The sequence below is a fragment of the Parahaliea maris genome (genome assembly GCF_008064665.1).
Classification (GTDB): domain Bacteria; phylum Pseudomonadota; class Gammaproteobacteria; order Pseudomonadales; family Halieaceae; genus Parahaliea; species Parahaliea maris.
The window spans coordinates 803,820-861,490 of the sequence record NZ_VRZA01000001.1 but is presented as its reverse complement, the minus strand read 5'-3'; the positions used below and the strand labels follow the sequence as shown (position 1 = coordinate 861,490).

General features: G+C 62.7%; 42 protein-coding genes (1 of these 42 only partly in view). 26 read left to right on the top strand and 16 right to left on the bottom strand.

The features are described 5' to 3' along the window. Together FV139_RS03775 and FV139_RS03770 are read right to left on the bottom strand one after the other, a co-directional pair. A protein-coding gene (locus FV139_RS03775) for a serine/threonine protein kinase (protein WP_148066880.1) crosses the window boundary here: on the bottom strand, positions 1–1,252 show its 5' portion. It extends 113 nt beyond the left edge of the window; 1,252 of the gene's 1,365 nt are visible here — the first part of the coding sequence; it begins with the start codon at positions 1,250–1,252; the stop codon falls past the left edge of the window. Between the two features lie 112 nt (positions 1,253–1,364). Next, on the bottom strand, positions 1,365–2,024 hold the full coding sequence (locus FV139_RS03770) for an OmpA family protein (protein WP_187276383.1): 660 nt from the start codon (positions 2,022–2,024) through the stop codon (positions 1,365–1,367). A gap of 460 nt (positions 2,025–2,484) precedes the next feature. Between FV139_RS03770 and FV139_RS03765 the strand changes: the two genes are divergently transcribed. The 3 genes from FV139_RS03765 (at position 2,485) to FV139_RS03755 (ending at position 11,006) form a co-directional block, all read left to right on the top strand. After that, entirely contained in the window at positions 2,485–4,200 is a 1,716-nt protein-coding gene (locus FV139_RS03765) for a ShlB/FhaC/HecB family hemolysin secretion/activation protein (protein WP_148066878.1), read from the top strand. A gap of 87 nt (positions 4,201–4,287) precedes the next feature. After that, positions 4,288–8,166 (top strand): two-partner secretion domain-containing protein, encoded by a 3,879-nt coding sequence (locus FV139_RS03760; protein WP_187276382.1) that lies wholly within the window; start codon positions 4,288–4,290, stop codon positions 8,164–8,166. Between the two features lie 35 nt (positions 8,167–8,201). Further along, complete coding sequence (locus tag FV139_RS03755; protein WP_187276381.1) at positions 8,202–11,006, top strand: caspase family protein; 2,805 nt, start codon at positions 8,202–8,204, stop codon at positions 11,004–11,006. A gap of 46 nt (positions 11,007–11,052) precedes the next feature. Here the strand turns inward: FV139_RS03755 and FV139_RS03750 are convergent, their stop codons facing one another. The 3 genes from FV139_RS03750 to uvrA all read right to left on the bottom strand — a co-directional run bounded on the left by FV139_RS03750 (position 11,053) and on the right by uvrA (position 17,608). Continuing rightward, positions 11,053–12,210, bottom strand: coding sequence for an energy transducer TonB (locus FV139_RS03750; protein ID WP_148066875.1), 1,158 nt, complete (start codon positions 12,208–12,210; stop codon positions 11,053–11,055). A 61-nt stretch (positions 12,211–12,271) separates the two neighbouring features. Then, complete coding sequence (locus FV139_RS03745) at positions 12,272–14,575, bottom strand: serine/threonine-protein kinase (RefSeq protein ID WP_148066874.1); 2,304 nt, start codon at positions 14,573–14,575, stop codon at positions 12,272–12,274. 147 nt (positions 14,576–14,722) lie between these two features. Then, complete coding sequence (gene uvrA / locus FV139_RS03740; RefSeq protein WP_148066873.1) at positions 14,723–17,608, bottom strand: excinuclease ABC subunit UvrA; 2,886 nt, start codon at positions 17,606–17,608, stop codon at positions 14,723–14,725. Between the two features lie 205 nt (positions 17,609–17,813). Between uvrA and grxD the strand changes: the two genes are divergently transcribed. Continuing rightward, complete coding sequence (gene grxD, locus FV139_RS03735; RefSeq protein WP_148066872.1) at positions 17,814–18,140, top strand: Grx4 family monothiol glutaredoxin; 327 nt, start codon at positions 17,814–17,816, stop codon at positions 18,138–18,140. Between the two features lie 46 nt (positions 18,141–18,186). On the opposite strand, the gene bfr is transcribed toward grxD, so the two are convergent. Beyond that, the gene (gene bfr / locus FV139_RS03730) at positions 18,187–18,669 is read right to left on the bottom strand and encodes a bacterioferritin (protein WP_148066871.1); all 483 of its coding nucleotides are present in this window, start codon (positions 18,667–18,669) and stop codon (positions 18,187–18,189) included. 644 nt (positions 18,670–19,313) lie between these two features. Further along, positions 19,314–19,520 carry a bacterioferritin-associated ferredoxin gene (locus tag FV139_RS03725; RefSeq protein ID WP_148066870.1) on the bottom strand — a complete coding sequence of 69 codons (207 nt, stop codon included), beginning with the start codon at positions 19,518–19,520 and terminating at the stop codon, positions 19,314–19,316. Between the two features lie 216 nt (positions 19,521–19,736). Here FV139_RS03725 and FV139_RS03720 point away from each other — a divergent pair, with 216 nt between their 5' ends. From FV139_RS03720 to lipB, 12 genes are all read left to right on the top strand, one after another. Further along, positions 19,737–20,339 carry a peroxiredoxin gene (locus tag FV139_RS03720; RefSeq protein WP_148066869.1) on the top strand — a complete coding sequence of 201 codons (603 nt, stop codon included), beginning with the start codon at positions 19,737–19,739 and terminating at the stop codon, positions 20,337–20,339. 126 nt (positions 20,340–20,465) lie between these two features. After that, positions 20,466–21,740, top strand: coding sequence for a glutamate-5-semialdehyde dehydrogenase (locus FV139_RS03715; RefSeq protein WP_235898510.1), 1,275 nt, complete (start codon positions 20,466–20,468; stop codon positions 21,738–21,740). Next, on the top strand, positions 21,737–22,411 hold the full coding sequence (gene nadD, locus FV139_RS03710) for a nicotinate-nucleotide adenylyltransferase (protein WP_148066868.1): 675 nt from the start codon (positions 21,737–21,739) through the stop codon (positions 22,409–22,411). Before FV139_RS03715 ends, nadD begins: the two co-directional genes overlap by 4 nt. 21 nt (positions 22,412–22,432) lie before the next feature. Beyond that, positions 22,433–22,807 carry a ribosome silencing factor gene (gene rsfS, locus FV139_RS03705; protein WP_148066867.1) on the top strand — a complete coding sequence of 125 codons (375 nt, stop codon included), beginning with the start codon at positions 22,433–22,435 and terminating at the stop codon, positions 22,805–22,807. Next, on the top strand, positions 22,807–23,277 hold the full coding sequence (rlmH, locus tag FV139_RS03700; protein ID WP_148066866.1) for a 23S rRNA (pseudouridine(1915)-N(3))-methyltransferase RlmH: 471 nt from the start codon (positions 22,807–22,809) through the stop codon (positions 23,275–23,277). The genes rsfS and rlmH overlap by 1 nt, the downstream gene beginning before the upstream one ends. A gap of 72 nt (positions 23,278–23,349) precedes the next feature. Beyond that, positions 23,350–25,230: a penicillin-binding protein 2 gene (mrdA, locus tag FV139_RS03695; protein WP_148066865.1), complete on the top strand. Its 1,881-nt coding sequence runs from the start codon at positions 23,350–23,352 to the stop codon at positions 25,228–25,230. Next, entirely contained in the window at positions 25,230–26,369 is a 1,140-nt protein-coding gene (rodA, locus tag FV139_RS03690; RefSeq protein ID WP_148066864.1) for a rod shape-determining protein RodA, read from the top strand. Before mrdA ends, rodA begins: the two co-directional genes overlap by 1 nt. Before the next feature lie 31 nt (positions 26,370–26,400). Then, positions 26,401–27,387: a lytic murein transglycosylase B gene (gene mltB, locus FV139_RS03685; RefSeq protein ID WP_148066863.1), complete on the top strand. Its 987-nt coding sequence runs from the start codon at positions 26,401–26,403 to the stop codon at positions 27,385–27,387. Beyond that, entirely contained in the window at positions 27,384–28,202 is an 819-nt protein-coding gene (locus FV139_RS03680) for a septal ring lytic transglycosylase RlpA family protein (RefSeq protein WP_148066862.1), read from the top strand. Before mltB ends, FV139_RS03680 begins: the two co-directional genes overlap by 4 nt. Before the next feature lie 54 nt (positions 28,203–28,256). After that, complete coding sequence (locus FV139_RS03675; protein WP_148066861.1) at positions 28,257–29,420, top strand: D-alanyl-D-alanine carboxypeptidase family protein; 1,164 nt, start codon at positions 28,257–28,259, stop codon at positions 29,418–29,420. 19 nt (positions 29,421–29,439) lie between these two features. Next, positions 29,440–29,712 (top strand): YbeD family protein, encoded by a 273-nt coding sequence (locus FV139_RS03670; RefSeq protein WP_148066860.1) that lies wholly within the window; start codon positions 29,440–29,442, stop codon positions 29,710–29,712. A 3-nt stretch (positions 29,713–29,715) separates the two neighbouring features. Next, the gene (lipB, locus tag FV139_RS03665; RefSeq protein ID WP_148066859.1) at positions 29,716–30,354 is read left to right on the top strand and encodes a lipoyl(octanoyl) transferase LipB; all 639 of its coding nucleotides are present in this window, start codon (positions 29,716–29,718) and stop codon (positions 30,352–30,354) included. On the opposite strand, the gene FV139_RS03660 is transcribed toward lipB, so the two are convergent. Both FV139_RS03660 and FV139_RS03655 read right to left on the bottom strand, forming a co-directional pair. Next, positions 30,344–30,877 carry a response regulator transcription factor gene (locus tag FV139_RS03660; protein ID WP_148066858.1) on the bottom strand — a complete coding sequence of 178 codons (534 nt, stop codon included), beginning with the start codon at positions 30,875–30,877 and terminating at the stop codon, positions 30,344–30,346. The genes lipB and FV139_RS03660 overlap by 11 nt on opposite strands. Next, positions 30,870–32,165: an ATP-binding protein gene (locus FV139_RS03655; RefSeq protein WP_148066857.1), complete on the bottom strand. Its 1,296-nt coding sequence runs from the start codon at positions 32,163–32,165 to the stop codon at positions 30,870–30,872. Before FV139_RS03655 ends, FV139_RS03660 begins: the two co-directional genes overlap by 8 nt. Before the next feature lie 134 nt (positions 32,166–32,299). Here FV139_RS03655 and malQ point away from each other — a divergent pair, with 134 nt between their 5' ends. From malQ to FV139_RS03620, 7 genes are read left to right on the top strand one after another with little or no spacing between them, the layout of a single operon-like run. Next, a complete protein-coding gene (malQ, locus tag FV139_RS03650) occupies positions 32,300–34,378 on the top strand; it encodes a 4-alpha-glucanotransferase (RefSeq protein ID WP_148066856.1) in 2,079 nt (692 codons plus the stop codon). Then, positions 34,375–36,597 (top strand): 1,4-alpha-glucan branching protein GlgB, encoded by a 2,223-nt coding sequence (glgB, locus tag FV139_RS03645; RefSeq protein ID WP_148066855.1) that lies wholly within the window; start codon positions 34,375–34,377, stop codon positions 36,595–36,597. The genes malQ and glgB overlap by 4 nt, the downstream gene beginning before the upstream one ends. Positions 36,598–36,623: 26 nt before the next feature. Continuing rightward, entirely contained in the window at positions 36,624–38,756 is a 2,133-nt protein-coding gene (gene glgX / locus FV139_RS03640) for a glycogen debranching protein GlgX (RefSeq protein WP_148066854.1), read from the top strand. After that, entirely contained in the window at positions 38,753–41,200 is a 2,448-nt protein-coding gene (locus FV139_RS03635) for a glycogen/starch/alpha-glucan phosphorylase (protein ID WP_148066853.1), read from the top strand. Before glgX ends, FV139_RS03635 begins: the two co-directional genes overlap by 4 nt. Positions 41,201–41,245: 45 nt before the next feature. Then, positions 41,246–42,514, top strand: coding sequence for a glucose-1-phosphate adenylyltransferase (glgC, locus tag FV139_RS03630; RefSeq protein ID WP_148066852.1), 1,269 nt, complete (start codon positions 41,246–41,248; stop codon positions 42,512–42,514). A 44-nt stretch (positions 42,515–42,558) separates the two neighbouring features. Then, positions 42,559–44,193, top strand: coding sequence for an alpha-D-glucose phosphate-specific phosphoglucomutase (locus FV139_RS03625; protein ID WP_148066851.1), 1,635 nt, complete (start codon positions 42,559–42,561; stop codon positions 44,191–44,193). Positions 44,194–44,209: 16 nt separating this feature from the next. After that, positions 44,210–45,757, top strand: coding sequence for a glycogen synthase (locus FV139_RS03620; RefSeq protein ID WP_148066850.1), 1,548 nt, complete (start codon positions 44,210–44,212; stop codon positions 45,755–45,757). Between the two features lie 97 nt (positions 45,758–45,854). Here FV139_RS03620 and FV139_RS03615 read toward each other — a convergent pair whose 3' ends face one another. Continuing rightward, positions 45,855–46,124 carry a hypothetical protein gene (locus FV139_RS03615; protein ID WP_148066849.1) on the bottom strand — a complete coding sequence of 90 codons (270 nt, stop codon included), beginning with the start codon at positions 46,122–46,124 and terminating at the stop codon, positions 45,855–45,857. A gap of 131 nt (positions 46,125–46,255) precedes the next feature. On the opposite strand from FV139_RS03615, the gene FV139_RS03610 reads away from it, so the two are divergent. Then, entirely contained in the window at positions 46,256–47,833 is a 1,578-nt protein-coding gene (locus tag FV139_RS03610) for a peptide chain release factor 3 (protein ID WP_148066848.1), read from the top strand. A gap of 455 nt (positions 47,834–48,288) precedes the next feature. On the opposite strand, the gene FV139_RS03605 is transcribed toward FV139_RS03610, so the two are convergent. Both FV139_RS03605 and FV139_RS03600 read right to left on the bottom strand, forming a co-directional pair. Beyond that, entirely contained in the window at positions 48,289–48,774 is a 486-nt protein-coding gene (locus FV139_RS03605) for a glutathione peroxidase (RefSeq protein ID WP_148066847.1), read from the bottom strand. Between the two features lie 147 nt (positions 48,775–48,921). Continuing rightward, positions 48,922–50,094, bottom strand: coding sequence for an acyl-CoA desaturase (locus tag FV139_RS03600; protein WP_148066846.1), 1,173 nt, complete (start codon positions 50,092–50,094; stop codon positions 48,922–48,924). 223 nt (positions 50,095–50,317) lie between these two features. Here FV139_RS03600 and FV139_RS03595 point away from each other — a divergent pair, with 223 nt between their 5' ends. Continuing rightward, positions 50,318–51,709, top strand: coding sequence for an MATE family efflux transporter (locus FV139_RS03595; protein ID WP_148066845.1), 1,392 nt, complete (start codon positions 50,318–50,320; stop codon positions 51,707–51,709). A 60-nt stretch (positions 51,710–51,769) separates the two neighbouring features. On the opposite strand, the gene FV139_RS03590 is transcribed toward FV139_RS03595, so the two are convergent. Both FV139_RS03590 and FV139_RS03585 read right to left on the bottom strand, forming a co-directional pair. Beyond that, complete coding sequence (locus tag FV139_RS03590; protein ID WP_148066844.1) at positions 51,770–53,116, bottom strand: glutamine synthetase family protein; 1,347 nt, start codon at positions 53,114–53,116, stop codon at positions 51,770–51,772. Between the two features lie 117 nt (positions 53,117–53,233). Beyond that, positions 53,234–54,079 carry a response regulator transcription factor gene (locus tag FV139_RS03585; RefSeq protein WP_148066843.1) on the bottom strand — a complete coding sequence of 282 codons (846 nt, stop codon included), beginning with the start codon at positions 54,077–54,079 and terminating at the stop codon, positions 53,234–53,236. Positions 54,080–54,257: 178 nt separating this feature from the next. On the opposite strand from FV139_RS03585, the gene FV139_RS03580 reads away from it, so the two are divergent. Further along, entirely contained in the window at positions 54,258–55,304 is a 1,047-nt protein-coding gene (locus FV139_RS03580) for an AraC family transcriptional regulator (RefSeq protein WP_187276380.1), read from the top strand. A 20-nt stretch (positions 55,305–55,324) separates the two neighbouring features. Here FV139_RS03580 and FV139_RS03575 read toward each other — a convergent pair whose 3' ends face one another. Continuing rightward, positions 55,325–55,888 carry a lytic transglycosylase domain-containing protein gene (locus tag FV139_RS03575; protein WP_235898535.1) on the bottom strand — a complete coding sequence of 188 codons (564 nt, stop codon included), beginning with the start codon at positions 55,886–55,888 and terminating at the stop codon, positions 55,325–55,327. 44 nt (positions 55,889–55,932) lie between these two features. Next, a complete protein-coding gene (locus FV139_RS03570; protein WP_148066840.1) occupies positions 55,933–57,645 on the bottom strand; it encodes a proline--tRNA ligase in 1,713 nt (570 codons plus the stop codon). Positions 57,646–57,671 lie beyond the last annotated feature (26 nt).

Sequence of the window (57,671 nt, the reverse complement as noted above, 5' to 3'; positions counted from 1 at the left end):
TTTCTGTTGCCAGGGTGTTAATCAGGCGTGCCTTTAGTTCCACAGCGTCGGGTTGTTCCGGCTCTTGTTCCAGCACGCGTTCTACCAGATCCAGAGCGTTGTCCCCGGCTGGTTCAAACATCTGGTTGTTCCAGACGTGAACCTTCGCCCGTCGGAGCAGTTCCGTTGTCGTCTCCCTCTCTTGCTCAATGGGTGTCGTTACTGACGCCGGTATGGCTTCCCCGGAACCTGGTATTGTCTCGGCACCGGTCGTCCTGCCTGCTTCTCCCTCGGTGACGGGGCGCTGATTGAGCACTATCATACCGGCGGCAATTGCCGCGGCAGCGACTGCGCCCAGTATCCATACGGGCACGCGGTGCCTTGCCGGCCTCTTCTCTGCGGTCACTTTGGCGGGGGTTACGCGCCTTACCGTTTTTGCGCCAGTTGTCTCCCTCGATGAAGGCGCCCGGTTTCCTTCGGCCAGGCAGCTGTTCAGACAGTCGAGAAATTCCGCGGCCGACTGGAATCGATCTTTGGGTATTTTGGTGAGCGCCTTGTTGACGACCGGGCTAAAGCGTTGATTGGTCGGGCTCAGGGGCGGGACTGGTGCCGTTGTATGCTGCAAGGCGAGAGTGGCGTGGTTGTCACCGCGAAATGGAAGTTCACCCTCGAGCAGTTGAAAAAGGAGGGCGCCAAGACTGTAGACATCGCTGCGTAGGTCGGTGGCCTCGCCACGACATTGTTCAGGGCTCATGTAAAGCGGAGTGCCCATCACAGTGCCAGCGGTAGTGATCTCCGTGCTCGATTCCAGGTTACGCGCAATACCGAAGTCGACCAGGACCGGGCTACCATCTTTCCTGAACAGGATGTTGGCAGGCTTTATATCCCTGTGGATTACCTGCTCGCTGTGAGCGTACGCCAGGGCCGAGGCAATCTCCCTGATAATCTCCACCCCTTCCTCAGGGGAAACCTCGCCAGCGGCGAGGCGCCTCGACAGATCTCCCCCAGGGAGGTGTTCCATGGTGAGGTAGGTGGCATCCGGCGTCTTGCCCATGTCATAAACATGTACGATCCCCCGGTGCTCAAGGTTGGCGACGATGCGTGCTTCCCGCAGGAAGCGTTCTACGAACGTGGGAGACGAGGCTAGATTGTCACTCATGATCTTGAGCGCCACCTGGCGGGGGAAACTGGTCTGGATGGCGAGCCAGACCGTGGACATGCCACCATGTCCCAACTGGCGAACCATCTCGTATCCATCGATCTGTGGTGTCACGCGCTTCCCTTATGTGCCTGGCCGAGATTGCGGCCGGTGCGACTGATGCGGTTGATCCCGGGTGTCAGTCCATCATAGCGCTGAGGCTTCGACAGGACCAATCACAACTGACTCAGTACATAAAGGTAATCTCTACCCGACGATTTCGGGCGCGATTCTGCTCACTGTCGTTGGGAACTGTCGGTCGTGACTCTCCAAACCCCTGCAACAGGACACGCTGGGGGTCCACGCCATAGTTATCACAAAAATAGGACTTTACTGCCATGGAACGTTGGATGGAAAGGTCCTGGTTCAGGTCGGCGCTGCCCTGATCATCCGTGTGGCCGGCGATAAGGACTTTCATGTCAGCGAGCATGGGGTCCAGCATGGCTTCGCCGAACGCGTCCATCTGGGCAATACCGGAGTCGGTAGGGACGGCCGTGCCGAACTCGAACCGAATGGCGTCGACGCTGAAACTGGTCACGGTGCTGCCGTTCCGTGGGGAGGATTGAGCAGCTTCTACCTGTCGCAGAATGGCCCTGGTAGTGAACTGCAGGTCATCTCCCATGCTCTTCACGGTATAGGTAGTGGTAGAGCCGGCAAGTGCACCCTGGCGGGCGAAAGCCTGCAGGGCCTGGGAGAGCTCATCAGCTTCCTGTGGCGGCAGGCTCTTCCAGCCCTCTTCGGGTGGTGTGGTGGATAGTCCTGGCAGTGGTTCAGGTGTGAGCCAGACACTGAGCTGTTCGTCGCCCGCTGGTGGTTCCACTTTCAGGGCGCCCGAGGAGGGAATCATCACTCTCCCGTTCAGTTTTCCTGCGCCCGGTGAGCAGGCGGTCCCCCCCCAGTACCAGCGGGAGCCATCGGTCGCAGTTCTCACCAGATAACAGTAAGCCGGTACCCGGGTTTCTATCCCAAAACGAAGGGGATTACCGATGTTTACGCTGTTGCCCTGGCCACCAAGTACGCGGAGGCGCACCTCGGGTTCCTGCCATGTTAAGGGGATATCGTGAGAATATTCTGCCGGCCAGCTGGCTTGTGAACCAAACAGGGCAAGTATGGCGAGCAGGATCCTTCCCGTCCTGGCCTGGCGGTGAAATGTGAAGTGCATCACGGAATTGGCTCTCCCCTCTTAGGTAATAGTTGCTAGTTTATAGGCAGGGAAACTAGATTGTTCAAGATCAATTCAATTAGAAAACTAAAAACTGCAGCACCGGCAGCACTGGTTCGCAGTACATTTGCGGAGGGGGCTGCGAATGATCTACACCCGAGTCGGGGGTTTGCGAGAGGGCCAAAGTTCGACAGCCGCTCTGCTGGCTGCACTTTGCAGCACCATCATGCTCTTTTCCCTGCCTGCGGCGGCACAGCGTATCCCTGGTACGGTGCTTCCAGGCCAATTGCAGAAACAGTTTGAAGGGCGCAAGAAACCTCAGGCCGACACGCCGTCAGGGAGTACGCGCCGTGAAATGCCGCTGCCGGTTGTCCCCGAGGGTATGGAAGACATCTCTATTGAGGTTAATGATATCCACCTGACGGGCGTTACCGCCTATGCGATGGATGACTTGAGGCCGCTGTTTACCGACCGCCTTGGCGGTCCGATGTCACTGGCTGACCTGTACCTGATTGCCGAGGCGATCACCCGCCGTTATCGCAGTGATGGCTATGTGCTCTCCCAGGTTCTGGTTCCCGAGCAAGATGTCGCAGGGGGCGTGGTTCAGCTGCAGGTAGTTGAAGGTTACATCGACCAGGTGGTAATCCGCGGCGATGCGCCCAAAAACAGCGAGGTGATCGCTGGATACCTCGAGCAACTCAAACAGGAGCGCCCTGTACACATAGCCTCGATAGAGCGCTATATGCTGTTGGTCAATGACCTCGATGGCATTTATGCGCAGTCGACCCTGGTTCCCGGTGAAGGATTCGGCTCCGCCAGCCTGGTTGTCGACGTCATTCGCACTGCTTTTGACGGCCTCGCCGGTGTTGATAATCGCGGGAGCGAGTACCTCGGTCCAACCAGAGGGCGGTTGGAATTCAACGCGAATACCTTGTTCGATACTCATGTTAGCGGCGGTATCTTCATCAGTTCCACGGGCAACGACGAATTGAATTTCGTTTCGGCCCGGCTAGAGTCCCCGCTCGGGGATAATGGCCTGCGGTTGCTGGCCAGTGGCTATGTGGTCAGGTCGGAACCGGATCAGGGAGTCCAGCTCAGAGGGCTTGAAACCGACTCCGAAAGCGCAGTTATGGGGCTTTCTTACCCACTCTGGCGTTCACGAGCACAGAACCTGACATTCAACGGCCAATTTTCCTACTACGATGGAGAAGTGCAAATCCAGGGACTCACACTCAGCGAGGACAGGGTCAGGGCTTTGCGCCTGGGGCTTACCTGGGACCTCTATGATTCACTGGGTGGGGTCAATATCGTGGATGCAACGGTCAGCCATGGCCTGGATGTCCTGAATGCAACTGATCCGGACTCCGACTTTGTTTCCCGTCCACAGGCTGAACTCGACTTCACCAAGTTGAACCTCTATGCGGCGCGTTTGCAGTCACTGTCGCCGGCGTTGAGCCTGCTGGTGGCGCTGGACGGCCAGGTAGCCTTTGACAACGTTCTTAATTCAGAGGGCTATGGCTTTGGCGGTGAGCTGTTTGGCCGGGGCTATGACCCGTCCGAGTTGTACGGCGATTCCGGGGCGGGCCTCAAGCTGGAGCTGCGGTATTTACACCAGGGAGGGGGGCTGGTCCGCAAGGCGGAACCGTACGTATTTTACGATATAGGTTATGTGCGAAATAAAACTGAGGTGGTGAATAGCGAGCGCAGTGAATCAGCGGCCGCAGCAGGGGGGGGCTTGAGGATCGATCTCGGCTCTTCGGTTACCGGTTACATCGAAATAGCGAAGCCTCTTACACGCGATGTATTTGCCGAAGGCAACCGCGACGCGCGTGTTTTCGGCGCCGTTTCTTTCAGCTTCTGAGTGGGAAGGGATTCCATGAACCAGTACCTTACAGCCGCCGCCAAGCACACCTGCCCACCCGATTCGGTTTACAGCGACCAACGTAGCTTGAAACCTCTGACAATAGCTGTCTCTCTGGCCCTGGCAACGTTGCATGCAGCGCCGGTCAGGTCGGAGCCAACTGGCGGCATTGTGGTGGGGGGCGATGCGCAAGCCGTTATCCTGCAACAGGACAAGCTGACGTACATAGAACAATCAGCGTCTCGTGCAATCATCAACTGGGATTCATTCAGCATTGGCGCCGATGAGCGAGTGCACTTTGAACATAGCGGCGGCGCGGGTGCGGCAACCCTGAACCGGGTTACGGGGACTTCGATTTCCGAACTCCTTGGAACCCTGACGGGAGCGGGATCGATCTTCCTCATCAATAGGAACGGTATCGTGGTCGGGGAGGGCGCTGAAATCAACGTCGGTAGCCTGGTCGCGAGTACCCTGGACCTGTCGGACCAGGCTTTCCTCGACGGCGTTGACCCGGCGGTTGGGTCGACGATTTCCCTGGCGTCACCAGCGGGGTCTGAAAACGCGTCGATCCAGCTTGCAGGTACCATTGTGACCGAGGGGCTGGCATTGCTGGTGGCGCCGACAGTAGACGTTGCCAGTAGTGGTCAAATCCTCGCCCGTAGCGGCCATATCGGATTGGGTTCCGGAACCGCCGTCACCCTGGATTTCTACGGTGATGGCCTGGTAAGTGTCAGCGCGGGGGCGGCGGTCACACAGGCAATCAATCAGGCGGGTGTTCTGCTCGCGGACGGTGGGCGGATCGTGTTGAGTGCTGCTCAGGCAGGTGACTCCCTCAACAGCACCATCAATGTCAGTGGGGTTGTCCAGGCACGCTCTATCGCCGGCGTCAGCCTGTTGGGTGAAGGCGTGGATATCCAGGTCTCCGGCCAGTTACTCAGCGGGGAGGACGCTGGGGGTAGCGCAGCCTCTGGTGGACATATCAGTGTTGATGGGCGCAACGTGGACCTGACGGGTGCCGAATTGCAGGCCAATTTCAGCCAGGTCAGCGCCACCGAACTGCTTACCCTGGGTAATACTGTTATCGGGCATCCCTACATTGCAGGAGCGGGATCCGGTGCAACCCTGGAAGGCGCTCGCGTATCCGGCTCTGGTGTGCCGGCTCTCTTCAGTCAGGGCGGAGCATTGTCGATCAAGGCCTCGCAATCGATTTCCCTGCAGTCACTGGTTCAGGCCAACAACAATAGCAATGCCGGTTACCCCGCGGAGAACTTCAGTGTCACACTCGGGCCCCTGGCCCCCGGACTTGATGCTCCCACAATTGCTGTGGGTAGTGTGGAAGTACCCGGCACCTTCACGGTGGAGGGTGCCGGCTCGATTGAATTGGGTAGCCTGATTGGCGCGAGTGGCGCCACGCTCACTGCCCAGGGGAGCGTGTTCTCTGGCGAGATCAACATTGCGGGGCCGCTCGCCATAACCTCTGCTGCGGGTGACATACAGTTTTTCGCAAATGGTACGACGGTGCTCGCGGAATCGGTCAATCTCGATGCGGGGAGCAGCCTCTATCTACCGGCTGAATTGGTCACGGCGGGGGATATCGTTCTGACCGCAGGCAGTGGCGATATATTCATGGCGGCGGAGGATCATCCTGCAGACTATTCCTCAGGCCAACTTCAGGACGATGACGGAAAGCCGCTGAATGAAGCAGTCCTGGAAGATATCGGTGTGGAATATGAGATTGTTTACGAGAACGAGGAAGCCATCGTCTCATGGACAATTGCCTTTACCCCGGAGCCTACAGGCCCCGACCCTACCTCGGAAATCGTTCTGGAGGAAGGCGTTGGGTTTCAGGCGACACACTATCGTTTACTGCGAGGACCTCGAGAGGGCTGTGGGGATGATTGCCGATATGCACAGGAACTGGATCGCGATGGAACTGTGCTGTCAGAGATCGATGAGACGGACCCCAGCTTTGATTTTGTAATCGCTTACGATGAATTCATCGATGCCGGAGGTGAGTATATTGAGATTTTCTCTGGCAGCTACACATTCGTGGACGGCGACAGTAATGAAGTAAGCAGATTCTCGGTAGTCTCGACGGAAGTGGATGACCCGTTCGTGGAGGAGGGGCCTGTCGAGTATTTCTATGCCGATTTGACGGGCGCCAGGGTTTGCGTGGGAAGCTGTAGATTCGAGACCCCGGCCACTCTTTCTGACGAGTTTCTTGTCACATTTGACGATACCACACGCCTGGATTGGCGGTTCGAGCTGAGTAACACTTCGCTAATTGCCGGTGAGGATTTCACTGCTACTCCGATTGATGATGGTGATCCGCGTTTTCTCCTGAGCTTTCCAGATTGGGAGCCTGTTGATGGAGTGGTGATTGATACCACTATCAATGCAGGTTGGGAGGAACCCCTGTCGATAGGGGCTGATGTGGAAAGTTACATCAATGTCGTTTCAGGGGACTATGAGGAAATACTGGTTCCCTCGTCCCCCTTCGACAGCTATCTCTATGAATTGACAACCCAGCCGGCGCGGTATGAGATCGAATTTTTCGATACGGTCATCAAGCAAACAGACCCCTCAGCTACGCTTGCCGTGAATGGCACTTTTGTCTATCCGGGAGAGCTGGAACGCAGCGACGTTGAAGGTGAAACCAGAGTGGCGCAAGTGGCTCGCCTGCTGTATTTCGACGCTGATGCAAACCTGGTGGCGTTGCCCGGAGAATATTTTGGTTCTGAGTTCGGATTGCGATCCAGCGGTGACGAATCATACAGGTTTACCCCCAATACCGACTGTGCGTTCGACCCAGCCGGTTGCTTTAACATTCGCAACGTGTTCGGCGAAACCCCCCCCAATTTCCCGACGGTGTCAGGGGGGAGTTCCTTCCTGGATCCGACTCCCCAGTCTGCGACGTCAGGCCCATCCGGTGAGATCGCCGGAACAGGCACTGCCATTCCGGATGCTCCCCCTGCCCCGGACCGGCCAGTGGCGGACACAGGTTCCGACACTTCAGGGGGCGGTTCCACGGGCGGTGACACCTCGGGCGGAGGCTCTACGGGTGGCGATAGCTCGGGTGGAGGCTCTACGGGTGGCGATAGCTCGGGTGGAGGCTCCACGGGTGGCGACACATCAGGTGGAGGTTCGACCGGTGGCGATAGTTCGAGCGGAGGCTCTACCGGCGGTGATACTTCCGGCGGGGGGGCGACGGGAGGCGACACCTCAGGTGGTGGCTCCACAGGTGTTGATATTTCTGTTGGGGGCTCGACTGGAGGTGACACTTCCGGTGGTGACTCTACGGGCGGTGATAATACCGGTGGAAGTTCGACGGGAGGCGACACCTCAGGTGGTGGCTCAACCGGCGGTGACACCTCCAGTGGAGGAGCGACGGGAGGTGACGCCTCAGATGTTGGCTCTAGCGGTGGAGACACTTCCGGCGGGGGAGCGACGGGAGGTAACGCCTCAGATGGTGGCTCTAGCGGTGGAGACACTTCCGGCGGGGGTTCGACGGGAGGTGATACCCCAGATAGTGGCTCTACCGGCGGTGATGCTTCCGGAGGAGGTTCAGCGGGAGGGGGCACCTCAGGTGGCGATACATCTGGTGGGGGCTCAACCGGTGGTGACACCTCTGACGGTGGCTCAACCGGCGGGGGCAGCTCTGGCGGTGATACCGCAGGGGGAGATACCTCCGGGGGCGACTCTACCGGTGGAGATGGCACGGATGGCAGTGCTGGTGGCAGCGGTGGTGAGCAGTTGGCCACCGTGCTCGACGAGGCTGACAGTCAGGAGCAGGCACTGGAAAGCGGCGAGCAGGACGCGCAGGCCAGCGGCGCCGAAGAAGAGCAGTGCAGCAGCGGTGGCCAGGGGGCCGCGGCAGAGGCAAATCTCGGGGCCGACTCAGGGATGTATGGAGCTTCGCCGGACGTGTTCAGCGATAGCAGGCAAGCTGCTTGTGTAGAGTCCTGAGCCGGTTCTGGATCTCAGGCTTGGTATTGTGGGGCTTGCTTGCGAGCCCCGGCTTTGCGGCACTGCCGTTGGGAACGCCGATCAGTCGCGTCGAGACAGGCGCTCATAGCGGGATTATCAGGGAGTTCGCCCTGGACGAATCCCGCGATATTGTCATTACTGCCTCGGATGATAAAACCCTGAGAGTCTGGGATGCCTCCGACGGGGCTCTCTATCGTACCTATCGGATCCCCGTTGCCCAAGGGCACGTTGGGCAGCTGTACTCGGTTGACCTGGAGCCGCGAAGTGGGACGATTGCGGTTGCGGGCTGGACCCCCAATTCCAGTCCTACCGGGATTGCGATCTACTTTCTCGACCTCGATACCGGCGCAATCACTCGCGTGCTGGATGGGTTGCCGGATATCGTCAGCACGCTGCGTTTTGCACCAGGTGGGGAGTCCCTGTGTGTGGCCTTTGCCAGTGGTAAACCGGGCATTGCCTGTTACGCCTTTCCCTCATTGCAACTGGTTTACAGTGACTACGAGTACCAGGCAATGGTACGACGGCTTCAGTGGCTGTCCTCGGGCGAGTTGATTGCCGTGGCTGCAGACGGCCTGGTGCGTCGCTATGATGCTGATGGGAGGGTGGCGAACACCCGCCGAATCGATGCCGGCACACCGGCCAGTGCGGCGATATCCCCGGACCAGAAGTGGCTTGCGGTTGGGCTGCTCGACCGGGCGGAAGTCCTGGTACTGGATGCAGTTAGCCTGGAACCCGCACAACGATTCGTTGCATCTGATGGGCAACAACGCAACTTGCCGGCCGTTGCCTGGCGCCAGGACAGCGGGGTGATCGTTGCTGCCGGGGATCACGCCGGGCGACGCAGTATCATCTACCGGTTTGCCCTGGATAGTGAGCAGACTGAGTCGACTGATTTGCCCAGTAAACTGCGAGTCACCTGGATGGCAGTAAGGGAAGATAACAGTCTGCTAGTCGCCACTGAAACCCCTGCGTTGATTGCCCTGGATCCCGGTGGCAACACCCTGTTCAATGTAGGGGCAGAAGTGACGGATTTCAGTAATCCGGATAGTCAGCTGCTCGTATCTGCGGATGGCGCTGTGGCGCGGCTCCCGGGAATTGGGGGACTGGCCGTGTCGCTGCGCAGTCAGAGCCCGGCCTCGGAGGCCGATGCCTTGAGCGCCACATTCGAGGCCAGCCAGAATCATCCGGCCCTCCGGCTGGAACAATGGCGCGACTCCACGCGTCCGCAGCTCAACGGTCGTCCACTGGATACACCTCCCACCGAGTTGATCCGCTCGCTCGATGTTGCGGATGACGGCAGTAGCTTTGTGTTGGGAGGCGAATGGTCTGTCACCCGGTACACAGCAAAGGGCGCGGTGATGTGGCGTCGTGAGCTGCCGAGTATCGCCTGGCAGGTCAATATTGCGCCACAACAGAATATGGTTGTCGCGGCTCTGTCCGATGGCACGCTACGTTGGTACGACTACGCGACGGGCTCAGACGTCGTGGCCGCCTACAGGCATCCGGGGAGTGGCGAATGGGTGCTGTGGTTGCCGAGTGGTCACTACGTGTCTTCGCCCTATGGTGATCGCTATATCGGTTGGCACGTAAACGATAGCCTGACCTCCGTTCGCTTTAGCCGGGCAGTCCAGTTCGAGCGGGTCCTGTATCGGCCGGATATCCTGAGGTGGGCGCTGAGTGAAGCGTTACGGGGGCGTCCCCTGCCGGACAATGCTTCCGGGCCGGACTTGCATCAGTTGTCATCGCCCCGCGTCAGCCTGGCAGCGCCACCATGGGAGACACGCAATGTTGCCCAGTCAGACTATTTGTTGAGTTTCTCCCTGGAATCAGCCGGTGCTGCGCTTGAGGAGGTCAATATTTTTGTCAACGATATTCCGGTTGTTCCCTTTGCTGACCGCGCTGCACTTGTCGGTCAGAGCGAGGCCAAGGTCCGGATTCCGCTTCTGGCCCGGGACAGTCGTATCAGGGTCGAGGCATCGACCGGTGATGCCATGGGGATTGCGAACACCCGCGTGACGCTGGGCGGTGGTGTAGTTGCTGCTGAAGGTAGCGAACGGAATTTGTTGCTGATATCGATTGGAGCGTCTGCCTTCGTCAATTACCCCGACACGATGCAACTGCGTTTCAGTGCTAACGATGCTCTCGCGATCGAACAGTTGTTCGGTAATGAGTTGTCGAGCTTTTACGATAACATCCAGGCACTGGCACTGACCGATCTCAGTTGGCAGATGCCCGACAAGCGCAATATTGAGCAGGCTCTCAAGCTGCTGGAAGAGAGTGGCCCTGATGACACCGTGGTGCTATTTCTCGCGTCTCATGGCTTGAGTAACGATCGGGGAGATTATTTTTTTGTGCCGCGGGATGCGACCCTGGAGGATCTCGATCGGGTCTATGACGCGCCGGCAAGCGTAACAAGCATGATTCCTTGGACCACCTTCCTCGAGAGTATGCGCAAGGCCTCCGGTCGACGTTACATGATCGTGGACACCTGTCATGCAGAACAAATTGGAGGCGGGCTTGACCTGATGCCATTGGCCAAGCGTTCGGCTGCCTCCTCCTTCGCTCTGCTGGCCGCGGCAGGCGACGGGGAAGAGTCCCAGGAAATGCCGTCTGTTGGGCACGGTGCCTTCACCTTTGGCTTCCTGCAAGGCATTCGCGGGGCGCTTGCCGGAAGCGAGGCAGTCACGATGGAGAAGGTGTTCGAAAATGCGGCAGCGTTTGTCGCCGGGCAGCGCCCCGACCTCGCCAAGCCCCAAACCCCGAGATTTACCGCGCCGCCCTCATTGCGGGAGTACGACTGGGGGCGGCCGGGGGGGTAATGGCCTGGCGCGGTTGGGCCCAGGGGGGGCTGGCGAATCCCCGGGGTTACTGGAGCCTGCTCGAATCGAGCTGATGGAGTTCGAATCGGGTCCCCGCCCGGCCGCTGATCTCCACCTTGCACTCCTTCCAGCCTACCGGTACCTCCCAGGGCCGGCTGCTGGGGTAGGCGAGGCGGCGCTCGTTGCCCAGGCAGGCCAGGTAAATCCAGTTGATGTCACCGCGCACTTTCTGCAGCTCGAAGGTATCCCTGCTCAGGCGGGTTTCCCAGGTGCCGGAGCCGCCGCGGTACAGGGGCGTAAGTTCACCTCGGGTGGCGACGTCCGGCATGGCCTGGAAGCGCTGCTGCGCCGCCAGCTGGGCTGACTTCACGCGCTCGATAACCTCGTCATCCGAGCCGCGAATCTGGATCTGGTTGAAGGTGACCTGGGCGTCCGCCAGTTGGTTGTTCGCCAGTTGCAGCTCGTGCACCCGGGCCAGCATCAGGGCGTAGTGCTGGGGCTCCACATAGGGGTTTTCGAAGCGGTTGCGGTCCGCCAGGTTCTGGAATTCCATGACCCGCTTCAGGTGCTGCATCTCGATGGCGGGATCGTCCCAGCGGCTGGCGATGGAGGCGGCCAGCACCTGGAACTTGACGTCTTCGAAGGCGTTGCGGCCCGGCATCTCCTTGAGGTGCGCGGCGAGGTCAAAGGCGCCGTCGTAGTCCTGGGCGCGAAACTTTTCCCAGGCCTGTTCCAGGGTGGCGCTGAACTCGGGGCGCATTGCCCGCGGTATATCCAGAATCCAGGTGTAGACCACCGGGCCGGCGGGCACTTCGACCGGATTGCCGTTGCGGGTGGCGGGGCGGAATTTCATTGCCTCGATCTGCGCCAGCATATGGCTGTCGACTTCAGGGATGCCGTTGGAGCTCTGGATGACCGCATCCACAACGTTGCCCCCGGCGTCGATCTTGTAGGTGTAGACCAGCCAGGCCTCTTCGGTGTAATTGGAATTCAGGGAAGGGGAGCGGCCGCTGATGCGCTCGGGGGGAATAAAGCCCGACTGGGCGGAAACCGCCAGGCTGCCGAGCAGGGTAGACATCGCCAGGGCCAGCAACGCCACCCGCCTGAGGATGGCCCGGAGCGGGGTGCTGCAAGGGGTGTAGAAAGGAGAGTAGAGAGTGCAGTGGAATGTGCGCTGGAAAAATTGTCGGGTACGCGCGTTCATGCAAGCAATCCTTCTGGCCTGAAACCACTTAGTCTAGCAGCAATCGGGCCTGGCGAGTTGCTCAGTAAGCACCCAGCCGGCGCCGGTCGTTGGCCTCCTGGTACTCGACTTCTTCCTGAAGTTCCTGCCACACCGCCAATTCGGGGGCCAGTACCTGGCCTTCGGCAATCAGGCCCTGGGCGGACTCCCAGGACTTGACTTCGATTTCTTCGCGCACCGCTTCGGCGTAGGCGTCAAGCAGGCGCTGCCGCACGTCGCGGGTAATCTCCATCTCGGGAAAGTCCTGCATCAGGGCGTCGTAGCCGTGGCGTGCTGCTACAAGATCTCCCTCGCTCATGGCGCTCAGGGCTTCGTTGGCGCGCGCAGTGGCGGCGGCATTGCGTTCGGCGATGGCCGCCTGTTCCTGCTTCCAGGCACTTTCCAGGCCGGGGATATCGGCCAGCAGCGCGGCGGCAGCCGCGTTATCCGGCGACCACTCCTGGGCGGTAGCCAATCGCTCCCTGGCCCGATCGTATTTGTGTTTGTCGACGTCCTTGCGGGCCACCGCCACCAATCCGTCGGCCGCGGCGGCCAGGCCCTCCGCGACCCCGGGAGTGTTGGGGTCGGCGGCGGCAAAGGCTTCTGCGGCGGCGGAGTACTGCCCTTTGTCGAGCAGGGCCTGGGCCTCGGCTACGGTCTGGCTCTGCAGGAAGGCAGATTCCAGTGCCGGCAGCTCGGCCTGGCGCTGGGACAGTGCTTCCCGCTCCGGCGCCAGGGCCATGGCTGCTGCCAGGGCAGCGGCCGCCTGCTCGAAGTCACCCTCGGAGATGGCCTGCTCAGCGTCGGCCGACAGCGTTTCCAGTGCGGCCTCCAGGCCATCCCGTGCGGTTGCATTGTCGGGATCGAGGCGCAGGGCGGTGCGGAACTTGTCTCCGGCGGCGGCCGGGTCGCCGTTGTCAGCCAGTGCCTGTCCGTCTTCGATCAGTACCTCCAGGTTCTGCTGCGTGACGCGCAGAACTTCTTCGGCACCGCGCTGCTGCTGTGCTTCGCGGGCGTCCAGCCAGGCGCGTTCTGCCTGCGCCAGGGCAGAGCTTTCAGGGTCAAGCGCGGTTGCCTTGTCCAGCGCTTCGCGGGCAGCATCCAGCGCCTCGTCCTGAAGTCTGGTGTTAAATTCGTCGAGTAACGCGATCAGTGCGGCGTTCTCCTCCGGGGCGGTGGTGCTGGCCTCGGCAGGAGCGGCCTGCTGCTGTTGCAGCCAGTACTGATAGCCCGCTGCGCCTCCGGCGGCCAGCACTACCAGGGCAACTGCCACGCCCCACTTCTTTGAGCCGGATTTGCGCGCCGGGGCGTCAGGTCGCCTTTCGTTGCGGATGCCGCTGATGACGTCGTCGCGTCCGGCGTGGCTGGGGGTCAGGCGATAGTTGCCCGACGAGGTACCGCCGCTGATCGGGCTGCCGGTGTCGCTCCAGACCACGGTGCGGTCGCTGTCGGCCATCACGCCAGTGCCATCGACGCTGGTGCCCATGGCTGGCGTTTTGCGCTGGGGAATGTCGTCCCGCGGCGGGGTCAGTACCTCGTCGTCACGGAACTGGCCGCGCACCTCACAGAAGGCCTCGTACATTTCCCGGCCGCTCTGGAAGCGGTCGTCGGCTTTCTTCGCCATGCCCTTGTCCAGGAAGGGCTGGTAGGCCGCCAGGTTCTTGGGCAGGCGGGGAATTTTCTCGGTGAGATGTTTCACCGCGGTGCTTACCGCCGAATCCGCCTCGTAGGGCACGGATTTGGTGAGCATTTCGTAGCACACCACGGCCATGCTGTAGAGATCCGAGCGGCCGTCCAGGGTGCTGCCCTCGGCTTGCTCCGGGCTCATGTAGCTGGGTGTGCCCACCAGCAGGCCGGCCTGGGTCATCTGGGTACTGGAGTCGGAGGCCTTGGCGATGCCGAAGTCGGCGAGGACGAAGTCCTCCGCGCTGCGCATCATGATATTACTGGGCTTGATGTCCCGGTGGACGTAGCCCTTGGCCGCGGCGTAGTCCAGCGCGGCGGTCATCTGTTCCATGACCAGGTAGATGGTGCGCTGGCTCATGGCGCCACGGATGATGTCTTCCAGGTCGCCGCCGTGCAGCAACTCCATGGAAATGTAGTTCAGGCTGCCGTAGACATTGACGTCGTAGATTTGCAGGATATGCGGATGGGACAGGCGCGCAGAAATGCGCGCTTCACGAACGAAGCGCTCGGAAAACGATTCATCGGCAATCCGGTCGGTGTCGATGACCTTGATGGCCACCTCGCGGTCGAGGTTGAGGTGCAGCGCGCGATACACGCTGGCCATTCCCCCGCGGCCGAGTTGCTCGTAAATCTCGTATCCAGGAATCTCGAACTGGGCCATCTCTGAGGCAAATCGTCCCTGTCGTCAGCTGTTCAGTATAACCTGCGTTGCGTCCGCTGCAGCGCCGTGGCCTCCGTGCAAATTACCGCATTGCACAGCACCACGCCAGCGTACTCCGGGCAATTGTATCCTCGCCTGTGCGCTGGTTCACGCTGCACGGCTACGCCCCCGGCGTTTTGCCTTGGGCCGCGCAGTTTGTCTGTCTGCCGCTGTCTTGAGCAGGGGGGCCAGAAAGCGCCCCGTGTGAGAAGCCGTTTCGGCTGCAACTTCTTCCGGGGTGCCGGTGGCGATGATCTGGCCGCCGCCGGAACCTCCCTCGGGCCCCAGGTCCACAATCCAGTCGGCAGTTTTTATTACATCGAGGTTGTGTTCGATGATCACTACCGTGTTGCCATGGTCGCGCAGTCGGTGAAGAACGTCCAGTAGCTGGCGAATATCTTCGAAATGCAGGCCAGTCGTGGGTTCGTCGAGAATATACAGGGTCTGGCCAGTATCCCGCTTGGACAGTTCCCGCGACAGTTTGACCCGCTGGGCCTCACCACCAGACAGCGTGGTGGCGGCCTGCCCGAGGCGGATGTAGGACAGGCCCACATCCATCAGGGTCTGCAGCTTGCGGGCGATGGCGGGGACCGGCTCGAAGAATTCCAGGGCATCCTCCACGGTCATGTCCAGCACCTCGTGGATATTGCGGCCCTTGTAGCGGATTTCGAGGGTTTCCCGGTTGTAGCGCTTGCCCTTGCACACGTCGCAGGGCACGTAGATATCCGGCAGGAAGTGCATCTCCACCTTGGTCACGCCGTCGCCCTGGCAGGCTTCGCAGCGCCCGCCCTTCACATTGAAGCTGAAGCGGCCGGGCTTGTAGCCGCGGGATCGAGCTTCCTGGGTGCCGGCAAACAGCTCGCGCACCGGGGTGAAAATCCCGGTGTAGGTGGCGGGGTTGGAGCGCGGGGTGCGGCCAATGGGGCTCTGGTCGATATCGATGCACTTGTCCACCTGCTCCAGGCCCTCGATCCCCTTGTGGGGAGCGGCGACCAGCGTGGTGGCCCCGTTGAGCTCGGTGGCGGCCAGCGGGTAGAGGGTGTTGTTGATCAGGGTGGACTTGCCTGAGCCGGAAACGCCGGTGACGCAGGTCAGCAGTCCCAGCGGGAGCTCCAGGTCGACGCCCTGCAGGTTGTTGCCGCTGGCGCCGGTAAGTCTCAGCTGGCGTTTTTTGTCCACTGGCACCCGTTTTGCCGGGACCTCGATGAGGCGCGCTCCCGACAGGTAGGCGCCGGTGAGGGATTCCTTGTGGTCGATAATGTCCTGCACGCTGCCCTGGGCGACAATCTGGCCGCCGTGCACGCCGGCGCCGGGGCCGATATCAATAATGTGGTCGGCGCTGCGGATCGCGTCTTCGTCGTGTTCCACCACCAGCACGGTGTTGCCCAGGTCCCGCAGGTGGGTGAGGGTGTTGAGCAGGCGCTCGTTATCGCGCTGGTGCAGGCCAATGGAGGGTTCGTCGAGGATATACATCACGCCCACCAGGCCGGCGCCGATCTGGGAGGCCAGACGGATGCGCTGGGCCTCGCCGCCGGAGAGGGTCTCGGCGCTGCGGTTGAGGGTCAGGTAGTTGAGCCCCACGTCCACCAGGAAGCGGTAGCGGGCGCGCAATTCCTTGAGGATCTTGCTGGCGATCTCGCCCTGACGGCCGCTCAGCTGCAGGTTCTCGAAGTAGATTTCCGCCTCGCCCACCGGCAGGTTGGTGATATCCGGCAGGGTGCGCTCGTCCACGAACACGTGGCGGGCATCGCGCCGCAGGCGGGTGCCGTCGCAGTCGGGGCAGGGTTGGGTGGACAGGTATTTGGCCAGGTCCTCCCGCACCGACTGGGACTCGGTGTCCCGGTAGCGGCGCTCCATGTTGGGCAGGATGCCCTCGAAGGGGTGAGTGCGCTTGAATACGTCGCCGCGGTCGTTGATGTAGGAGAAGGCGACTTCATCCTTGCCGCTGCCCTGGAGGATGATGTCCCGGTGTTTCTTCTTCAGCTTCTCAAAGGGGGTGTCGACGTCAAAGCCGTAGTGCTCTGCCAGGCTGCTGAGCATGTGGAAGTAGTACACATTCCGTCGGTCCCAGCCGCGGATGGCGCCTTCAGCCAGGCTGGCCTCGGGATGCAGGACGATACGGCCGGCATCGAAGTACTGCTTCACGCCCAGGCCGTCGCACCCCGGGCAGGCCCCGGCAGGATTATTGAAGGAGAATAACCGCGGCTCCAGTTCGTCGATGCTGTGGCCGCACTCCGGGCAGGCAAAGCGTGCCGAGAACATGATGTCCTCACCGTCGCCGTCCATCCAGCTCACGGTCGCCAGGCCGTCGGTGAGTTCCAGGGCAGTTTCAAAGGACTCCGCCAGGCGCAGTTTCAGGTCCTCGCGCACCTTGAAGCGGTCCACCACTACCTCGATGCGGTGCTTGCGCTTCTTGTCCAGTACCGGCAGGTCGTCGAGATCGGTGACGATGCCGTCGATGCGGGCGCGAACAAAGCCGGAGGCCCGCAGTTCCTCGAACACGTGCAGGTGCTCACCCTTGCGGTCGCGCACTACCGGCGCCAGCAGCATCAGCTTGCTGCCCTCCGGCAGGGCCAGCACCGAATCCACCATCTGGCTCACGGTCTGGGCCTGCAGGCTGATGTTGTGGTCCGGGCAGCGCGGCTCGCCGGCGCGGGCGAACAGCAGACGCAGGTAGTCGTAGATTTCGGTGATCGTGCCGACGGTGGAGCGGGGGTTGTGGGAGGTGGATTTCTGCTCGATGGAAATGGCGGGAGACAGGCCCTCGATGTGGTCCATGTCCGGCTTTTCCATCATCGACAGGAACTGCCGGGCGTAGGTCGACAGGGATTCCACGTAGCGCCGCTGGCCCTCGGCGTAGAGGGTGTCGAAGGCCAGCGAGGACTTGCCCGACCCCGACAGTCCCGTGATGACCACCAGTTTGTCCCGGGGGATGTCCAGGTCGATATTCTTGAGGTTGTGTGTACGCGCCCCGCGGACGTGGATGGTTTCCATGAGTCACCTGATACAGCGGCTGGGAATCAAACCCGGCAGTATAAGTCGCGGGCCGGATAGCTGGCAAAACGTTGCTGCGTTTGTTGCGCAAGAAGTGTTACGCAGTGGATGGAACGGCGGATGTCAAACGACGTCTGAAATAGGGTAAAATGCCCGGCCCTTAATTCACAGCCAGTGGGCAATGCCCAACAGGACAAGCGATACCATGGATATTATGGAAACCATCAAGGAACAGGTCGAGAACAACCCTATCCTGCTCTACATGAAGGGTTCCCCCAACCAGCCCCAGTGCGGCTTTTCCGCCCGTACGGTGCAGGCCCTGATGGCCTGTGGCGAGCGGTTCGCCTATGTTGACGTACTGTCCAACCCGGACGTGCGCGCCAATCTGCCGAAATACGCCAACTGGCCCACCTTCCCCCAGCTGTGGGTGAATGGCGAGTTGATTGGTGGTTGCGATATCGTGACCGAAATGGCCGAGAGCGGCGAGCTGGAAACCCTGATCAAGGAAGCCGCGGCGGCTAACCCCGCCTGAGGCTTTGCAGAACCGCCACCCCGGCAAGCGGGGTGGCGAGTCGGGCTCAGTCCGGTTTGACGGAGTGCATGGCGGTCTGCAGGTAGTTTTGCAGGCCCACCTTGTCGATGAGCGCCAGCTGGGTCTCCAGCCAGTCGATGTGCTCTTCCTCGGACTCCATGATGTCGACGAACAGCTCCCGCGATACGTAGTCCCCCACTGATTCGCAGTAGGCAATCGCCTCTTTCAGGTCCTTGTGCGCCACGTGCTCGAGCTTGAGGTCGCACTCCAGCATTTCCTTGGTGTTCTCACCGATCAGCAGCTTGCCGAGGTCCTGCAGATTCGGCAGCCCTTCCAGGAACAGGATGCGCTCAATCAGGGAGTCCGCGTGCTTCATCTCATCGATGGACTCGTGGTACTCGTGGTCGGCCAGTTCCTTCAGGCCCCAGTCTTTGTACATGCGGGCGTGCAGGAAGTACTGGTTGATGGCAACCAGTTCATTTCCCAGAATCTTGTTCAGATGCTCGATAACTTTTGCGTCGCCTTTCATAGCGTGTGCCTCCACCTTGAGTTGGATAATGGCGTAAGCGTGGTCTATACAAGCCGTTATGTCAAGCTAAGTTATTGATTTTATTGGGTATTTGCAATGATAATCAGATTGATTATCAGGCGGTTTCAGGTGACGCTTGTCCCCTTGCTGCGGGTGGTTGGCGCAGTAGGCGACAGTGTGGTTGTAGTGTGGTCGTATTGGCGAAATATCGCGGCAGTTGGTGCTCCGTAGGCCGGGCGCGATCTGGGCGCGCGCCTTTCCGGACACGCTTCAAGCACGTCCATGTGCGCTCGGCAACGGCCGTCCCTGGCCGTTGACGGTCCGGAAAGGCGCACCCCCAGCTCACACCCTGCGCCGGCGCCAGGTGCTGGTTCGTCAAATTCGAAGTTGCGAGGCCCAGGATATCGATTGGAGAGCGCGTGCGGTACCCGGGGCCCTTCCGGGACCGTTGAGCGCATGGATGCGCGATACGAGCCTACATGGACGTATTCACGGCGTGTCCCGGAAGGGCCCCGGGTACCGTGCGTGCGGCTGAAGTATGCCGGGTCGGGAATGCACAAGCTCGGCTAATTTGCATCAGCCATAAAAAACCCCGCGCGGCTGGGCCTGGCGGGGTTTTCGGAGATCTGGGTGGTAGGGCGGTGTCAGGTGACCGCGTAGAACAGTTCCTGTTCGGCACCGGGTAGGCTGTCGAGGGACTCGCGCACGATATCCCGGGCCAGAATGCCGCACTTGCCGCACTGGCTGGCAACCCCGAGGGTATTGCGGACTTCGCGGATACTGTTGGCGCCATCCTGCACCGCTGCGCGGATCTGGGTATCGGTAATGCCTTTGCAAATGCAGACGTACATCGTGTGCCGCCACCTGAGTTATATGCTGTTGGTAGAGAAATTAATGCTAATGAGAATGATTGTCAACAGTATGTGGCTATACTTTTTTTGTGGTTTTCATTCGCGGGCGGGCCTTGAAATAGTGCCCGCCGCCCGCACGTTGTAAACTGCAATGCGCATTTGCCCGGCCTTCGGCCGGGCGCTTTCCCATCCCTAGCTAACACATGGAGTAAGACAATGGGTGTATTAGTCGGTAAACCCGCACCGGATTTTGATGTAGCCGCAGTACTGGGTAGCGGTGAAATCGTGGATTCCTACAAGCGTTCCGAGCAGATGGCTGGCAAATACGGCCTGGTGTTCTTCTACCCGCTGGACTTCACCTTCGTCTGCCCCTCGGAGCTGATCGCTCTGGACCACCGCATGGACAAGTTCCGTGAGCTGGGCGTGGAAGTGGTGGCTGTATCCATCGACTCCCAGTTCACTCATAACGCCTGGCGCAACACCCCGGTGGACAAAGGCGGCATCGGCGCCGTTTCCTACACCATGGCGGCTGACGTGAATCACGACATCGCCCGCGCCTTCGACGTGGAAAGCGCCGGTGGCGTTGCGTTCCGCGGCGCCTTCCTGATCGACAAGGAAGGCCTGGTGCGCTCGCAGCTGGTCAACGACCTGCCGCTGGGCCGTAACATCGACGAGCTGATCCGCCTGGTTGAGGCCCTGCAGTTCACCGACGAGCACGGCGAAGTGTGCCCGGCTGGCTGGAACAAGGGCGACAAGGGCATGAATGCCTCTCCGGACGGCGTTGCCTCCTACCTGTCAGAGAACGCTGACAAACTGTAAGCCAGTTCGGCAAGCAGTGATGAAAACGCGGGCTTCGGCCCGCGTTTTTTGTGTGGGCGGTTGAACAGCATCCCGCTCCCACATCAGTTATAATTTTCCCCCTACCAACGAACACGCACAGGCCCAATGAACACAGCGGAATCCATCGATATCGCCGCCTACATGGAGCAGCTTGGCCGCAACGCCCGGGAGGCGTCTGCGAAAGTGGCTGCGTCCAGCACCGCCACCCGCAATGCCGCCCTGCTGGCCGCCCGGGACGCCCTGGACGGCGCTCGCGCCGCGCTGGCTGAGGCCAACGCCCGCGATATGGCCCGGGGTCGCGAGAACAATCTCGATGCCCCTCTGCTCGACCGGCTGGAGCTGACCCCGGCGCGGATCGACACCATGCTCGAGGGCCTGGGCCAGGTTGCCGCGCTTCCGGACCCGGTGGGCAGCATCACCGATCTCAATACCCGTCCCAGTGGGATTCAGGTGGGCAAGATGCGGGTACCGCTGGGTGTGATCGGCATCATTTACGAATCCCGGCCCAACGTCACGGTGGAGGCCGCCAGCCTCTGCCTGAAGTCGGGTAACGCGACCATTCTGCGCGGTGGCTCCGAGGCCCTGGCGTCCAACACCGCTATCGCCGCCTGCCTGGCGGAGGGCCTGGCCAGTGCCGGCCTGCCGACCACCGCTGTGCAGGTGCTGGAGACGCCCGACCGCGCTGCCGTGGGCCATCTTATCGGTATGCCCGACTACGTCGACGTGATTGTGCCGCGGGGCGGCAAGGGCCTGATCGAACGCATCAGCCGCGATGCCCGGGTGCCAGTGATCAAGCACCTGGACGGCATCTGCCATGTTTACATTGACGAAGGTGCCGACCTCGATATGGCCTTCAATATCGCGGTGAATGCCAAGACCCATCGCTACGGCACCTGCAACACCATGGAAACCCTGCTGGTGGCCGATGCCGAGGCCGCGGCGATCCTGCCGCGCCTGGCTCTGGCCTATGCCGACAAGGGCGTGGAACTGCGCGGTTGCGAGCGTACGCGGGGGGTGTTGACGGACATCAGGGCCGCCGCGGAATCGGACTGGAGCGAGGAGTACCTGGCGCCGGTCCTGGCGATCAAGGTTGTCGATGGTCTCGACGAGGCGATTGTCCACATCAATCGCTACAGCTCCCAGCACACCGATAGCATCGTCACCCGCGACCACGGCCGCGCCATGCGTTTCCTGCGTGAGGTGGACTCCAGCTCGGTGATGATCAACGCCTCCACCCGCTTTGCCGACGGCTTCGAGTACGGCCTTGGCGCCGAGATCGGCATTTCCACCGACAAACTGCACGCCCGTGGCCCGGTGGGGCTGGAAGGCCTGACATCACAGAAGTACGTGGTGTTTGGTGAGGGGCAGATCCGCTCTTGAGCGAGTCTGCCGCCCCGGTAGGGGTGCTCGGGGGGACGTTCAATCCCATTCACCACGGCCATTTGCGTTCGGCACTGGAGCTGGTAGAACAGCTGGCGCTGGCGCAGATGCGCTTGATGCCCTGCGCTCGACCGCCGCACAGGGAGGCACCGAGCTGTACCGCGGAACAGCGCGCCGTGATGGCCGAGCTGGCGGTGGCGCGTGAACCCCGGCTGCACTGCGACCGCCGGGAGCTGGAGCGCGACGGTCCGTCTTACACGGTGGATACCCTGTGCAGCCTGAGAGATGAGTTCGGCGCCAGCCGCCCCCTGTGCCTGGTACTGGGTTACGACGCGGTGGCGGGGCTGGATAGCTGGCACCGCTGGCAGGCCCTGCTGGATTACGCCCATATTGTGGTTATGGCACGCCCGGGCTGGAACTGGCCGGTGGAGGGGGCTGTCGCCGAGTGGCTGGCCGCGCACCGGCTTGAGGATGCCGCGGGCCTGCGTCAGCGACCCGCGGGCGGGGTATTACCCGTGCAGCTGCGGCCACTGGCGATCTCGTCAACGGATATCCGGGATCAACTGGCGGCAGGGCGCTCACCGCGCTTTCTCCTGCCAGAGCCGGTACTGGACTATATTGAAAAACATCAACTCTATCGTAGCCCGGGCGCACCGGCCCGGGCGCGGTAATGTCATTGCTGGAATTACTGGATGCAAGCTGATCAACTGAAACAAATTGTCGAATCTGCCCTGGAAGACCTCAAGGCGGTCAATACCGTGACGCTGGATGTGACCGGGCTGACCGACGTCATGGATTACCTGGTCATCACCAGCGGCACCTCCAATCGCCACGTCAAATCCCTGGCCAATAATGTGGTCATGGAAGCCAAAAAGCAGGGCGCCCGACCGCTCGGTGTCGAAGGTGAAGGCGCCGGTGAGTGGGTGCTGGTGGATTTCGGTGATGTCGTGGTCCACGTGATGCTGCCCGCCACCCGCGATTTCTACGACCTGGAACGCCTCTGGACCAAGCCTGAGATGGCAGGTGCTGGCGACCAGGGGGCTGGGAAAGGAGCAGAGCAGGACTGATGCGGCTCAGCATCGTCTGCGTGGGCGGGAAGATGCCTGCCTGGGTGGAGGAGGGTGTCGGCGAATACCAGAAGCGCCTGCCCCGGGAGTTGAAGCTACAGTGGCGGGAGATCCCCCTGGCGCGGCGCGGCCGCGACAGCAAGCCGCAGCAGTTGCGCCAGGCTGAAGGCGAGCAGATTCTGAAAGCCATCCCCGACAGCGACCGGGTGATTGCCCTCGATGTGAAGGGCAAGAGCTGGTCCACGCCGGAACTGGCACAGCAACTGTCAGGCTGGCAGATGTCCGGCGACAATTTCAGCCTGGTCATCGGCGGTCCCGACGGGCTCTCTCCGGAGTGCCTGGCACGGGCCGAGCGGCGCTGGTCACTGGGTCCCCTGACCCTGCCGCACCCGCTGGTGCGCATCGTATTGGCAGAACAGCTCTATCGGGCTTGGACAATCACCGTAAACCACCCGTATCATCGCGACTGAGATCAATCCAGTGACTTACTGCGCTCGGCAGGTGAAACGCCGGCGGTGCCCGGAAACCCCCAAGACCAGTTAATGCCGCAGCACATCGCCCTCAAGGACCCCCACCGGGAAGCCCGCATTTACAGTGCTCGCACCATCACCGCTATTCTGATCGTGATGGGGCTGCTGGGGCTGATCGTGATGCGCTATTACACCCTGCAGATCACCGAGTATGAAACCTACCGCACCCAGTCCGAACGCAACCGGGTGCAGCTGCAACCCCTGCCCCCCAAGCGCGGCCTGATCTACGACCGCAACGGCGTGCTGTTGGCGGACAACCGACCCAGTCATTTGCTGTCGGTGGTGGTGGAGCGGGTGCCCGATCTCGAGGCCACGCTCAGCGAACTGCAGCAACTGGTGCCGGTATCCGAATCCGATCTGGAAAACTTCTACAAAAAGAAGGATCGGCGCCGACCCTATGAGCCGGTTCCCCTGCGCTTTCGCCTGACCGAGTCAGAGCGGGCGGTGCTGGCGGTCAATCGCCATCGCCTGCCCGGGGTGACCGTGGATGCCCAGTTGTTGCGTCATTACCCCTATGGCGAGCTGTTTTCCCACGCCATCGGCTATGTGGGGCGAATCAACGAGCGCGAGTCCTTCGAACTGGACGCCTCCGACTACCGCGGCACCTTCCACGTTGGCAAGGTGGGGGTGGAAAAGTACTACGAAGACATTCTGCACGGTGACGTGGGCTACCAGAACGTCGAGACCAATGCCCACGGCCGGGTGCTGCGGGTGCTTGAACGATTCGACCCGAAGCCCGGTGCCGACCTGGTGTTGCACCTGGACATCGGGCTGCAGCGGGTGGCCTATGAGGCGCTGGGAGAGCAGCGCGGGGCCGTGGTGGCAATGGACCCCGCCACCGGTGGTGTGCTGGCGCTGGTGTCGACCCCGGGTTTCGACAGTAACCTGTTCGTGAACGGGATCAGCTCGGCGGATTACAGCGCCCTGCGGGACTCGCCCGATGTACCGCTGTTCAACCGCGCGGTGCAGGGCCAGTATCCGCCGGGTTCCACCGTCAAGCCGATGATGGCCCTGGCGGGGCTGGAGTCGGGGCTGGTGACGCCTGAATACACGGTGCCCGATCCCGGCTGGTACCGGCTGCCGGGTGATTCCCGCCGCTACCGGGACTGGATCCTGAAAATTCGTGGCACTGGTCACGCCCCCCGGGTAGATCTCGAGATGGCGGTGGCGGAGTCCTGTGACGTGTACTTCTATGACCTGGCCCGGCGCCTGACCATCGACGGTATGTATGACTACCTGCATCCCTTCGGCCTGGGTGAGCGCTCTGGTATCGACACCACCAACGAGCGCCGGGGCGTGCTGCCATCGACCCGCTGGAAACGGGACGCCATGAACCAGCCCTGGTATCCCGGCGAAACCATCAGTGCCGGCATCGGCCAGGGCTACATGCTCGCCACCCCGGTGCAGCTGGCGGTGGCTACCACGGCCCTCGCAACCCGCGGCCGGCACTATTCCCCGAGGCTGGTGAAATCCATCGACGGGGTACCCGAGGCGGCTCCGGAACTGGCGCCGGTGCAGGCAACAGAGGCGCATTGGGAGGTGGTGCAACAGGCCATGCGGGAAGTGGTGCACGGCCAGCGCGGTTCGGCCCGCCGGATATCCCAGGGCATCCAGTATGAAATGGCTGGCAAAACCGGGACCGCGCAGGTGATCGGCATTGCCCAGGGGGAAATCTACCGGGAGGAAGAGGTGGCAGAGAGGCACCGCAACCACGGCCTGTTCATCGCCTTTGCGCCACTCGAGGCGCCTACCATCGCGGTGGCTGTGATTGTGGAAAACGGCGGTGGCAGCAGCGCCGCCTACCCGATCGCGCGCCAGGTCATCGATGCCTGGTTGCTGGATGAGAGTACCGCGGATGCGGGTGTGGAAGCCGCGCGCGGGGAGGCTGGCTGATGGGAGATTACGTTCGCCAGTTACCGGACAGCTCCGTCGGGCTGGCGCGCCGCCCCGGCGCCGCCCAGCGCTTTCACCTCGACCTGCAGTTGCTGGCACTGTTGCTGGCGCTGGCGCTGTTCGGCCTGGTCGTCCTGTACAGTGCCTCCGGCCAGGACATGGGGGCGGTCATCCGCCAGGCCCGCTTTTTTGCTGTGGGATTCGTGGTGATGATCGTGGCCGCCCAGATCAGCCTGCAGCGCTTTCAGCGCTGGGGGCCGCTATTCTACCTCGGTGGCGTGGCGCTGCTGGTGGCCGTCGACCTTGCCGGGGTCGGGGCCAAGGGTGCCCAGCGCTGGCTGTCGATCGGGGGGTTCCGGTTCCAGCCTTCGGAGGTGATGAAGCTCACGGTGCCGATGACGGTGGCCTGGTATCTGGCCGATCGCACCCTGCCGCCGCGCTTCAAGTACATTGCCGCCTGCCTCGCCATTATTGCCCTGCCGGCCGCGCTGATCCTGATCCAGCCGGATCTGGGAACGGCGCTGCTGATTGCCGCCAGCGGCCTGTTCGTGGTGTTCATGGCGGGTATTTCCTGGCGCTATATTTTCGGTGCAGCGCTGCTGGCGGTGGCCTCTGCCTGGCCGGTGTGGATGTACGGTCTCAAGGAGTACCAGCAGCAGCGCATTCTCACCCTGCTCAACCCCGAGAGCGACAAGCTGGGCGCCGGCTGGAACATTATCCAGTCGAAAACCGCTATCGGTTCCGGTGGCTGGGACGGCAAGGGCTGGCTCAAGGGCACCCAGTCCCAACTCGACTTCCTGCCGGAGAGTCATACCGACTTCATTATTGCGGTGCTGGCCGAGGAGTGGGGCCTGCGTGGCGTGACCATGCTGATGGGGCTCTACCTGCTGATCCTGTTGCGTGGTTTCTGGATTGGCCTGCACGCCCAGACCAGCTACGGCCGGATGATGGCCGGCAGCCTTACCCTGACGTTTTTCGTATACATCTTTGTTAACATGGGCATGGTCGCCGGCCTGTTGCCGGTGGTGGGAGTGCCGTTGCCGCTGGTGAGTGCCGGCGGTACCTCGGTAGTGACGCTGATGGCGGGTTTCGGCCTGCTGATGGCGGTCAGCACTGAACCGCGGCGCGTGGTGCGATGACCCGTTCCGGCCCCATTCTGGAGACCTCTTTATGGTAAAACCCCTGATTCTCGCCCTGTCGGTCACTGCCCTCTGGTCGCTCCCGAGTGTCGCGCAGAATTACAGTGACAATGCACTGGCCCAGGCCATGGTCGAGGAACTGGTTACCGAGGAGGGATTCGACCGGGCACAGCTCGAGATCCTGTTCAGCAAGGCCGAGCGTCAGCAGAGCATCATCGATGCCATGTCCCGGCCGGCGGAAAAAACCAAGCCCTGGTACGAGTACCGCGAGATATTCCTCACCGAGAAGCGCGAGCGGGAGGGGCGTGAATTCTACGCCCGCCATCGCGATACCCTGGAGCGGGCCGAGGCGGAGACCGGCGTCCCCGCCGAGATCATCGTTGCCATTATCGGTGTGGAGACCTTCTACGGGCGTATCACCGGCAGTTACCGGGTGATGGATGCCCTGTCGACCCTGGCTTTTGACTACCCGCAGCGCTCTGCGTTTTTTACCAAGGAATTGAAGAATTACCTGTTGCTGACCCGCGACCAGGGCATGGATCCGATGGCGCTGAAGGGCTCCTACGCGGGCGCCATGGGCTACGGCCAGTTCATGCCCAGTAGTTACCGCAGCTACGCGGTGGATTTCGACGGCGACGGCAAAACCGATATCTGGAACAACCCGGTGGACGCCATCGGCAGTGTGGCCAATTACTTCGTACGTCACGGCTGGCTGGCCGGTGCGCCTGTCGTGAGCGCCGCCAGCCTGGTGGGCGAAGTCCCCGAGGACTGGTTCAACGCCAGCCTCAAGCCGGAGCAGACGGTGGCCGAGCTCGATGGCAGTGGCCTGAAGCCGGTGATGGCAGGTCTCGCTCCGGATGCCCCGGCTACTGCCATTCGCTTTGAACTCGAGAACGGCTACGAGTACTGGATGGGGCTGCACAACTTTTACGTGATCACCCGCTACAACCACAGCAGCATGTACGCCATGAGCGTGTACCAGCTCAGTCAGCGCATTGCGCGCGGGATGCAGTCATGAGCCCGTTGCGACTCGCCGCTATCCTGTGCGTATCGGCGCTGATCGTGGTCGGCTGTTCCACCACCACCCGCGAAACCGCACCTCCGCCGCCGACGCCCACTGAGCCGGAGGTGTCCGACGGCGCGCCCCTGCGCCACATCACGCCGGACCAGGTGGCTGATGCGGTACCGCGGCCGGACCCCATACTCTCCCTTGGCAACCTGAGTCCCTACACCGTCAACGGCGTGACTTACGAGGTGATCGAGGACTTTCGCCAGTATCGCGAGCGGGGGATTGCCTCCTGGTATGGCACCAAATTCGACGGGCGCAAAACCTCCAACGGCGAGGTCTTTGATCTCTATGCCGCCTCGGCGGCGCACAAGACCCTGCCCATTCCCTGTTATGCCCGGGTCACCAATCTCGACAACGGGCGCAGCGTGATTGTCAGGATCAATGATCGCGGTCCCTTTCACTCCGATCGCCTGATCGACCTGTCCTACGGGGCCGCGGTCAAGCTCGGGTACATGGAGCAGGGCACGGCCCCGGTCGAGGTCGAAGTACTGGCGCTAGCCGGGGTGGATGATCGCCGGGGGACTCCCCTGGGCAGTTATCGCTACCTGCAACTGGGGGCCTACGGAACCGAGGCCTCCGCCAAGCGTCTCACAGACAAGCTGGCCGCACAGATCGACGCGCCGGTCTTTGTTGCCCCGGTGGAATCCGCCGGCAAACTGCTGTATCGCGTGCGTATCGGGCCGCTGGACAGTAACGAAGCGCTACTGGCGCTGCAGGAACAACTCGAGGCCGGCGGTTTCGGCAGTGGTCAGCTGCTGCCCTGACGGGCGTCTCGCTCTTTTTACCTTATTCATGCGACATACAGGGTTTTTGGCTTTATGAAGCGCATTGCACTATTTGTTTTACTCGCTGTTACCACCTCTCTGGCACAGGCCGCCACCATCGTGCCCTCGCCGCCACAGGTGGCGGCGGAGGCCTATATTCTGATGGACGCCAATAGCGGCACGGTGCTGGTGGAACACAATGCCGACGTGCCCCTGCCGCCGGCGAGCCTGACCAAGATGATGACCGCGTACGTGTTGGCGGGAGAAATCGAGGCGGGCAGAGTCAAGAAAGACGACATGGTCGTGGTCAGCGAGAACGCCTGGTCGCAGAACCCGGTTTTCGAGGGCTCGTCGCTGATGTGGATCGAGCCGGGCAAGGATGTGTCGATCGAAGACCTGGAGCGGGGCATTATCATTTCCTCCGGCAACGACGCCACGGTGGCGGTGGCGGAGCATGTCGCGGGCAGTGAAGCGGGCTTTGCCGACATGATGAACAGTCACGCCGAGGCGCTGGGCATGACCGGGTCCTACTTCGTCAACTCCCACGGTCTGCCCGACCCGGATCACGTGGTGACCGCCAGGGACCTGGCCGTGCTGGCCGTGGCCATGATCAGGAATTACCCGGAGCACTACGCTCTCTATAAAGAGCGCGACTTTACCTACAACGGCATCAAGCAGTACAACCGCAACACCCTGCTGGCGGAGGACCCGAGTGTGGACGGGCTGAAGACCGGCCACACCCAGGAGGCGGGGTACTGCCTGGTGGCTTCCGCGGAGCGCCGCGACATGCGCCTGGTGTCCGTGGTCATGGGCACTGCGAGCCCCAATGCCCGCAAGAACGAAACCCGCGGGTTGCTCAACTACGGTTTCCGTTTCTATGAAACCGCCAAGCTGTTCAGCGCCGGCGAAGAGCTGGAAGCGCCGCGCATCTGGAAGGGAGCGGCGGACTACGTATCTGTGGGCCTGCTGGACGAGGCGCTGGCGACACTGCCGCGCGGCAGGCAGGACCAGATCAGCACGGCTGTCGAGTTGCAGGAGCCCCTGCTGGCACCGCTGGAGCGCGGTGACCAGGTGGGTACTGTGCGCCTGACCCTGGAGGGCGAGACCGTATTTGAAGCCCCTGTGGTCGCGTTGCAGTCGGTGGAAGAGGGCGGCTTTTTCTCCCGCCTGTGGGACATGGTATTGATGTGGTTTGCCTCCCTGTTCAGTGCAGGTTAGGCAGGCCGGGAGCGCGACAGTGAGCGAACAGCAGGATCCCCCGAAAATTGAATTCCCCTGCGACTACCCGATCAAGGTGTTGGGGCGGGACAAGGAAGCGTTCAGGCCCACGGTACTGGCGATATTCGAGCGCCACGCGCCGGGCTTCGACAGCGAGACCATTGTTGCCAAGGGGTCCAGCAAGGGCACCTTTATCTCCCTCACCATCACCATTACCGCCACCGGGCCGGAGCAGCTGAAGGCGCTGCACGAAGAGCTGATGGCCACCGGCCTGGTACAGATGGTGATCTGAGCCGTGACGGAACTGGTGTGCAAGCGTCTCGGCGAGGTGGAGTACCTGCCGGTGTTCGAGGCGATGAAAACCTTCACTGATGAGCGCGACGGCAACACGCCGGATGAGCTCTGGTTGCTGCAGCACCCGCGCGTCTTCACCCAGGGGCGTGCGGGCAAGGCCGAGCACGTCCTGGCTCCCGGCGACATCCCGGTGGTGCAGGTGGACCGGGGCGGGCAGGTTACTTACCACGGCCCGGGGCAGTGGGTGATCTACCTCATGGTCGACGTCAAGCGCCGGGGCCTGGGGGTGCGTGCGCTGGTGGATGTGATCGAGCGGGCCATCGTCAAATTGCTGGCGGAGTACGGTATCGAGGCGGCACCCAAGCCCGAGGCCCCCGGAGTCTACGTTGGCGAGGGCAAGGCCGACAAGATAGCCTCCCTGGGATTGCGAATACGCAAGGGCTGCAGCTACCACGGCCTGTCCCTCAACGTAGACATGGACCTGGAGCCCTTCAGCCGGGTCAACCCCTGTGGTTACGAAGGCTTGCAGGTGACGTCCATGGCGCGCTGCCTGCCCGGGCAGGTGCTGGACATGGACGAAGTGGGAGAGCGCCTGCTCGCCACCCTGGCCAGCGAGCTGGACGCGGCGACTAACGCCTGACCGGGCGCTTCTGCAGCTTCCGTTGTAGCGTTCGGCGATGCATGCCCAGGGCCCGGGCGGTGGCGGAGACATTGCCCTCGTTGTCGTTCAGTACCCGTTGGATATGTTCCCATTCGAGTCGGTCCAGTGAAGTGGGCTGCTCTCTCGCCGCGCCGTTATCCGGCGCCTCCCCCGCAAAGGCTCGCAGAATCTCCTCGACCGTGGCTGGCTTGCACAGGTACTGGGTGGCTCCGGCCTTGATGGCCTCCACCGCAGTGGCAATGCTGGAATAACCGGTCAACACCACCAGGCTGGCGTCGGGTGCGGCGTCGAGTAGTCCCGGGAGCGCTGCCAGGCCGGGCATTTCCGGCATGTTCAGGTCGAGCAGAATGTGAGTGGGGCGAAAGTCGCGGCAGGCGGCGAGCGCCTGCTGACCATTGTGGCACTCCCGTGGTTCGAAGCCACGGCGGCGGAACCCACGGGCCATGACAGCGGAAAATACCTTGTCATCATCCACCAGCAGAATGCGTTTCGGCTCAGTCATCGATACTCCCTGGACTCTGGTTTAGCGGCAGGGCGAGCGTTGCCACCGTGCCCTGGTCACCGGCGGGGTCCAGCTGCAGCCGGCCGCCGTGGCGCTCCGCCGTCGCCCGGCTCAGTATCAGGCCGATGCCCAGCCCACCCTCGCGGTCAGTCCCTGCACTCAGCGATTCGCGAACCTCCTGTGGAGCGCCAGGGCCCCAGTCGCGGACCTCAATGCGGGCTTCCCGTTCATTCCAGTTGGTGGTGACCCTGATTTGCGGCGATCCGGTATCGGCGGCATTGTTCAACAGGTTTTCCAGTGCTTGTGGCAGGGTCTGGTCGTAGGCGATCTGCGGCTGCGGACCAGTGCCGGCCACGGCGGTACTGCAGGATACCCGCGGCCTCCGCGCGGCCCAGTGCTGTACCGTTGCCTCGACAAATTCAGCCACCGGCCGCTGCTGGCGCTTGCCGGCGGCGCTGGCTTCGGCAGTCTGGCTCAGGTCTGCGAGGATATGGCGACACTGCAGCAGCTGTTGCTGCAGCAGGGTGCAGTCCTCCCGCGCCGGGTCCGGCAGGCGTGGATCATCCAGCATTTCGTCCACCACCACGGTCATGGTGGACAGGGGGGTGCCCAGTTCGTGGGCGGTGCCGGCGGCCAGGCTGGCGACGGCGAGGATCTGGTCATGGCGCAGTCGTTGTTCCCGCTGGGCGGCCTGTCGCGTTTCCCGGGTACGCAGTTCTGCAGCCATGCGCACCACGAAATAGGTGATCAGGCCCACGCTGAAGAGGAAATTGAACCACATGCCCAGGCGATGGACACCGCCGCTGTCACCGTGTGCCATGCTGGCGTGGGGTGAGAACAGGGGGAAGGGCATCCGATAGTACAGCAGCGTGCTGTAGGCCAGCACCGAGGCCCCGGCGATCAGCCAGGTGAAGCGCCAGGGCAGCACCGCGGCAGCCACCACCACCGGCACAATGAAGTAGGAGACAAAGGGATTGTCGGCGCCTCCCGAGCAGTACATGAGCACTGTCCAGCCCACCACGTCCACCAGCAACTGGGCGAGAAACTCCCGGTGGCTGACCTGCCAGGGGCGCGCGCTCCGCCACAGGCTGGCGACGGTAATCGCGGCCAGCACCAGCAGGGAGGCCGCCAGTCCTGACACACTCTGGGTAGCGCGGTCGGTGTACAGTACCCAGGCCAGGACCCCCGCCTGGCCCAGCAGGGCAATCGCGCGGATCGCCAGCAGGCTGCGCAGGTTGGCGAGGGAGGGGGCAAAGGCCGGGGAGTGGGGTTCAGCGATCGGATTCACCGGCCAGAGTATACCCCTGCTTTGTGTCTGCTGGCCTGCGACACACTGCCGCACCGGAAGCGCGGGCAGGATTTATCCCGTCCTGCATAAAAAGCGTACAGCCTTGCGCCCGGTTGGGGCTACACTTTCAAGCAATGGATGATCTCGGCAAATTGCTCTACCTCGCTGGCGTCTCGGCTGATTACCTGGACTACCACGGCGTGCGCCGGGAAATCAGCCATGAGGATCGCCTGCGCGCACTGCGGGCGATGGGCGTGAACACGGAGGATACCGCCGCGGTCAGTGCGGCGGTCAATGCGCTGGATGCCGACCCCTGGCGGTTGCCGTTGCGCCCCTGGTACATCCTGTCGGCGGACGCCGCGACCGTCATCCTGCACAGTCACCCGGACAACCTGCAACAGCCGCTGGCCTGGCGTCTGGAACTGGAGGACGGCAGCGTCCGCCAGGGCAGCTGTCGGGCGGCGGATCTGTCGGCGGCGGGAGAGTATTTCCTCGACGGCCTGCGCTATACCGGACATCAGCTGGAACTGGGGGACGTGCCGCCGGGTTACCACCGGCTGGTACTCGATAGCGGCGAGACGCAGCACACCAGCGCGCTATTCGCCTGTCCCGCGCGAGCCCATGAAATCGATGGCGAGGAGCGCTTCTGGGGGGTGAGTTGCCAGTTGTACACCCTGCGCTCGGAGCGCAACTGGGGGGTGGGGGACTTCACCGACCTGCGCCAGCTGGTGCAGCGGCTGGCCGAGTTGGGGGCCGACCTGGTTGGGCTCAACCCGCTGCACGCGCCCTGCAGCGACAGTCCCGACGCCGCCAGCCCTTACAGCCCTTCCGATCGCCGCTTCCTCAACCCCGTCTACCTGGACCCCGAACAGATCGCCGACTGGCAGGAGTGTGAGCAGGCTGGAACCGTCCTGCTGGATGGCACTCGCATGGCCCGCCGCAACCGCCTGCACGACGCTGCGCTGGTGGATTATGACCGGGTCAACGCGCTCAAGTACGAATTGTTCGAGGTGCTTTACGCCAATTTCCGCCAGCGCCATCTGGGGTCCGACTCACTGCGGGCCCGGCAGTTTGCCGACTTCGTCGCCGAAGAGGGGGAGGGCCTGCAGCATTTTTCCCGCTATGAGATGGCCCACAACCCCTTCCCGCGGCGCTTTGGCAACGACCCGCGTTTCTTCCAGTATCTGCAGTGGCAGGCGCTGGCACAGCTGGCCCAGTGCCAGCAGGCTGCTGAGGCAGCGGGTATGCGCGTCGGCCTGATGCGCGACCTGGCGGTGGGAGCTGTGTCCCGCGGCAGCGAAGTTCGCCAGACCCGCGGCCTGTTCCTGCCGGAGGCCACGGTGGGTGCACCGCCGGACCCTCTCGGTCCGCTGGGGCAGGACTGGGGCCTGCCGGTGATCAACCCACTGCAGCTGAGGCAGCAGCAATTCGCCCACTTTATCGAGCTGTTGAGGCGCAATATGGATGGTGCCGGCGCCCTGCGCATCGATCACGCCATGGCGCTGATGCGGCTGTGGTGGTGCCTGCCGGAGAGCGATGATGGGCCGCGTTCGGGCCTGTACGTGTACTATCCGCGAGATGAGCTGATGGCGCTGCTGCGCCTGGAGAGCTGGCGTCATCGCTGCCTGGTGGTGGGGGAGGACCTCGGGGTCGTGCCCGATGATTTCCGCGCCGAAATGCACAGGGGCCATATCTACGGCAACCGGTTGCTGTACTTCGACACCCACCTGGACGGCCGCCATCGCCTGCCTGACGAGCAGGCCCCGGACACCCTGACCATGATCACCAACCACGACGTGCCAACCCTCGCCGACTGGTGGGCGGGTAGTGACCTCGAGCGCCGGGAGGTACTCGGGCTCTACCATCATCCCGGCGAACTGGCGCAGCAACTGGATGAGCGGCGGGGCCAGAAGCAGCGGCTGCTGGACTGGCTGGTCCAGAGCGGCAGTCTGCCGCCGGGGCAGGATCCCGACCAACCCTTCGACCTGGCGCTATGCCGCCTGATTCACACCACCTGTGCCCGCGGTCGGTCGCGCCTGCTGTTACTTCAGCTCGAGGACCTGCAACTGATGCGCGAGCCAGTCAACATACCGGGCACCTACCTGGAATATCCCAACTGGCGTCGCAAACAGGGCGTGGATACCGCTCGATTGCTCGCCGATCCGGCGGTGCTGGCACTGCTGGCGGATGTGGACCGGGAGCGCAAGGCGTGACTGAGGGGCAATCCGCTTCGCTCTCTGCGGCCGAGGTCGAGCGCCTGATCAACGGCGATCACAACGACCCCTTTGCCGTCCTCGGGCCACACTCAGACCCCGATGGCGATGGCCTCCAGGTCAGGGTGTTACTGCCCGGCGCGACCGCGGTGGATCTCCTGCATTCCGAGACCTCAGACTGCCTGCTGAGCCTGCAGCCGGTTCACCCCGCGGGCCTGTTTGAAGGGTACCTCGAGGGTCGGCAGCAGCCCTTTGCCTATCGACTGCGCGCCAGCTGGGGTCCCGCCCAGGCGGTGTTGCACGACCCTTACCGTTTCCCCGCCTGTCTCGCGCCAGAGCAGCTCTACTACCTGGCAGAGGGCACAGAGGAGTTTGCCTGGCGGCTGCTGGGGGCCAATACCCGGGTGGTCGACGGTGTGGCGGGCGTCCTGTTCGCGGTGTGGGCACCCAATGCCCGCCGGGTATCGGTGGTGGGTGACTTCAACGACTGGAACGGTTGCCGTCACCCGATGCGCCTCCACCCGAGCAGCGGAGTATGGGAGCTGTTTATCCCCGAGCTGCCGGACGGAACCCTGTACAAGTACGAAATTCTCGGTCCAAGGGGGGTGCTGCTGCCGCTCAAGGCCGATCCTTACGCGCGCGGAATGCAGCATCCCCCGCAGACCGCGTCCCGTGTCGTGGCGGAGGGGGCTTTTCAGTGGGGCGACGGTGCCTGGCTGGAGCGCCGGGCAGCAAACCACGCCGTGGCGCAGCCGATCAGTATTTACGAAGTGCACGCCGGTTCCTGGCGGCGGCGGGAGGCGGAGGGCAACCGCTACCTGAGCTATCTGGAGATGGCCGAAGAGCTGCTGCCCTACGTGCGCGAACAGGGCTTCACCCATATCCAGTTGATGCCGGTCAGCGAATACCCCTTCGACGGCTCATGGGGCTACCAGCCCCTGGGCCTCTACGCGCCGTCAATTCGCTTTGGCACGCCGGATGAATTCCGCCGTTTCGTCGACACCTGCCACGCCGAGGGGATCGGTGTGTTGCTGGATTGGGTGCCAGGGCATTTTCCCACTGATCCTCACGGTCTCGGCCGTTTTGACGGTACTGCCCTGTACGAACATGCGGACCGTCGCCAGGGATTTCACCCGGACTGGAATACCCTGATCTACAACTATGGTCGCGGCGAGGTAGTGAGCTACCTGATCAGCAATGCCAACTACTGGCTGGAAGAGTTTCACCTGGATGGGCTGCGGGTGGATGCGGTGGCCTCCATGCTGTACCTCGACTACAGCCGCCGCGAGGGCGAATGGATCGCCAACCTCCACGGCGGTCGCGAAAACCTCGAGGCAATCACTCTGCTGAAGGAAGTTAACCGGCGCATCTACGCGCGGCATCCGGGTGTCCTGATGGTGGCGGAAGAATCCACCGCCTGGCCGGGGGTGTCGCAACCGGTGGACAGCGGGGGGCTGGGTTTCGGGTTCAAGTGGAATATGGGCTGGATGAACGACTCCCTGCGTTACATGGAGCGTGACCCGGTACACCGGCGCTTCCACCACGACGAGATGACCTTTGGCATTGTCTACGCCTGGGACGAGAATTTTGTCCTGCCCCTGAGTCACGATGAGGTAGTTCACGGCAAGCGCTCGCTGCTGTTCAAGATGCCGGGAGATGACTGGCAGCAGTTTGCCAACCTGCGTGCCTTCCTGGCGTTCATGTGGGGCTACCCCGGCAAGAAACTGTTGTTCATGGGCGGGGAGTTCGCCCAGCGCCGGGAGTGGAACCACGACCGCGGCCTCGATTGGCACTTGCTGGAAGAGCCTGCGCACCGCGGGGTCCAGCAGCTGGTGCGCGATCTGAACGCGGTGTACCGGAGCCTGGCGGCACTGCATCGCCACGACTGCGAGGATGGCGGCTTCAACTGGCTGCAGGCCAACCAGCGCGACCTGTCGGTATTCGCCTGGTTGCGCTGGGGGGGCGAGGGGCAGCCGCCGGTACTGGTGATCGCCAATTTCACGCCGCGGGTGCACCACGGCTACTGTGTGGGGGCCCCGCTGTCCGGTTGGTACGAAGAGTGCATCAATTCCGACGCCAGTGCCTATGGTGGCAGTGGCCAGGGCAATCTCGGCGGGGCCCAAACCCTGCCGCAGCCGGCGGACGGTCAGCCCTGTTCCCTGCAGCTTACAGTGCCCCCCCTGGCCACCCTGATCCTGGTGCATCGCCCGGACAGGTAACAATCCAGTGAGGAATCCGGAGTGCCATGAAAGCGACCGCTGGTGATCCGCGCCCTTTGGGTGCAACCGCTGATGGTGCGGGCACCAATTTCGCGCTTTTTTCCGCGCATGCCGAGGCGGTCGAGCTGTGCGTTTACGATCCTGACGGTCGCGAGGAGCTGGCCCGCCTGCCGCTCCCGGAGCGCACCCACGATATCTGGCACGGCTATGTGCCAAAACTGAAGCCGGGCCACTGTTATGGCTACCGGGTTTACGGCCCCTACGACCCGCGCAGCGGCCATCGCTTCAACCCCAACAAACTCCTGCTGGACCCTTACGCCACTGCCCTGCAGGGTGGGTTCCGCTGGCACGATACCCACTTTGCCTACCAGACCGACCACGTCGAACAGGACCTGTCCTTCGACCGCCGGGACAACGCGGCGTACATGCCCAAGGGGGTGATCGCAGAGCCACTGGCCTGGTGCAACAATGCCGTGCGGCCGCTGACGCCCTGGCACAAGACGGTGTTGTATGAGGCCCACGTGAAGGGCTACACCCGCTGTCACCCGGACGTACCCGCTGCCCAGCAGGGTACTTTTACCGGCATGTCCCAGCCGGCTGTGATCGATTACCTGAAGGCTCTCGGGGTGACCAGCGTGGAGCTGCTGCCGGTACACGCTTTTATCGACGAGCATCCACTGCACCTGCGCGGCCTGCGCAACTATTGGGGCTACAATACGTTTTCCTTCTTTGCTCCTCACCCCGGTTATCTGGGTGGGCGGGGTCCCGAGGCCTTCCGCGAGATGGTGGCGCGCTTCCACGACGCCGGCCTCGAGGTCATTCTCGATGTGGTCTACAACCACACCTGCGAGGGCGGCCACCTCGGGCCGACCCTGAGCCTGCGCGGCATCGACAACCTGTCCTACTACCAGCTACTGCCCTCCGACCAGCGCTTCTACGTCAACGACACCGGGTGCGGCAATACCCTGAATATCGGCCACCCACGGGTGATGCAACTGGTGACCGACAGCCTGCGGTATTGGGCCGGGGCAATGGAAGTCGATGGTTTCCGGTTTGACCTGGCGACGGTACTCGGTCGCGGCGAGCGGGGTTTCGATCATCGCGCAGCGTTTTTCCAGGTGGTGTCGCAGGACCCGTTGTTGTCCTCGCGCAAACTGATTGCCGAACCCTGGGATGTAGGCCCCGGGGGTTACCAGCTGGGGCGCTTCCCGCCGGGCTGGAGCGAGTGGAATGACCGCTACCGGGACACGGTACGACGTTTCTGGCGGGGGGACTCCGGTCAGCTGCCGGAACTGGCGCGACGCCTGCACGGTTCCGGGGACATCTTCGAGCACGCCGGCCGCCGGCCCTATTCCAGTATCAACTTCATCACCAGTCACGACGGTTTTACCCTGCGCGACCTGGTGAGCTACAGCCAGCGTCATAACGAGGCCAACGGTGAGGACAACCAGGACGGACACCGGGAGAACCTGAGTGCAAACCAGGGGGTGGAAGGTCCCACCGAGGACCCGGAAATTGATAACCGGCGCTGGCGCATGCAGCGCAACTTCCTCGCTACCCTTGCGGTGTCCCAGGGCGTGCCGATGCTGCTGGCCGGAGACGAACTGGGGCGCAGCCAGGGCGGCAATAACAATGCCTACTGCCAGGACAATGCCATCAACTGGCTCGACTGGCCGGCGCTGGATGGCCATGGCCGCGCGCTGATTGCCTTTACCCGACGGCTGCTGGCCCTGCGTCACCAGTTTCCGGTGCTGCAGGCCAGTGCCTATCGGCATTTGCCCAACGATCCTCTCGACGACAGCATCCAGTGGCTCAACAGCGACGGCCAACTGATGCGCGAAGAACATTGGCACGAAACCAACAACCGGGTACTGGGCTATCTGCTGACCGAATACGCCGACGACGACCTCCCGGGGCCGCGTTACCTGCTGGTGCTGTTCAACGCCGGCGATACCGGCTGCCAGTTCTCCCTGCCGGCCGAGCCGGAGGGCCCCTGGTGGCTGTTCATCGACACCGCCGAGGCTGCGACCCCGGCGCCTGACCACCCCTCCAGCGGCGGCGACACCCTGCAACTGGCGGCTTCCTCCATCCAGATCCTGACCGCCGGCGCGGTGCCGACACTGGTTAGCGGTAACGACGAGCGAGTAATCCCCCTATGAACGCAGATTTCCTGGCGCACCACCCTCAATCCGGTATGAGCGAAGACCTGCAGCGCCACTATTCCCTGACGCTGGGGCGGGACGACCCCGGCTGCGCCCACTTCTATCTCTATCAGGCCTTGGTCCTGACGGTGCGCGACCGCCTGGTGGCCCAGTGGCGCGCCACCCGTGAGCGCTACGCGGGAGAAGATGTGAAGTGCATCAACTACCTGTCGCTGGAGTTCCTGATGGGGCGCAGCCTGAACAACGCCCTGCTCAACCTGGACCTGGAGTCGGCGGCCAGGTCGACCCTCTACGAGTGGGCCTGTGAACTCGAGGCGGTGGAGCAGGAAGAACTGGACGCCGGCCTCGGCAACGGGGGGCTCGGCCGCCTGGCCGCCTGTTTCCTCGACAGCTGTGCCAGCATGTCGTTGCCGGTGGTGGGTTACGGTCTCCGCTACGAATATGGCATGTTCCACCAGCGTATCGAGAATGGTTACCAGGTGGAGAGTCCTGATCGCTGGTTGCGCCACGGCAATCCCTGGGAATTCGAGTGTCCGGAAAACACCCGCATTATCCGCTTTGGGGGGCGCACCGAGTTCTATAACGACAGCACCGGTGCCCAGCGTGTGCGGTGGTGCGATACCCATGAGGTGCTGGCGGTTCCCTACGACCTGCCGATTCCCGGCTACCGTAACGGCACGGTGAATACCCTGCGCCTGTGGAGTGCAGCGGCGACCGATGAGTTTGACCTGGAAGAATTCAACGCCGGTGACTACACCGACGCTGTTGCCGCCAAGAACGAGGCGGAAAAAATCACCATGGTGCTCTATCCCAACGACGCCTCGGAGCAGGGCAAGGAGCTGCGCCTGCGTCAGCAGTACTTCCTGGCCTCGGCCAGCCTGCAGGACGTGCTGGAACGCTGGCAGTCGAAGTACGGCGATGACTTCTCCCGCTTTGCCGAGCTCAACGGCTTCCAGCTCAACGATACCCACCCCACCGTGGCGGTGCCGGAACTGATGCGTCTGCTGCTCGACGAACACGGCATGGGTTGGGACGAGGCCTGGGATATCACTACGCGGACCATGGCCTATACCAACCACACCCTGCTGCCGGAGGCGCTGGAAGTGTGGTCGGTGCGGCTGTTCGGTGAACTGTTGCCGCGCCTGCTGGAGATCATCTACGAGATCAATGCGCGCTTCCTGGCCGAGGTTGCCGATTGCTGGCCTGGTGACTGCGAGCGCCAGCGCCGCATGTCGATTATCCAGGAGGGCGGGGAGCCGGCGGTGCGCATGGCCTACCTGGGTATTGTTGGCAGCCATTCCGTCAACGGGGTGGCCGCCCTGCACACGGAGTTGCTCAAACAGGGCCTGTTCCGCGACTTTCACGAACTCACGCCGGCCAAGTTCAACAACAAGACCAACGGCGTAACCCCCAGGCGCTGGCTGGCACACTGTAACCCGAGGTTGCAGGCACTGCTCGACGAGAGCATCGGCAGCGACTGGATTCGCGATCTGAACCAGTTGGAAAAACTGGCGCCGCTGGCCACCGATGTGGCTTTTACTGAAAAGTTCGCCGAGGTCAAACGCGCCAACAAGCGTGACCTGGTGGAGCTGGTGCAGCGGGAGTGCGGTATCGAGTTCGGCCTCGACATGATGTTTGATGTACAGGTCAAGCGCATCCACGAGTACAAGCGCCAGCTCCTCAACGTGATGCACGTCATTCACCTGTACGACCGGGTACTGCGCGGCGACACCGTCGGCCTGCATCCGCGCTGTGTGCTGATCGGCGGCAAGGCGGCGCCGGGGTACGCGATGGCCAAGCGCATCATCAAGCTGATCAACAACGTCGCCACCGTGGTCAATCGCGACCCGCGGCTGCGAGACTGGTTGCGGGTGGCCTTCATTCCGGACTATCGGGTCTCGGTCATGGAGGTGATCTGCCCGGGCACCGACCTGTCGGAACAGATATCCACGGCCGGCAAGGAGGCCTCCGGTACCGGCAACATGAAGTTCATGATGAATGGGGCTGTCACCATCGGCACCCTGGACGGTGCCAATATCGAAATCCGCGACGCGGTGGGTGAAGACAACTTCTTCCTGTTTGGCCTCACCGCCAGCGAGGTCGATGTGACACGGCAGAACTATGCGCCAGCAGCTATCATTGAACAGGACGAGGCGTTGTCACGCGTGATGCAGCTTCTGGATAGCGGCCATTTCAATCTACTGGAGGGTGGTATCTTCGAGCCGATCTGCCAGGCCATTCGCAGCCCTACCGACCCGTGGATGACGGCGGCAGACTTCCGCAGCTATATCGAGGCGCAGCGCCAGGCCGATGCCAGTTTCGCCGACAGTGCCTGCTGGGGACGCATGAGTATACTGAACACCGCATACAGTGGCCGCTTCTCGAGCGACCGCACGATTGCGCAATATCGCGATGACATCTGGCACACCCGGGGCGTGTGACATCGCCCGGATCACTGAGGTAGCAGTATAAGGGGAACCCCTCCTATGGAAGATCAGAACCCGCGTTATGTAAGCCGGCTGACCAAGAACACCGTGGCCCTGGTATTGGCCGGGGGACGCGGCTCGCGACTGTACGAGCTGACCGGCTGGCGAGCCAAACCGGCGCTCTATTTCGGCGGTAAATACCGGATCATTGATTTTCCCCTGTCCAACTGTGTCAATTCCGGCATTCGAAGAATCGGTGTCCTCACCCAGTACAAGGCCCACTCGCTGGTGCGTCACCTGATGCGGGGCTGGAGTCATTTCCGCAAGGAGCTCGGCGAGTTCGTGGAAGTCCTGCCCGCCTCACAGCGCTACTCGGAGGACTGGTATCAGGGCACTGCGGATTCCATTTACCAGAATCTCGACATCATTCGCGCTGAAAGCCCCGATTACGTGTTGATCCTCTCTGGCGATCACGTCTACAAGATGGATTACGGCCCGATGCTGGTGGATCACGTGGAATCGGGCGCCGATCTGACCGTATGCTGCCTCGAGGTACCGGTTGAGGAGGCGGCCAACGCGTTCGGCGTACTGCAGGTGGATGAAAACAACCGGGTGCTGGCGTTCCAGGAGAAACCCGCCGAGCCGGCTGAGATCCCGGGCAAGCCCGGCCTGACCCTGGCCTCCATGGGCAACTACATCTTCAATACCGATTTCCTGTTCGAGCGCCTGATAGAGGACGCAGAGGATATCCAGTCTTCCCACGACTTCGGCAATGACATTATCCCGTCCCTGATCGAGGGGGCCGAGGTCCACGCCTATCCCTTTCGCGACATTGAGACCGGGGGCATGGCTTACTGGCGGGATGTCGGAACGCTGGACTCCTTCTGGCAGGCAAACATGGAGTTGATCGAGACCTCGCCGCGTCTCAACCTCTACGAAAAGGACTGGCCGCTGTGGACCTACCAGGAGCAGTTGCCGCCGGCGAAATTCGTGTTCGACCGCAGTGACCGCCGGGGGATGGCGGTGGACTCGATGGTGTCCGGCGGCTGTATTGTCTCCGGCAGTCACGTGAGCAAATCGGTACTGTTCTCCAACGTACGGATCAATTCCTATTGTGAAATTGATCACTCGGTAATCCTGCCAGAGGCCGAGATCGGACGGAATTGCCGCATCCGCAACGCCATTATCGATCGGGCCTGTGTCATTCCCAAGGGCTCCGTAATTGGGCATGATGCCGAACAGGACCGGGCCAACGGCTTCCGGGTGACCGACAGCGGACTGGTGTTGGTGACACGCGGAATGCTGGGTCAGCCCGAAGGATCAGCCTGAACCACAGGCCTGAACAAGCATACAGAACCAGAAGCAAGAGCAGCATGCCGACCAATCGAGTATCAACCCGGCCCTTCGAGGGCCAGAAACCCGGAACTTCAGGGCTGCGCAAGAAAGTCAGCGAGTTTCAGCAGCCTGGCTACCTGGAGAATTTCGTCCAGGCGATCTTCAACGCCCTGCCTCCCGGCGGCGGACGTGCCCTGGTGGTAGGGGGAGATGGTCGCTACTACAACCGCGAGGCGATCCAGACCATTATCCGTATGGCAGCGGCCAATGGCTGTCAGCGCATGTGGATTGGTCGCGGCGGCCTGCTGTCGACGCCCGCCGTCTCCTGTCTTATTCGCAAGTTTGGTGCCGAGGGCGGGATCGTGCTCTCGGCCAGCCACAATCCCGGGGGCCCGGAGGGTGATTTCGGCATCAAGTTCAACGGTACCAACGGTGGTCCGGCCACCGAGGCAGTGACTGCCGCCATCTATCAGGCGAGCCTGCAACTGGACCACTACCTCACTTGCGACAGCGAGGATGTATCGCTGGATCGCCTGGGCGACTCCATGGTCGAGGACATGGTGGTCAGCGTGATCGACCCCGTGGCCGACTACGCCGAGCTGATGGAAAGTCTGTTCGACTTTCCGGCCCTGTCCCAACTGCTACAGCACAAGCGGTTCCGCATTTGTTTCGACGCCATGCACGCGGTCACCGGCCCCTACGCCAAGGCCATCCTCGAGGAGCGTCTCGGAGCACCCGAGGGCACGGTGATCAATGCCGAGCCCCTGCCTGATTTCGGCGGTGGCCACCCGGACCCCAACCTGGTGCACGCGGCGGAACTGGTGGCGCGCATGAACGGCGACGAACCGTTTGCTTTCGGTGCCGCTTCCGATGGCGACGGCGACCGCAACATGGTGCTTGGCACCGGTTTTTACATCAATCCCTGCGATTCCCTGGCAGTGCTGACCGCCAATCTCCACCTGTTGCCCGGTTATCGCGACGGTGTGGCCGGCGTCGCTCGCTCCATGCCCACCAGTCGCGCAGTGGATCGGGTGGCGAAGGCCAAGGGCATTCCCTGTTACGAAACCCCCACCGGCTGGAAGTTCTTCGGTAACCTGATGGATGACGGCCGTATCACCCTTTGTGGCGAGGAGAGTTTTGGTACCGGCTCCAGCCATGTGCGGGAGAAGGACGGCCTGTGGGCGGTGCTTTGCTGGCTCAATATCATCGCTTCCCGGCAACAGCCCGCCCGGGCCATTGTCCGTTCACACTGGCAGCGTTTCGGGCGCGACTATTTCAGCCGCCACGACTACGAGGAGGTCGACGCCGTTGCCGCCAACCAGCTGATGGACCAGCTCCGGGGCAGCCTCACTTCGCTGCCCGGGCAGCGCTTTGGTGAGCACGTGGTAGCCAGCGCCGACGACTTCAGTTACACCGACCCCGTCGATGGCAGCGTCAGTGAGGGGCAGGGCTTGCGCGTGCTGTTCGAGGACGATGCCCGGATAGTGTTCCGACTCTCTGGCACCGGTACCGCCGGAGCCACCCTGCGGGTTTACTACGACCGCCCCCAGCGCGATCCGGCTCGGCTGGAACTGGATACCCAGCGCACTTTGGCGAGCCTGTTTGCCGCTGCCGATGAAATGGCCGGTATCAGCCGCCACACCGGGCGCTCGACCCCTGACGTGATTACCTGAACCAGGTATCTGCTGCATGCATGTGCTGATGGTGGCCGCGGAGAACGGTGCCCTGCCCGGCGGTAAGGTGGGTGGCATGGGCGACGTCTTGCGCGACGTGCCGGAGGCACTGGCGCAGCTCGGCCACGAGGTCTCGGTGCTCACCCCGGGCTACCAGTCTTTTTCCCGTCTGCCGGGGGCCCAGCGACGGGCGGTGGTCAACCTCACCTTTGGTGACCGCCTGGAACAGGTTGAGCTGTTCCGGCTGCCGCAACGCCCCGGCGCGCCGGGCGTGGCCGATTGGGCACTGGAGCATCCGCTGTTTGCCGCTGCCGGAGCCGGCCGGATTTACAGTGACGATCCGCCGGATCGCCCCTTTGCCACCGACGCTACCCGCTTTGCCCTGTTCTGCGCGGCAGTGGTGCAGGTGTTGGCCGGTCAGCGCCTGTCCCGGCCCGATGTGGTTCACCTCCACGACTGGCACACGGCGCTGGTCGGGCTGCTGATCGCCAGCGCGCCGTCCGCCAAAGCGCTGGCCGGCACCCGGCTGGTGTACACCATCCACAACTTGGCCCTGCAGGGGATACGCCCCTTCGCCGGTGACGATTCCTCCCTCGAAGCCTGGTTCCCGGGGCTGACGCCAGACCGGGAGGCGATCTGTGACCCGCGCTACCCGGACTGCCTGAACCTCATGCGTGCCGGGATCAACCTCTGCCACAAGGTGCACACGGTTTCCCCGACCTACGCCCGGGAAATCCAGCAGCCCGCCGCCGGAGACAGTGGCGGGGCAGGCCTGGAACAGGACCTGCAGCGCGCGGCGCAGGAGGGGCGCCTGGAGGGCATTATCAACGGCTGCACCTATCCGGACGCGGGTGGCGAAGCGGTACCCTTCGCCGACTGGCCGGCGCGGATACGCCCTGAAGTACTGCGTTGGATGGGTGCTTCAGCCACAGTGAGTACCGCCGATTTCCTGGCCCTGCACCGCCTCGATGGCTGGGAGGCAGCTCCGCCACCGCCACCGGCATTGATGGCTACCTCGGTGGGTCGCCTGACGACCCAGAAGGTGAGCCTGTTGTTGCAGGCGCAGCAGGATGGCCGCACGGCGTTGGCCCATGTGCTGGACCGGTTGGGGGATGATGGCCTGCTGGTCGTTCTGGGAAGCGGAGATCCGGCGTTGGAGCAGGCGTTTACGCAGCAGGCGGCCACTAGCGAGCGCCTGCTGTTTTTGCGTGGTTATTCCGAGGCCCTGTCGAACCTGCTCTACGCCAGTGGCGATTTATTCCTGATGCCAAGCAGTTTCGAGCCCTGTGGCATCAGCCAGATGCTGGCCATGCGAGCCGGGCAGCCCTGCCTGGTGCACGCCGTTGGCGGGCTGGCAGACACGGTGGAGGATGGCAGGACCGGTTTCAGCTTTGCGGGCGAAGACCCCCAGGCCCAGTCACAGGCCATGCTGCAGTGCCTGGATGAAGCCCTGGCCCTGCACCGCAAACCGCGGAGCTGGCGCGCCCTGTGCAAACGGGCAGCGGCAGTGCGCTTCCCCTGGGACGAGGTGGCCCGGGCCTACGAGGCGCAGCTTTACCGCTGAGCTATTTGCGCCGGCTGCCGCCGTAGCTCAGGGCTATTCAGGCCGGCTGTCGCCGTAGCTTAGGGCTATTCGGGCCGGCTGTCGCCGTAGCTTAGGGCTATTCGGGCCGGCTGTCGCCGTAGCTGTGCCAGTGGCCCTCGTCGAAGTAGACACCGTGTTTAGCGGCGCAGGACGTTTCCGGGTCTTCCCCGACCTGTCCTGTAGCCCCGGACTTGTAGTTAGCGGTGCGAATGCACAGCTTCATCGCCTCGTCGTTGGCCTCCAGCTTCTGCTGGTAGTTGGGATGGGCACGCGCCTGGTAGGGCCCGCTCCAGTACCAGTAACAGACAGCCGCCAGCAGGCCGGCGGTGACGATCTTTTGCAACATCCTGTTCTCTCCCCTGATCCCCCCGGGAATTGTAGCGGGTTTGTTTCCAGCTGCGAGCCACAATCGGGTGAGTTCCTGCGCCCGGGCGGGAAAGTGCGTATAATCCGCGGGTTTTTTAACCGGTCAGACCCATGCCAGAACTCCGTAGAGACATCGCCGCGCGCCGCACCTTCGCGATTATTTCGCACCCGGACGCCGGTAAGACCACCATTACCGAGAAGCTCCTGCTGCTCGGCCAGGCCATCCAGGTGGCGGGCAGTGTCAAGGGCAAGAAAGGCCCCCATGCCACCTCCGACTGGATGAGCATGGAGCAGGAGCGGGGCATTTCCGTGACCTCCTCGGTCATGCAGTTTCCCTACCACAACCGCACCGTGAACCTGCTGGACACCCCCGGGCACGAGGATTTCTCCGAGGATACCTACCGCACCCTCACCGCCGTGGATTCGGCGCTGATGGTGATCGATGGCGCCAAGGGTGTGGAGGACCGCACCATCAAGCTGATGAACGTCTGCCGCCTGCGTGACACCCCGATCTTCAGCTTCGTCAACAAGATGGACCGCGACATCCGCGACCCCATCGAGTTGCTGGACGAGATCGAGGAAGTACTCGCCATCCAGGGCGCGCCGATCAACTGGCCCATCGGCATGGGCAGCCTGTTCAAGGGCGTGTACAACCTGTACACCGACACCATCCACATCTACACCCCGGGCCAGGGCGCCGTGCTGCCCGATGACAAGCGCATCGAGGGCCTCGAGTCCGACGCCGCCCGGGAGCTGCTGGGGGATGACTACGACAATTTCGTCGAGGAAATCGAGCTGGTGCGCGGCGCCAGCCACGAATTCGACCTGGAACTGTTCCTGGCGGGCAAGCTGAGCCCCGTGTTTTTCGGTACTGCACTGTCCAATTTCGGCGTGCGCGAGATGCTGGACGACTTCGTCGAGTGGGCCCCGCCGCCCCAGGACCGCGAGTCCACCAGCCGCCACGTGGCTGCGACCGAGGATAAGTTCAGCGGCTTCGTGTTCAAGATCCAGGCCAATATGGACCCCCGCCACCGGGATCGTATCGCCTTCATGCGCGTGTGTTCCGGCCGCTACAGCAAGGGCATGAAAATGCGCCATACCCGGATCGGCAAGGATGTGAAAATCGCCGACGCGGTGACCTTCAAGGCCGGAGAACGGGTACTGGTGGAAAACGCGGTATCCGGCGACATTATCGGCCTGCACAATCACGGCACGATCCAGATTGGTGACACGTTCACCGAGGGTGAGGATCTGCAGTTCACCGGTATTCCCCACTTCGCCCCGGAACTGTTCCGGCGCATCCGCCTGAAGGACCCAATGAAGTCGAAGCAGCTGCAGAAGGGCTTGCAGCAGCTGTCGGAGGAGGGCTCGACCCAGGTGTTCGCCCCCATCAGTTCAACGGACCTGATTGTCGGTGCGGTGGGCCAGCTCCAGTTCGAGGTGGTGTCCTATCGCCTGAAGGACGAGTACAAGGTGGAAGCGATCTACGAACCCATCAGTGTCTACACGGCGCGCTGGGTACACTGCGACGATCCACGCAAGCTGGAGGAGTTCCGCAAGAAGGCCGCGGACCAGCTCTCCATCGACGGCGGCGGTCACCTGACCTACCTGGCGCCGACGCGGGTGAACCTGTCGCTGATGCAAGAGCGTTGGCCGGATATCGAGTTCAGGGCGACGCGGGAGCATTAGAGCTGGAAGGGCGAAGGGTTTGGGCGTGTCGTGACAGAGGACTGGAGGGGTGTCCTCCCGGACACGCTGCAAGTACGTCCATGTACGCTCCTAATCGGCATCCATGCCTCATAGGGTCCGTACGGACACCCCTCCAGCCCTCTGTCCCTCTGCCAGTCCCGGCGCGAGATTCTATGTCCGCCAGGGCGATAGCACGAGTTTCGGTAAAACGAGAGTCCGGGTCACGGCACTCGTTGGTGGGATTTGCTACTTTCGCGCGGGGGTAAGCTCCCAATTCGCCGAGCGGTATCGGTTGGTCGGGGCACCCGGACGGACTCTCTGAGACATGGATGTCGAAGAGAAGCGTACATGGATGTATTCACAGCGTGTCCGGGAGGGTGCCCCGACCAGCCGAGGCCGCGACACACGAGTATTTCAGGATGGTGGATAGCCGTGGAATATACTCAAACCCGAAACTACGCCAACATCCCCTCAATATCCCGCGCAATTTCCTCCGGCTTGGTCTTCGGCGCATAACGCTTGATCACCTTGCCCGAAGTATCCACCAGGAACTTCGTGAAATTCCACTTGATGCCCTGGGAGCCCAACATCCCCGGCGCTTCCTTCTTCAGGTGCTTGAACAGCGGGTCCGCGTCGTCGCCGTTGACCTCGATCTTGCCGAACATCGGAAAGCTGACCCCGTAATTGAGCTGGCAGAACTCCATGATCTCGTCGTTACTGCCCGGGTCCTGCTTGCCGAACTGATTGCAGGGGAAGCCGAGGATCTCCAGCCCGCGATCGCGGAACTGCTGGTAGAGTTTTTCCAGACCCTCGAACTGGGGAGTGAAGCCGCACTTGGAGGCCGTGTTGACCACCAGCAGGACCTTGCCCTCGTAGTCAGACAGGGATTTTGGCTCGCCGGAGGGCGAGGCGCAGGTGAAGCCGTAGACAGAGTCGCTCATGATATTCCCCTTTAGTTGTTATGACCTTCGGCCATTATGCACTGGGCACAGTTACGGCTAAAGCGGGACTTTGGATCAGCAGCAGTCGGCCGTGATGGCCGGGGGAGGGTGGTGCCTGGGGCGCCGGAGAGCGCCCCGCACGAGTGGTCAGGCAGCCTGTAGCTGTACCTGTTGTACCAGCATGGCGACGCGCTTGCGCTGCATCTTCAGGGAGTACTCCAGTTCCTTGAACTTGGTGCGCAGGGCAGCGGTTTCCCACTTCTTGAGCAGGGCGGCCTTGCGCTCCTCGATGGCGCCTTCCAGTTCCGCGACCTTGCGCTCATAGCGCTCCGCCTGCAGGGCCTTCCACTGGTTTACCGACTCGGTGAACAGCTGGTACTCGCGCTCCAGGCTGGCGAGCAGGGGTTCACTGTTGTCGGCCCGGGCCAGTTTGCGGCGGGCGCGCTCGAACTGGGTGTCGAGGATGGCGCGCTGGATCTTGAAGTTCGGTACACGGCTCAGGTTGCTGGCCAGGCCGAGGCGTGAGCACAGGTTGATCATCCACTTGGTGGGATCCCACTGGTACCAGCGGATACCGTTGCGGTAGTCCTTCTGGAAGATGTGGTGATAGTTGTGGTAACCCTCGCCGTAGGTGAGGAAGGCCAGGAAGCCGTTGTCCCGGGCGCTGTTGGTCTCGGTGTAGGGGCGGCTGCCCCAGTAGTGCGCCAGCGAGTTGATAAAGAAGGTCACATGGTGATTGACGATCAGGCGCAGCAGGCCCACCAGCAGTACGGTGCCGATCACATCGCCGTGCCAGATGCCCAGCAGCAGCGGCAGGCCCACGTTCATGAACACGGTCAGGGCCACGTAGTGGTTATGCTGGAACATCACGATCGGGTCACGCTGCAGGTCGCGGGCGTTGCTGAAGTCCGGTTCGTGGTTTTTGTACTGGCGCAGCATCCAGCCCATGTGGCTGAACCACAGGCCGCGGCTGGCGGAGTAGGGGTCCAGGTGATCGTCATCCACGTGGCGGTGGTGTCGGCGGTGATCTGAGGACCAGATCAGGATGCTGTTCTGCAGGGCGCCGGCACCCCAGAGGGCGAAGAACCACTTCAGGGCCGGGTGGGCGTCGAAGGACTTGTGCGCCCAGAGGCGGTGGTAGCCGCCGGTGATCGACATGCCGTTCAGGTACAGGAAGGCCAGCGCCCACAGCCACTGGAAGCTGTCGTAACCGTGGTAGATGCCCCACAGGGGTACCAGGATCAGGGCGGCCAGGGGCAGACCCACGAAAATGGCGACATTGACACGGTTAAGGGGCGGTTTGGTGTTGGGGGTGCTCATTGCGGAGGCAAACCTCGGCTATATCTCGGGGGCAAATGGTAACCAAATGGCGGGCTAATGTCTCCCGCGTCAACATCCAGTGTGGCAGCTCAAACGCGCCAGAGCCATGACTTTCGGCGCCACGCAGCGCGGCCCGCGTTGGCCGCCGTTTTGCAGTATCATGCACCCTCGCTGCGGGCCCCGGCGTCCGCTATGTTCATCGTCTCCACCACTGAGGAACTACATGACCCAGGCGAAGTTCACCCGGGGCTCCACCATGCGCCACGTACTGGCCATGACCGCTGCGGCTGCGACCGGCCTGATCGCCATGTTCGGCGTCGACCTGGTGGACATGTACTTCCTCACCCTGCTGGACGACCACTCCCTGGTGGCGGCGGTGGGTTACGCCGGTACCCTCATCTATTTCCTGGTGTCGGTGAGTATCGGCCTGCAGATCGCCCTGGGCGCACTCGTCGCGCGTGCCGAGGGCGCCCACCAGCGCGATCTTGCCGGCCGCTATTGCAGTAACGGCCTGTGGTTCAGCGTGGCGGTATCCACGGTCATCAGCCTGGTGGCCTGGTTCTACCTGCGCGAGTTGCTGCTCCTGCTGGGTGCCCACGGGCCCGCTCTCGAATATGCGGTGAGTTACGGCGGTATCCTGCTGCCGAACATTCCGGTGATGGTGCTGGGCATGAGCGCCGCCGCCGGGGTGCGCGCCATCGGCGATGCCCGTCGCTCCATGTGGGCGACCCTGATTGGCTCTGCCGTCAATGCCGCACTGGACCCGATCTTTATCTTTGGCTTTGGTTGGGGGCTGGAGGGCGCTGCCCTGGCCTCTGTTGTCAGTCGCTGGGCGGTGCTGGTGGTGGCCTGGCGCGCGCTGGTCCATGTGCACCACCTGCCGCGGCCCAGCACCCTCACCGAATTTCGGGCCGACCTCCGGCCGCTGCTGGCCATTGCCGGCCCCGCGGTGCTCACCAACCTGGCCACGCCGATTGGCAACAGCTTCGTCCTGCGCACCATGTCCCAGTTCGGTGACGGCGCTGTGGCCGGGGCTGCCATCCTCGGCCGCATCACGCCGGTGGCCTTTGCCGCGGTGTTTGCGCTCTCCGGGGCGGTAGGGCCGATCATCGGCCAGAATGCTGGCGCGGGGCTTTACGACCGCGTACGCGAAACCCTGGTGAACGCCCTGCTGTTCAATGCCGGTTATGTGGTGCTGGTCTGGATCCTGCTGTGGACCGGCAGCGAACTGATTGTCTCGGCCTTCTCCGCCGAGCCCGCGGCGGCGGAATTGATCCTGTTGTACTGCCACATGCTGGTGTGGGCCTTCTTCTTCAATGGCAGCCTGTTCGTGGCCAATGCCAGCTTCAACAACCTGCATCACCCCCACTGGGCCACGGCGTTCAATTTCGGCAAGGTCTTGCTGGGAATCGTACCCGCGGTGTACTTCGGTGCCCGCTGGTACGGCGCCCCGGGTGTGCTCGCGGGGGAGGCGTTGGGGATGGCGGTGTTCGGCTTGCTGGGGACCAGTGCATCCTTCGCGCTGGTCAACCGGTTGCAGCGAGACTACGTGCCTCTGGCATCACCCGGGACCGTGCACCCCTCGGCCGGGCGCCCCTCGGCCGGGCACTCCTGAGCCGGGCGCCCCTCAGCCGGGCACCCCTGAGCCGGGCGCCGTTGTTCGGTTGCGGCGCTGCTACAGCCGTTCCAGGTAGCTCTGTAATTCCAGCGGCGAGATCCGGCGCCGGAACTCCTCTATTTCCTGGGTCTTGGTGAGACTGAAAATGCGCTGCAGTTCGCCGCCCAGGGCGTCGCGAATGAAGTCAGAGTTGCGAAACTGCTCCAGGGCGTCGTGCATGTACACCGGCAGGGCCGGTACGCCCTGTACGCTGTAGCCGTCGCCGCTGGTGGGCTTCGGCGCGGGGATTTTCTGCTCCATCCCCTCGAACATGGCCCCCAGGATGACGGCGAACAGCAGGTAGGGATTGGCGTCGGCACCGGCCACCCGGTGCTCCAGCCGTCGGGAGGCGTGGCTGCCCGCAGGCACCCGAACCGCTACGGTCCGGTTTTCATAGCCCCAGGTCGGGTAGATGGGGGCGTGGGAGCCGGGCTGGAAGCGGCGATAGGCGTTGTAGCTGGGCGCGAAGATCGCCACCGATTCGGGCATGTGGCGCAGGCAACCGGCGATCGCGTGGTGGAGCAGGGCGGTGCCGCGCTCGGTGCCGTCATCGAAGACATTGACGCCGTTCTCGTCCAGCAGGCTGCAGTGCACGTGCATGCCGTTGCCGGCCTCGTCCTCGAAGGGTTTGGCCATGAAGCTGGCCACCAGGTTGTACTTGGCGGCGACGCCCTTGATCAGCCGCTTCATCATCATGATCTGCTTGGCCGCCAGCACCGGGTTGTCCACGTGCTGCATATTGATTTCGTACTGGGAGGGCGCGGATTCCTTGACCACGCCGTCGAAGGGCAGGTCCTGTATTTCACAGGCCAGGCGCAGGTCTTCCATCATTTCGTGGTGCTGGTTGAGCACGTCCAGGCCGTACATGTTGCCGCCCACCGGGAGGCCGCCGGCGGGGGCAGGGCAGCTGTGGCTGGCCTGCCCATCGGTCATATTGACCAGGCTGAATTCGAGTTCCGCCGCCACCACTGGTGTCCAGCCCGCTTCCTGGAAGCGTGAGACCACCTGTTTCAGGACATGGCGGGGGTCGCCCAGGTAGGGGGTGCCGTCGGCCTCGAACATGGAGAGCATGATCTGCCCGTGATTGCCGCCGGAGGCCCAGGGAGTGGGCAGCAGGGAACCTTCCACCGGCCGGCAGATGCCATCGGCATCGCCAAAGGCAAACACCAGCTCCTCGACGTCCCTGCCCCAGATGTCGAGGCTGAGGGCGGTTTTGGGCAGCTTGAGCTCACCTTCGAAAATTTTGCCGAGTTTGTGTCGTGGTACCCATTTTCCGCGCATGACGCCGTTGAGATCGGGGAGCAGAGCCTCGATCGTGTTGATTTCGGGATGGGCCCGCAAGAACCAGTCGGCTTCCAGGGACATCGGGGCTCCAGCGTGATGGGTAGTCATGACTATTACAGTCGCTCCCGCATTGCTCAATACCCCGGATTGGGCAGCTTGCCACCCAACCCGCGACCGTTCACCTGCCTCGAGTGAGCCCTAGCGCGGCGCCATGTAAACGCTGAGCGGGTCGTCGCCAGCGGCCTCACCCAGGCAACTCATGGCATTGATGAACAGGGAAAAGAGGTCCGTCTGGGAGCTGACGTCGAGTTTGCGGTAGATGCTCTTGCGGTGCCTGCGCACGGTTTCCACCGCGATCTCCAGTTTCTCGGCAGAGGTGTCGGTGCCATAGCCCCTGAGCATCATCTCCAGCACGGCTTTTTCCCGTGGCGACAAGAGTGAGGCGCCGAAGGTGCGGAACGCCAGGTCAATCTGGTGGTTGATGCCCGGCTGTATCAGGTTGGTCACCGCGAAATCGTGGTGCTCGGAGTGCCGCTTGAGCAGTTCCGAGACCGGCTCCGCCAGCAGGTAGAGGTTTTCGTACTCGTCGTCGCTGAATTCGCCGTTCTGGGGCAGCCGCATCATGCTGAGGTTAATCACGTTCCCCGCGTGCAGGCGCGCCAGGTAGACCGCCTCGTCGACGGTGCCGGTGTCGGCGTAGTAGTCCTGGTAGTAGGGCGATTCCCTGAGCTTGTTGTGGGTGATGCGCGAGAGACGGTAGATCTTGGCCCGGGGCTGGTTCATCGATGCCTGGTAGAACGGATCTTCCCGGTAGGGGCCCTCGAGGTACTGGTCGATCTGGGAGGCGACTGCCCTGGGGGGGATCTCGTGATAAAGCACCCGGGGGGGAAGGTCCCGGTGGTAGAGCCAGATCTGCGGATAATCGATGTGGACCTGTCCCCGCACCGCGTCCACCAGGGCGGGGAAGAAGCGGTCAGTGCCCAGCGCACTGATGGCGAGTGAAATGTCCCGATTCCATTTGCTCAGCTGGCTTATCGTTGTCATCTTGCTGTTATGAAGTCGCGCCCCCGAGGGCCCAGTGTGGGGAGCCGGTATGTCGATGTCAATTCCCGGGGGCATTCCGCGAAACGCGCGGCCGGTTCAACTGCTTGTAAAACGGGGCTTTCGGGCCCGACTGAAGGGGCTATACACTGCCCCTACTGTTGGAAATGGATGGTCTCTCATGAGATTCGGTGATATCCCCGTGCGGGACACGGTGCCTGCCGGCTTCATAGAAGCGCTGCTGGCCCAGGGCGAAGCCGCTGGTTGCGAGCGCGAGTCACTGCTGCGTGCGGCCGCCTTTCCCTTTGACCCGCTCCGCGGCTGCAGTGCCACCCGCCCCAACTCGGCCCAGAGCTATTCACGCCTTGCCAGTGCCCTGTTCAGGTTGCTCGATGACGAGGCCGGGGGCAGCATGCCCGACGGCCCGACCCCGGCGGGTACCGCCCGCCTGCTGGCCTACAGCGTGCTGGGCAGCCCCAGCCTGGGTTCGGCCCTGCATCGGGCAATGGAATTCAATCGCTGCTGCCGCCTGCCCCGGGACCGGGAGGTGGTCAACTCACTCGAGGTCGACGAAGAACTCCGCGAGGCGACCCTGCGCTACTGGATGGCCGGGTCGGACCGGGCCCAGCAGCGACTGCTCTGTGGTCTGGCGGTGTGGCTGCGTTTCTGCGGCTGGCTGATTGGCCAGCACATCGACATTGTCAGTGCCCGCTGTGCTGCCTCTGCGCCGGCGGAGTCGCGGGAGTTGCGGCACTTCTTTCCCTGCCCGGTCACCTTCGGGGCAAAGGACAACGCCGTGGTGTTTTCCGTGCGCCATCTGGAGGCGGAGCTGGTGCGCACCGAGGCGGACCTGTGCCGTTACCTGCGTGAAGCACCCTACTATCTGGTGGTGGCGCCCAAACCCAGTGCCCTGAGCATTACCCACCGCATCCGCGAACTGTTGGGCGAGGACTTCCGCTGTGAAATGCCGAGCTTCGAGGAATTGACCGGCCTGCTCAATATGTCTGCCCGAACCCTTCGGCGGCGCCTGGAGCGGGAGGGGACCTCCTATCAACGGATCAAGGACAACGCCCGCCGGGACCAGGCCATCGCCCTGTTACAGCAGGAGGGGGTGACGGTGAGTGAAGTGGCGGAACGGGTCGGTTTCTCCGATCCCAGCGCGTTTCACCGCTCGTTCAAGAAATGGACGGGTGAATCCCCGGGGGCATTCCGCCTCCAGGACTTGTAGCGCCCAATTCGGGCGTCGGCTCAGGGAGCCCAGTAGAGTGGCTCAGTGCGCCAGCGGGTCTTCCAGGCGCTTCTCACCTTGTTGCTGTAGCGTTTACTGCCACTGCTGCCGTTGTAGGCCGCCAGGGCCCGGTGCAGGTGGCCGTCTTCCCGCTGCAGGTAGAACTGCAGGATGCGGCAGCCGTATTCCAGGTTGGTGAGGTTGTCGGTGAGGTTGTCGCCCGGGCGCCCGATCTCGTTTTTCCAGAAGGGCATGACCTGCATCATGCCCTGGGCGCCCACCCGAGACACGGCAAAGCGGTCGAAGTGGCTCTCCACTTCAATGACGGCCAGGACCAGTTCGGGTGGCAGTTCGGCCCGGGAGGCCGCGGCGTGTACCTGGCGCAGCAATTCAAGCCGCTGTGCCGGGTCATCGACGAAGCGGGTCAGGCGTGCGGACATATCCACCAGCCAGACCTCGGCGTCGTAACGATCGTCGAAACTGTCACTGCTGCTGATGGTGCTTTCCAGGAACTGCCGCAACTCGGCACGCTCCTGGGGGTCACTCGGCTGGGCGACGACGAAGGGGAGCCAAAGCCCGCCCAGCAACAGGGCGAGGCCGCTGCGGCGAAGCTGGCGCCGCAGCACGCTCAGCGTCCCAGCTTCGCCATTACCGTATCGAAGGTATCGTCGCGTGCCAGCAATGCCGGCTCCTCGTCGCGGCGCCCCTTGTATTCCAGCTGGCCCTCCGCCAGGGCGCGATCGCCCACTACGATGCGGTGGGGTATGCCGATCAGCTCCATGTCAGCGAACTTCACGCCCGGGCGCTCGTTGCGATCGTCCAGCAACACGTCGACGCCGGCTTTCCGGAACTGCTGGTAGAGGGACTGCGCGCACTCGGCGACAGCTTCGGATTTCTGCATGTTCAGCGGCACGATGACCAGCTCGAAGGGGGCCATTGCCGCCGGCCAGATGATGCCCTTGTCGTCGTGATTCTGCTCGATGGCCGAGGCCACGATGCGGCTGACGCCAATGCCGTAGCAACCCATGCTCATGGTGACGCTCTTGCCATTTTCGTCCAGCACACTGGCATTCATGGCTTCGCTGTATTTGGTGCCCAGCTGGAAAATGTGGCCGACCTCGATGCCGCGCTTGATCTGCAACTGACCCTGGCCGTCCGGGCTGGGGTCGCCCTCGACCACTTCGCGCAGGTCCTCCACCCGCGCCAGGGGGCAGTCCCTCTCCCAGTTCACGCCGCTCAGGTGAACTTCGTCGCGGTTGGCGCCGCAGACAAAGTCCGCGAGGTGGGCCGCACTGCGATCGACGATAACGGGAATGGACAGTCCCACTGGGCCCAGGGAGCCGAACCCGGCGCCCAGCGCCTTGCGCACATCGGCTTCCTCCGCCATTTGCAGGGGATTGGCGATGCCCGCCAGTTTCTCGGCCTTGATTTCGTTCAGGCTGTGATCGCCGCGCAGTACCAGGGCCACCAGTTCGCCTTCCTCTTCACCGGCTACCACCAGGGTCTTCACCGTGGTGGCGGCATCGACATCGAGGAACACAGCCAGGTCTTCGATGGTTTTGACGCCGGGAGTCGCCACCTCGGCCATGTCGGCAGACGGGGCAGGGCGCTCGCCCGCCGGGGCGACGGCCTCGGCCATTTCCACGTTGGCGGCGTAATCGCTCTGGTTGCTGAAGGCGATATCGTCTTCGCCGGAATTGGCCAGTACGTGGAATTCGTGGGAGGCGCTACCGCCGATGCTGCCGGTATCGGCAATGACCGGGCGGAATTCCAGGCCGAGACGGGTAAACACATTGCTGTAGCTGCGGTGCATGACCTGGTAAGTCTGTTCCAGCGAGGCGTGGTCGGCGTGGAAAGAGTAGGCGTCCTTCATCAGGAATTCGCGCGAGCGCATGATGCCAAAGCGCGGGCGGATTTCGTCTCGCACCTTGGTCTGGATCTGGAACAGGTTCAGCGGTAGTTGCTTGTAGCTTTTTATCTCGTTGCGCACGATATCGGTGATGACTTCTTCATGGGTAGGGCCCAGGCAGAAGTCGCGACTGTGGCGGTCCTGGATGCGCAGCAGCTCCGGGCCGTACTGTTCCCAGCGGCCGGATTCCTGCCATAGCTCTGCCGGCTGCACTACCGGCATGCTCACTTCCAGTGCGCCAGCCGCTTCCATTTCCTCGCGCACTACATTTTCGACCTTGCGCAATACCTTCAGGCCAAGTGGCAGCCAGGTGTAGAGTCCGGAGGCGAGTTTGCGAATCAGGCCGGCCCGCAACATGAGTTGGTGGCTGATGACTTCGGCGTCCGCGGGGGTCTCCTTGAGAGTGGTAATCAGGTACTCGGAGGTGCGCATGGTGGGTCCAGTGAGAAGTAAAAAAA

Coding starts and splice junctions, on each gene's coding strand:
- FV139_RS03770 (WP_187276383.1), bottom strand. CDS start 2,024: ATGATTCCCTCCTCGGGCGCCCTGAAAGTGGAACCACCAGCGGGCGAC.
- FV139_RS03765 (WP_148066878.1), top strand. CDS start 2,485: ATGATCTACACCCGAGTCGGGGGTTTGCGAGAGGGCCAAAGTTCGACA.
- FV139_RS03750 (WP_148066875.1), bottom strand. CDS start 12,210: ATGAACGCGCGTACCCGACAATTTTTCCAGCGCACATTCCACTGCACT.
- FV139_RS03745 (WP_148066874.1), bottom strand. CDS start 14,575: ATGGCCCAGTTCGAGATTCCTGGATACGAGATTTACGAGCAACTCGGC.
- uvrA (WP_148066873.1), bottom strand. CDS start 17,608: ATGGAAACCATCCACGTCCGCGGGGCGCGTACACACAACCTCAAGAAT.
- grxD (WP_148066872.1), top strand. CDS start 17,814: ATGGATATTATGGAAACCATCAAGGAACAGGTCGAGAACAACCCTATC.
- bfr (WP_148066871.1), bottom strand. CDS start 18,669: ATGAAAGGCGACGCAAAAGTTATCGAGCATCTGAACAAGATTCTGGGA.
- FV139_RS03725 (WP_148066870.1), bottom strand. CDS start 19,520: ATGTACGTCTGCATTTGCAAAGGCATTACCGATACCCAGATCCGCGCA.
- FV139_RS03720 (WP_148066869.1), top strand. CDS start 19,737: ATGGGTGTATTAGTCGGTAAACCCGCACCGGATTTTGATGTAGCCGCA.
- FV139_RS03715 (WP_235898510.1), top strand. CDS start 20,466: ATGAACACAGCGGAATCCATCGATATCGCCGCCTACATGGAGCAGCTT.
- rsfS (WP_148066867.1), top strand. CDS start 22,433: ATGCAAGCTGATCAACTGAAACAAATTGTCGAATCTGCCCTGGAAGAC.
- rlmH (WP_148066866.1), top strand. CDS start 22,807: ATGCGGCTCAGCATCGTCTGCGTGGGCGGGAAGATGCCTGCCTGGGTG.
- mrdA (WP_148066865.1), top strand. CDS start 23,350: ATGCCGCAGCACATCGCCCTCAAGGACCCCCACCGGGAAGCCCGCATT.
- rodA (WP_148066864.1), top strand. CDS start 25,230: ATGGGAGATTACGTTCGCCAGTTACCGGACAGCTCCGTCGGGCTGGCG.
- mltB (WP_148066863.1), top strand. CDS start 26,401: ATGGTAAAACCCCTGATTCTCGCCCTGTCGGTCACTGCCCTCTGGTCG.
- FV139_RS03680 (WP_148066862.1), top strand. CDS start 27,384: ATGAGCCCGTTGCGACTCGCCGCTATCCTGTGCGTATCGGCGCTGATC.
- FV139_RS03675 (WP_148066861.1), top strand. CDS start 28,257: ATGAAGCGCATTGCACTATTTGTTTTACTCGCTGTTACCACCTCTCTG.
- FV139_RS03660 (WP_148066858.1), bottom strand. CDS start 30,877: ATGACTGAGCCGAAACGCATTCTGCTGGTGGATGATGACAAGGTATTT.
- malQ (WP_148066856.1), top strand. CDS start 32,300: ATGGATGATCTCGGCAAATTGCTCTACCTCGCTGGCGTCTCGGCTGAT.
- glgX (WP_148066854.1), top strand. CDS start 36,624: ATGAAAGCGACCGCTGGTGATCCGCGCCCTTTGGGTGCAACCGCTGAT.
- FV139_RS03635 (WP_148066853.1), top strand. CDS start 38,753: ATGAACGCAGATTTCCTGGCGCACCACCCTCAATCCGGTATGAGCGAA.
- glgC (WP_148066852.1), top strand. CDS start 41,246: ATGGAAGATCAGAACCCGCGTTATGTAAGCCGGCTGACCAAGAACACC.
- FV139_RS03625 (WP_148066851.1), top strand. CDS start 42,559: ATGCCGACCAATCGAGTATCAACCCGGCCCTTCGAGGGCCAGAAACCC.
- FV139_RS03620 (WP_148066850.1), top strand. CDS start 44,210: ATGCATGTGCTGATGGTGGCCGCGGAGAACGGTGCCCTGCCCGGCGGT.
- FV139_RS03615 (WP_148066849.1), bottom strand. CDS start 46,124: ATGTTGCAAAAGATCGTCACCGCCGGCCTGCTGGCGGCTGTCTGTTAC.
- FV139_RS03610 (WP_148066848.1), top strand. CDS start 46,256: ATGCCAGAACTCCGTAGAGACATCGCCGCGCGCCGCACCTTCGCGATT.
- FV139_RS03605 (WP_148066847.1), bottom strand. CDS start 48,774: ATGAGCGACTCTGTCTACGGCTTCACCTGCGCCTCGCCCTCCGGCGAG.
- FV139_RS03600 (WP_148066846.1), bottom strand. CDS start 50,094: ATGAGCACCCCCAACACCAAACCGCCCCTTAACCGTGTCAATGTCGCC.
- FV139_RS03595 (WP_148066845.1), top strand. CDS start 50,318: ATGACCCAGGCGAAGTTCACCCGGGGCTCCACCATGCGCCACGTACTG.
- FV139_RS03590 (WP_148066844.1), bottom strand. CDS start 53,116: ATGTCCCTGGAAGCCGACTGGTTCTTGCGGGCCCATCCCGAAATCAAC.
- FV139_RS03585 (WP_148066843.1), bottom strand. CDS start 54,079: ATGACAACGATAAGCCAGCTGAGCAAATGGAATCGGGACATTTCACTC.
- FV139_RS03580 (WP_187276380.1), top strand. CDS start 54,258: ATGAGATTCGGTGATATCCCCGTGCGGGACACGGTGCCTGCCGGCTTC.
- FV139_RS03570 (WP_148066840.1), bottom strand. CDS start 57,645: ATGCGCACCTCCGAGTACCTGATTACCACTCTCAAGGAGACCCCCGCG.